This is a genomic window from Kaistella haifensis DSM 19056 (assembly GCF_000735695.2).
Classification (GTDB): Bacteria; Bacteroidota; Bacteroidia; order Flavobacteriales; family Weeksellaceae; genus Kaistella; species Kaistella haifensis.
The window spans coordinates 1-53,085 of the sequence record NZ_JASZ02000015.1; the positions used below are offsets into that span (position 1 = coordinate 1).

45 protein-coding genes and 3 pseudogenes are annotated in these 53,085 nt (G+C 36.1%); 46 read left to right on the forward strand and 2 right to left on the reverse strand.

Translation table 11 applies throughout. From position 1 onward, the window contains the following. A pseudogene (locus AP75_RS07985) lies at positions 1 to 210 on the reverse strand (IS5/IS1182 family transposase); the annotation flags it as partial. 261 nt (positions 211 to 471) lie between these two features. Here AP75_RS07985 and AP75_RS07990 point away from each other — a divergent pair. From AP75_RS07990 to AP75_RS08205, 45 genes and pseudogenes are all read left to right on the forward strand, one after another. Beyond that, positions 472 to 2,043, forward strand: a complete 1,572-nt coding sequence (locus tag AP75_RS07990) for a hypothetical protein (protein WP_088264183.1) — start codon at positions 472 to 474, stop codon at positions 2,041 to 2,043. Between the two features lie 52 nt (positions 2,044 to 2,095). Continuing rightward, the gene (locus tag AP75_RS07995) at positions 2,096 to 2,740 is read left to right on the forward strand and encodes an EndoU domain-containing protein (RefSeq protein ID WP_088264185.1); all 645 of its coding nucleotides are present in this window, start codon (positions 2,096 to 2,098) and stop codon (positions 2,738 to 2,740) included. A 207-nt stretch (positions 2,741 to 2,947) separates the two neighbouring features. Further along, positions 2,948 to 3,997, forward strand: coding sequence for a hypothetical protein (locus AP75_RS08000; RefSeq protein ID WP_088264187.1), 1,050 nt, complete (start codon positions 2,948 to 2,950; stop codon positions 3,995 to 3,997). A gap of 3 nt (positions 3,998 to 4,000) precedes the next feature. Continuing rightward, the gene (locus AP75_RS08005) at positions 4,001 to 4,372 is read left to right on the forward strand and encodes a hypothetical protein (protein WP_088264189.1); all 372 of its coding nucleotides are present in this window, start codon (positions 4,001 to 4,003) and stop codon (positions 4,370 to 4,372) included. Positions 4,373 to 4,378: 6 nt separating this feature from the next. Then, positions 4,379 to 4,927 (forward strand): hypothetical protein, encoded by a 549-nt coding sequence (locus AP75_RS08010; protein WP_031504632.1) that lies wholly within the window; start codon positions 4,379 to 4,381, stop codon positions 4,925 to 4,927. A gap of 195 nt (positions 4,928 to 5,122) precedes the next feature. Beyond that, positions 5,123 to 5,371, forward strand: coding sequence for a hypothetical protein (locus AP75_RS08015; RefSeq protein ID WP_088264191.1), 249 nt, complete (start codon positions 5,123 to 5,125; stop codon positions 5,369 to 5,371). Positions 5,372 to 5,437: 66 nt separating this feature from the next. Further along, positions 5,438 to 6,268 (forward strand): GLPGLI family protein, encoded by an 831-nt coding sequence (locus AP75_RS08020; RefSeq protein ID WP_051872549.1) that lies wholly within the window; start codon positions 5,438 to 5,440, stop codon positions 6,266 to 6,268. Positions 6,269 to 6,310: 42 nt separating this feature from the next. Beyond that, on the forward strand, positions 6,311 to 7,024 hold the full coding sequence (locus tag AP75_RS08025; RefSeq protein ID WP_262488055.1) for a GLPGLI family protein: 714 nt from the start codon (positions 6,311 to 6,313) through the stop codon (positions 7,022 to 7,024). Positions 7,025 to 7,348: 324 nt separating this feature from the next. Further along, complete coding sequence (locus tag AP75_RS08030) at positions 7,349 to 11,704, forward strand: NACHT domain-containing protein (protein ID WP_088264195.1); 4,356 nt, start codon at positions 7,349 to 7,351, stop codon at positions 11,702 to 11,704. Between the two features lie 742 nt (positions 11,705 to 12,446). Continuing rightward, the gene (locus tag AP75_RS14505; protein WP_031502067.1) at positions 12,447 to 13,100 is read left to right on the forward strand and encodes a hypothetical protein; all 654 of its coding nucleotides are present in this window, start codon (positions 12,447 to 12,449) and stop codon (positions 13,098 to 13,100) included. 172 nt (positions 13,101 to 13,272) lie between these two features. Further along, positions 13,273 to 13,638, forward strand: coding sequence for a plasmid mobilization relaxosome protein MobC (locus tag AP75_RS08040; RefSeq protein ID WP_031502068.1), 366 nt, complete (start codon positions 13,273 to 13,275; stop codon positions 13,636 to 13,638). Further along, positions 13,628 to 15,088 carry a relaxase/mobilization nuclease domain-containing protein gene (locus AP75_RS08045; protein WP_088264197.1) on the forward strand — a complete coding sequence of 487 codons (1,461 nt, stop codon included), beginning with the start codon at positions 13,628 to 13,630 and terminating at the stop codon, positions 15,086 to 15,088. Before AP75_RS08040 ends, AP75_RS08045 begins: the two co-directional genes overlap by 11 nt. A 26-nt stretch (positions 15,089 to 15,114) precedes the next feature. Beyond that, positions 15,115 to 15,768, forward strand: a complete 654-nt coding sequence (locus tag AP75_RS08050) for a ParA family protein (protein ID WP_088264199.1) — start codon at positions 15,115 to 15,117, stop codon at positions 15,766 to 15,768. A 21-nt stretch (positions 15,769 to 15,789) separates the two neighbouring features. Next, positions 15,790 to 16,368: a hypothetical protein gene (locus AP75_RS08055; protein WP_031501841.1), complete on the forward strand. Its 579-nt coding sequence runs from the start codon at positions 15,790 to 15,792 to the stop codon at positions 16,366 to 16,368. A 44-nt stretch (positions 16,369 to 16,412) separates the two neighbouring features. Then, positions 16,413 to 16,733 (forward strand): DUF4134 domain-containing protein, encoded by a 321-nt coding sequence (locus tag AP75_RS08060; protein ID WP_088264230.1) that lies wholly within the window; start codon positions 16,413 to 16,415, stop codon positions 16,731 to 16,733. Between the two features lies 1 nt (position 16,734). Beyond that, a complete protein-coding gene (locus AP75_RS08065) occupies positions 16,735 to 17,049 on the forward strand; it encodes a DUF4133 domain-containing protein (protein ID WP_031501842.1) in 315 nt (104 codons plus the stop codon). 17 nt (positions 17,050 to 17,066) lie between these two features. Beyond that, positions 17,067 to 20,138 carry a TraG family conjugative transposon ATPase gene (locus AP75_RS08070; RefSeq protein WP_088264201.1) on the forward strand — a complete coding sequence of 1,024 codons (3,072 nt, stop codon included), beginning with the start codon at positions 17,067 to 17,069 and terminating at the stop codon, positions 20,136 to 20,138. After that, positions 20,125 to 20,793: a hypothetical protein gene (locus AP75_RS08075; protein ID WP_031501649.1), complete on the forward strand. Its 669-nt coding sequence runs from the start codon at positions 20,125 to 20,127 to the stop codon at positions 20,791 to 20,793. The genes AP75_RS08070 and AP75_RS08075 overlap by 14 nt, the downstream gene beginning before the upstream one ends. A gap of 10 nt (positions 20,794 to 20,803) precedes the next feature. Next, positions 20,804 to 21,490: a hypothetical protein gene (locus AP75_RS08080; RefSeq protein WP_031501651.1), complete on the forward strand. Its 687-nt coding sequence runs from the start codon at positions 20,804 to 20,806 to the stop codon at positions 21,488 to 21,490. 1 nt (position 21,491) lies between these two features. Continuing rightward, positions 21,492 to 22,154 (forward strand): hypothetical protein, encoded by a 663-nt coding sequence (locus AP75_RS08085; RefSeq protein ID WP_088264203.1) that lies wholly within the window; start codon positions 21,492 to 21,494, stop codon positions 22,152 to 22,154. Between the two features lie 20 nt (positions 22,155 to 22,174). After that, positions 22,175 to 23,005 (forward strand): hypothetical protein, encoded by an 831-nt coding sequence (locus AP75_RS08090; RefSeq protein ID WP_088264205.1) that lies wholly within the window; start codon positions 22,175 to 22,177, stop codon positions 23,003 to 23,005. Between the two features lies 1 nt (position 23,006). Then, the gene (locus tag AP75_RS14665) at positions 23,007 to 23,234 is read left to right on the forward strand and encodes a hypothetical protein (protein WP_242589788.1); all 228 of its coding nucleotides are present in this window, start codon (positions 23,007 to 23,009) and stop codon (positions 23,232 to 23,234) included. Then, positions 23,234 to 24,256: a hypothetical protein gene (locus AP75_RS08095; protein WP_242589789.1), complete on the forward strand. Its 1,023-nt coding sequence runs from the start codon at positions 23,234 to 23,236 to the stop codon at positions 24,254 to 24,256. Before AP75_RS14665 ends, AP75_RS08095 begins: the two co-directional genes overlap by 1 nt. A 4-nt stretch (positions 24,257 to 24,260) precedes the next feature. Further along, positions 24,261 to 24,875, forward strand: coding sequence for a conjugative transposon protein TraK (traK, locus tag AP75_RS08100; RefSeq protein WP_031503019.1), 615 nt, complete (start codon positions 24,261 to 24,263; stop codon positions 24,873 to 24,875). 2 nt (positions 24,876 to 24,877) lie between these two features. Further along, the gene (locus AP75_RS08105) at positions 24,878 to 25,246 is read left to right on the forward strand and encodes a hypothetical protein (protein ID WP_031503021.1); all 369 of its coding nucleotides are present in this window, start codon (positions 24,878 to 24,880) and stop codon (positions 25,244 to 25,246) included. A gap of 18 nt (positions 25,247 to 25,264) precedes the next feature. Beyond that, positions 25,265 to 26,455 carry a conjugative transposon protein TraM gene (traM, locus tag AP75_RS08110; protein ID WP_088264206.1) on the forward strand — a complete coding sequence of 397 codons (1,191 nt, stop codon included), beginning with the start codon at positions 25,265 to 25,267 and terminating at the stop codon, positions 26,453 to 26,455. 10 nt (positions 26,456 to 26,465) lie between these two features. Then, the gene (gene traN / locus AP75_RS08115) at positions 26,466 to 27,335 is read left to right on the forward strand and encodes a conjugative transposon protein TraN (RefSeq protein WP_031503023.1); all 870 of its coding nucleotides are present in this window, start codon (positions 26,466 to 26,468) and stop codon (positions 27,333 to 27,335) included. Between the two features lie 9 nt (positions 27,336 to 27,344). Beyond that, complete coding sequence (locus AP75_RS08120) at positions 27,345 to 27,770, forward strand: hypothetical protein (protein WP_143755841.1); 426 nt, start codon at positions 27,345 to 27,347, stop codon at positions 27,768 to 27,770. Further along, positions 27,770 to 29,758: a type IV secretion system DNA-binding domain-containing protein gene (locus tag AP75_RS08125; RefSeq protein ID WP_088264208.1), complete on the forward strand. Its 1,989-nt coding sequence runs from the start codon at positions 27,770 to 27,772 to the stop codon at positions 29,756 to 29,758. The genes AP75_RS08120 and AP75_RS08125 overlap by 1 nt, the downstream gene beginning before the upstream one ends. A gap of 4 nt (positions 29,759 to 29,762) precedes the next feature. Next, on the forward strand, positions 29,763 to 30,629 hold the full coding sequence (locus tag AP75_RS08130; RefSeq protein ID WP_088264210.1) for a M23 family metallopeptidase: 867 nt from the start codon (positions 29,763 to 29,765) through the stop codon (positions 30,627 to 30,629). Then, the gene (locus tag AP75_RS08135) at positions 30,595 to 31,302 is read left to right on the forward strand and encodes a hypothetical protein (RefSeq protein WP_088264212.1); all 708 of its coding nucleotides are present in this window, start codon (positions 30,595 to 30,597) and stop codon (positions 31,300 to 31,302) included. Before AP75_RS08130 ends, AP75_RS08135 begins: the two co-directional genes overlap by 35 nt. 24 nt (positions 31,303 to 31,326) lie before the next feature. Further along, on the forward strand, positions 31,327 to 33,708 hold the full coding sequence (locus AP75_RS08140; RefSeq protein WP_088264214.1) for a JAB domain-containing protein: 2,382 nt from the start codon (positions 31,327 to 31,329) through the stop codon (positions 33,706 to 33,708). Between the two features lie 73 nt (positions 33,709 to 33,781). Beyond that, the gene (locus AP75_RS14840; RefSeq protein WP_317043839.1) at positions 33,782 to 34,012 is read left to right on the forward strand and encodes a hypothetical protein; all 231 of its coding nucleotides are present in this window, start codon (positions 33,782 to 33,784) and stop codon (positions 34,010 to 34,012) included. Positions 34,013 to 34,105: 93 nt separating this feature from the next. After that, on the forward strand, positions 34,106 to 34,462 hold the full coding sequence (locus AP75_RS14845; RefSeq protein ID WP_317043840.1) for a hypothetical protein: 357 nt from the start codon (positions 34,106 to 34,108) through the stop codon (positions 34,460 to 34,462). Further along, a pseudogene (locus tag AP75_RS14880) lies at positions 34,455 to 39,580 on the forward strand (SNF2-related protein). The gene AP75_RS14845 and the pseudogene AP75_RS14880 overlap by 8 nt, the downstream one beginning before the upstream one ends. 293 nt (positions 39,581 to 39,873) lie before the next feature. Next, the gene (locus AP75_RS08155) at positions 39,874 to 40,689 is read left to right on the forward strand and encodes a type IV toxin-antitoxin system AbiEi family antitoxin domain-containing protein (protein ID WP_158212072.1); all 816 of its coding nucleotides are present in this window, start codon (positions 39,874 to 39,876) and stop codon (positions 40,687 to 40,689) included. Then, the gene (locus tag AP75_RS08160; RefSeq protein ID WP_031502558.1) at positions 40,686 to 41,480 is read left to right on the forward strand and encodes a nucleotidyl transferase AbiEii/AbiGii toxin family protein; all 795 of its coding nucleotides are present in this window, start codon (positions 40,686 to 40,688) and stop codon (positions 41,478 to 41,480) included. Before AP75_RS08155 ends, AP75_RS08160 begins: the two co-directional genes overlap by 4 nt. Positions 41,481 to 41,526: 46 nt before the next feature. Next, entirely contained in the window at positions 41,527 to 42,537 is a 1,011-nt protein-coding gene (locus AP75_RS08165; protein ID WP_088264218.1) for a DNA-methyltransferase, read from the forward strand. A gap of 2 nt (positions 42,538 to 42,539) precedes the next feature. Then, positions 42,540 to 44,540: an ATP-binding protein gene (locus AP75_RS08170; RefSeq protein ID WP_088264220.1), complete on the forward strand. Its 2,001-nt coding sequence runs from the start codon at positions 42,540 to 42,542 to the stop codon at positions 44,538 to 44,540. Between the two features lie 6 nt (positions 44,541 to 44,546). Next, positions 44,547 to 45,899: a hypothetical protein gene (locus AP75_RS08175; RefSeq protein WP_088264222.1), complete on the forward strand. Its 1,353-nt coding sequence runs from the start codon at positions 44,547 to 44,549 to the stop codon at positions 45,897 to 45,899. Continuing rightward, entirely contained in the window at positions 45,896 to 48,016 is a 2,121-nt protein-coding gene (locus AP75_RS08180; protein ID WP_088264224.1) for an AAA family ATPase, read from the forward strand. Before AP75_RS08175 ends, AP75_RS08180 begins: the two co-directional genes overlap by 4 nt. After that, the gene (locus AP75_RS08185) at positions 48,009 to 48,965 is read left to right on the forward strand and encodes an HNH endonuclease family protein (RefSeq protein WP_031502632.1); all 957 of its coding nucleotides are present in this window, start codon (positions 48,009 to 48,011) and stop codon (positions 48,963 to 48,965) included. Before AP75_RS08180 ends, AP75_RS08185 begins: the two co-directional genes overlap by 8 nt. Positions 48,966 to 49,233: 268 nt before the next feature. Next, positions 49,234 to 50,109 (forward strand): hypothetical protein, encoded by an 876-nt coding sequence (locus AP75_RS08195; protein WP_088264226.1) that lies wholly within the window; start codon positions 49,234 to 49,236, stop codon positions 50,107 to 50,109. 27 nt (positions 50,110 to 50,136) lie between these two features. Then, entirely contained in the window at positions 50,137 to 50,490 is a 354-nt protein-coding gene (locus tag AP75_RS08200; protein ID WP_051872609.1) for an STAS-like domain-containing protein, read from the forward strand. Further along, the gene (locus tag AP75_RS08205) at positions 50,477 to 51,019 is read left to right on the forward strand and encodes a PIN domain-containing protein (protein WP_031502638.1); all 543 of its coding nucleotides are present in this window, start codon (positions 50,477 to 50,479) and stop codon (positions 51,017 to 51,019) included. Before AP75_RS08200 ends, AP75_RS08205 begins: the two co-directional genes overlap by 14 nt. 714 nt (positions 51,020 to 51,733) lie before the next feature. Here the strand turns inward: AP75_RS08205 and istB are convergent. Next, a complete protein-coding gene (gene istB / locus AP75_RS08215) occupies positions 51,734 to 52,471 on the reverse strand; it encodes an IS21-like element helper ATPase IstB (RefSeq protein ID WP_031502640.1) in 738 nt (245 codons plus the stop codon). 397 nt (positions 52,472 to 52,868) lie between these two features. Between istB and AP75_RS08220 the strand changes: the two are divergent. Continuing rightward, positions 52,869 to 53,085, forward strand: a pseudogene (locus AP75_RS08220) (IS5/IS1182 family transposase); the annotation flags it as partial.

A 53,085-nucleotide genomic window follows, 5' to 3' on the forward strand; every position in this document is an offset into this window, starting at 1 on the left:
ATAAAGATGTTTCAGAAGCAAACAGCCCACCATAAAACGAATCGGATGGCTCGGATTGCCCACTTTAGAGTACAACGGCGAAAATTCGTTCTCGAAATAATTCCAATCTATTTTATCTGAAAGCAAAACGAGTTCGTGTTTATCATCAATAAAATCAACCAACATCGGGCGGAATAATTCTGGCAGTTTTTCTGGATTTTTTCCTAACATATTTGCAAGGTTTTAAAGCTCTAATATACAAATTCTTGCAATAAAAAACAAGCTATTTTAAACCCAAAATACTAATAATCAGTAAATTATAAGTGGTTTAAGGAGAGACTAATTAAATATTCCGAAGCTTATTTAGAAAAATTACCTGAAAATCTACTAGATCTGATAAAGGACATTCCAAAGGCGGAACTGATAGCTACTATTGTTGCAATTAATTCAAAAATAAATCCGTCCAATAGTTCTTTTATTGATGACTCAAGAATGACGCAGATAGAATGTATCCGGATAATATTTTTAGATACTAAAAATGATTTAACACATTCAAATTGTTTATTTTTTATTGAAAAATATCTTCGTACACCAAAAAATAATATTTTATTTTCACGGGTTACATGTCTATATGCTTTACAGGAAATTTTAGCAATTGATGATTTCTCTCAATCTACACCGGAATATACAATAGAAAATCGCGAAAATATTCTTAAATTTTTATTAGCCGTTAATGAAAGGATTTTGTTATTTGATAAAGAATATCTCTCAGCAGGCTATGAGGGGCTTGGAGACAGGTTTTTTGAATATTTTATGTTCAAAGAATTACCGCATAATCAATATTATCATAGTCTTAATCCAGTCAATTTTTCATATAAATCTTATTCATTTTTAAAAATTTTAGAAAATGATAAAAATTTTGGCAATCACTTTAAAAAGTATTTAACCGAAACATTCCATGTTTCTTCATTATTAGATTTCTTCAAATTTATAATGTATACATATTTCAAAAGTTTTGATGAAAAATTACAATTGAATTATATTAACATTATGAAAACAGAAGTGTCAACAGTTAAGATTCTCGATGCTTTTAGTAAAGCAAATAATTTTGAAAAGCCACATACAAACGATCTTAAAATTTTCGAATTTTTAAGCATAAAAAAGAGTCCTCTATTTAAAGGTGTCGATGAAATCGACAAAGATTTGATTACTTATTTGATTTTGGATAACAAAATCTTCTTAGAAAAAACCTATTCACTATTTATTAATGATTTTTGGTTTGATTATTTAAAACCTAATCAAATTTGCAACAGAACAGATTGGGGAAACTTTGTTGGTAATAATTTCTTTGAACCATTTATCGAAGAAATTTTTAAAGAAGCATTTAAAAACAATAAGAATACTGTATTCAAACATACTGATGAATTAAAATTAAAGATTGATGGAAGAACAGAAGTTGAGTATGCAGACTATTATATAAGACAAAACAACAAAATCATTCTGGCAGAAGCTAAAAGTAATTATCTACCGGTAATTAACGGTTACAAAACCGTGAAGACTAAAGATGACTTTGATAAAATAGATTTTGATAAATTTTACAAAGATTATGGTTTAACACAATTAGCTAAAAAAACAATTAAATATTTTCATCAGTATAAAAAACTTTTAAATGACAGCTCTTTTGATTTTAATAAAAAAGTAGAACTTTTTCCAACGTTGATCGTAAATGATGTCATTTTCAGTTCTGGATCTGCTTCTATGGCATTCAAAAAAAAATTTGAACAGATGTTAGAGGAAGAGAAAATTGAAATCGAAAATGACGTGCAAAAAATCAATCCTTTAACGATTATTAATGTATCTGATCTGCAAAATATTCAAAACTCTTTAAAATATAAGAAACAAAATATTTTCAATATTTTTAGACATTACCATTCAATCTCGAGTCTAAAGGCTATTGCAAGAACCGGTAATACTAGTTTGGGCTTATTAACCGTAGAACATTCCATAAATAAGTTAATTAAAGAAAATTTAGTAGCAAATAAAAAATTAGATTGGTTAAAATAACTGTCTTGACGAAAAAATTTATTACAACTATTTTAAATTAAATAATTAAACGATGCCATATTATATTCATAAATATCTGCCTTCTGAAAATCAAGATATGATTCATGGTGAAAGAATTGTGGAAACACAATCTCAACTACCATTCGAGAGTACAGAATTTGAAGGTCCATTTAAAACTCTTAAAGAAATTGGATTGAACTCAAATATTTATCAAGATTTACTTAAGAATAATCCAAAAAGAGCTCAAAAAATATTCGAAGAAAATTTCATTGTAAAAGCAGAGAACATTATTATTTTCCCGGATTTAAAAGATAATCCTTTTATGAATTTCATTTATAAAATAATGCAGCACTCGTCAAATGGAAAGTTTAAATCAAACGATGTTTCTGGGATACATTTATTATCTGGTAGAGTAAGAATTGTAGAGGTTATTGCAGAAAATAAAACATTAGGAATCAAAAAATGTATTATTGAAGCTTTTAATGAGAGAACTGAAAAATGGATAAAAAAATCTGAGCCATCAACTTTTTTTCCAGAAAATTGGGGCTTACAAAAGCTTGTCAATGAATGCTATATTGCATTCACAAACAAAATTCAAATGGATGAGAACTCGTATCGTGGAAAAACAAGCGATAATATTGAGATCGAGTTTATAATAAAAAATAACGAGTTGAAAACCTTATATCCAATAGTATAATATGATGAAGAGATTTTAGATGATATCGATGATTTAGAAGAAATTGTTGGAGATGATGCGTATGGAGCGTTCTTAAATGACCAAGCTGAAATACAGGTAGCCGATGAAATATACAAATATACCGATGTAGGTCTATTTGTTGTAAGTGAGAGCAAATATGCTACCTTAGAGCCATACTTGATAAATAATAACATTTCCACAGATATAATGGTTGCAACAGAACCTTCTGCCAGACAAATGTATATCCAGATGCAGCCTTGTAATCAGCTAACAACCGTTTACGATGATATAAACTACTTCAACGCTTTAGAATGCGGTTCAGGAGGAGGATATAATCCGCCGGGTGGTAACACGGGTGGCGGGACTAATCCGCCAGTTACTGATCCTAACATCCAGATGATGAACTTTATTAATGGCCTTCAAAATTGTTCTCCAACCAACGGATTGTTCGATGGCATATTTGGCGACAGTGATATCTGTATAGACAAATATGAGAGTAAATACAGAGTGAAAACGAAAGCTTATAATTATAATTATTTCCTTGTTTACAATTTAGGTGTAAAAGTTAAACATCAAAAGAAAGGGTTTCTAGGAATTTGGAGTAAAGAGAATTGTCAAGAAATAAGACTTGGAGTCATATCCAGTCAATTTTCTTATGATTATTCAAATAATTTTCAATACCCAGCTACTCAATACGGGATAACAACAATCTACAATAATAACAGCAGATTAATGTTTGACGCCAACGTAAACTGGTCCCAAAATGGTTTAAATATTGTTGGATACTCCACGCAGGCTTTCCCAAAAATTTTGCAGGATGACATTGTAATTGAGCAATTTAGTAATAACCAATACATCAATCAGGCAATACAAGCAGGAAATAAACAGTTAACAGCTGATAAACTGAACCAACATTTCTGGAATTATATCGTGCCGCAAACAGGTCAATGGTGGCAGAATCTTGGAAAAGGAACACCTGATGCAAATAATATTACTTATACGTATAAGGCTCCGACTTTAGGAAAAATTTTGATTCAAAAAACGCTGTACAGACATTCGTATAATAATGATGTATTGGAAAAGTCTTTTGACTGGGGCTTTCAGATAGGCTTCAAAATGGGTGCTGATGGGAACATATCTCCTGATACAAGCGGAAGTGCATTAAAAAAACCTCAAGAATTCAGAGTTTTGATGTACGGAATTGCGAAAAGAAATGGTGCTTGGCACGGCAGTAAAATTAATACTATAAATAATTAACCTATGCGAACCACATTATTATTTGTTTTTATACTACTTCTAAATTCTTGCGAGAGAATTATAGAGCAAAATCAATTTAATAATGAACAAGGTAACTATACATCGCCATACCAAGGAACTTGGTATGGCAATTATAGTATCTCCGGCGCCAATTCTACTTTTGTATTGAAAGTATTCAAAGCAGGTAATATTGAAGTTACTAGGAATACCGGTAACACTAGTGAAACATTCTATGGGCAGGTTTTGAATAATGGCGCATTAAGCTCAGTATATTCTCAATCTTCAGGATTTGCTTTATATGGCAACTTGAACGTTAAAAATGGTACGTGGAAACAGAATGATTTGTCGGGTAATTGGACTATAACAAAACAATAGAAAAATATGAAAAAAATATCACTTTCATTGATGATAATTTTATTCTCATTGATGAACGCACAAGAAAATCCTACAAATAAAGATTCATTTTTCGGTATTCAAGCAGGACTTTTTGGAGCTAATATTTATAATGAAACAAGTTTGTCAAAGGAATTTGTTTTAAGAAGTGAGATTGATTTTGAAACATCACTGTGGGGTGGAGATTTGTACTCAAAAACAGGTTTTGCTCTAACACCAGAACTATCAATTGCTCCCAAATGGTATTACAACATTAGCAAAAGAGAAAACGATGGTAAAAACACCAAATACGATTCTGCAAATTATATTTCTGCAAAGGTGGGTTTCACTCCAGATTGGTTTGTGATTTCTAATGTCGATGGTTTGGAAGTAAATCCTATGATTTCTTTTGTTCCAACTTGGGGCTTAAGAAGAAATTTTGCAAATCATTTTAATTATGAATTCCAACTTGGTTTAGGATTAGGGAAAATTTTAAAAACAGGATATAGCGTTCAAGCTGTTCCTAACTTGAGCCTTAGGATCGGTTATGATTTTTAAAAGAAAATACATTCAAAAATTCACTGTAAACATAATGTAATTTTTGAAAAAAGATATTCAGTAGCTACGAATTGCGAGTTTTATTTATTGCTCAAAGAAAAAAAATAAAATAGTGAGACTATGTGTACACGATAAAATGCGTATAAGGTCTCCTTAACGCTCAAGACCAAATGGAGCAACAAAAAATAATTTATTATGAAAAAAGTAATTTTATTAGCAACTTTATCTATTGCAGGATTAATGAGTGCAAGTACTCCTATCTCACCTTCTGATTCTTCAAAAAAAACAAATGTAAAAGAAGAAAAGATAGTAAAGATTGAAATTAAGGAATCTAAATCTGCTGACACATTATTTGTTGCATCTAAGACAAAGTGCTATGCATATGATTCGCACGGAAATCTTGTACAGGTACCTTGTCCACCAATTATTGTAATTGAAGATTAATAACCATTAAAGATGAGCCAAATCTTTAATTTGGCTTATCTTTAATATTTTAAAATCAAAATATTGATGAAGGACATTAGAATAGCTTTAATACTCCTATTTTTAGGTTTACTATGTATAAATGCTCAAAGCAAAAGATTTTATTACAATTTACATTTTAAGAAGAATGCTGTAGATACTGTTTATAGTAAAGATATTCTTGTTTTGGAAATTAATAAGAAGTCTAATGTGTTCCTCAGCGATGAGTACATTGTTTCAGATTCATTGAATAAGGTGAATAAAGATAATCAAAGTTTTGCCTATCCAAAATTCAAAAATGTTGTAGAATACCGTCAATCGGATAAAAGCTTCAATTTTATTAATAACCTTTCAATGAACTATTATCAATTTAATGCTAAGAAGGAAATAAATTGGAAAATTGTGAATGACAAGAAGAAAATAGGAAATTTTGAAGTAATAAGAGCCACCACAAATTATGGAGGCAGAAATTGGACAGCGTGGTATTGTTCCGAAATATCATTACCATATGGACCTTACGTCTTTTATGGTCTTCCAGGATTAATACTAGAAATTTATGATGATGAATATAACTTTCATTTTTCATTTATCCAAAATAAAAACTACAATATAGAGCTTAATTCTTCTGACATTATTAAAAATCTTTTTAATGACAGAAAAGTTGACATTAAGGAAAAAGATTGGCAAAAGGTACAGCTCAATTATTACAATAATCCAATTCCCGAATACAAATCAGGAAAGGCATTTATAACCAAAGATTCTGGGGAGCAATATGGTCAAAATGATTATCGAGAGTTGGAGAAGGCCATCCAAAATCAGATTAAAAAATTCAATAACCCCATAGAATTGGATAAAACAGTTCATTATCCTGAAAATTAATATGAAAATATTTATTTTAATTCTTACCGGAATTTCGCATTAATCAATGCACAGACTCATCGCTTTATTTACCAATTAGAAATTCATAAAACCGAAGACACTGTAAAAGTAAATATGGCTTTAGATATCAATAAAGATTTTGTGAAATTTTATGATTACGAATTTGTAAAACAAGATTCTATTAGAAAAAGTGGAAAGCCTTTACAATATTTTTCACCATCGGAACAATTAATATCAAGAAAAAGCAACACTGCCGAAAACAGGATGTACACTTCTTTTGGTCGTGACTATTTTGTATTAACTTCTACTGATAAAATGGATTGGAAAATAGAAAATGAAACAAAAAAAGTAAGCAACTTTACACTTCATAAAGCAACAACAGATTTCGGTGGACGGCATTGGACAGCTTGGTTCAATCCCGAATTCCCTTTTCAAGAAGGCTCCTATAAATTTCAAGGACTACCCGGTCTTATTTTTGAAATTTATGACTCCGAAGATACTTTCCATTATAATTTTGTGGAAAATAAAAATCTCCCAAAAACTTTTGACACAAGTGATTTTTTAGAAACGCACTACACTAAAAAGCCTATTTCTGTTTCTCTCGAACAATATCATAAAGTAAAACTCGACTATTATCACAATATTGTTGAGGTATTAAAAGAATTTGCAAAAAAAGGAGGTTCCATCGCATCAGAACATGATGTTAGTTCGCCACAAGAAATTGAAAAAAGAAGAAAAGCTTTACATCTCATATAGTTTTTCACTTAATTCTCCGCCTGTTAAAAAAGTCATCTGTTGTTTTTTATATTACACAGCGGATTTACTGAAATTATGAAAGTAAAAAAGTCTGTATACTGAATTTAAAATTAAAGGAATAACGCATATCGAAGATTATTGTCATCAAACTATAGTATTTCAATATTTGTGTTCAAAAATGATTTTTATTCTTATTTCATATCACTGATATTTATTCTGAGTAGTGCTCCAAAAGATATTAGCAATAAATTCTAAGTTTTAGAACATTATCTCTTATTATAAATTTAAAAATCTTGATTATCTTTAAATCAAATAATAAAACGCATGTGGGACTCATTTAATATTTATGGAGGAAGTTATCAAAATTCTTTTGAAACATTATGCAACCAGCTTTTTGAAAGGTACCTTTCAAAAGAATATCCAAATTTGATTGACGAATTTAAAGTAATAAATGGCGCAGGGGGTGATGGGGGTATTGAAGCTTATGGTAAACTATCAAATGGCAATTTTATAGCCATCCAATCCAAATGGTTTAAACAAGCTTTAAGTACTAATGAGCTTAATCAAATAAAAAAATCCATAATTACCGCTCTAAATATTAGAGCAAATATTAATGAATATATTGTTTGTATTCCTCATAATGTTAGTTCGGTTAAAATTGGGAAAGGGAAAAAACCGACACAAAATAGTGAAGACGTAAGAATTGAAAATTTTGAAAAAGAAATAAAAAAATCTTACCCAAATCTGAAAATCACGTGGTGGTTTGAGCATTCTATTTTAGAAGAATTACAAAAAACCGAAAATGAGGGAGTCCGTAAATATTGGTTTGAAAAAGAAATAATTCATTCTAAATTTTTAAAAGACAAATTTGATTTGCAAAAAACCAATTTTTGGTTAAAAGAGAGATATGTTGGAGATCTTCATACTAAAGGTGATATCCAGAATTTAATAGAAAAACAGCTTTATAGCTTACCTTTTAGAAAAAAAATTCTTGTAAAAATTCTTGACTTTAAATATAAAGCTAATAATGCTAAAAGTATTTCTGAAAAATTCATCAATCATAGTTTAAAATCAGATGAATTAACCAAAAAACTCAGACAAATTAATGATTTTATCGACGATTTAATCCTGAAGTCTTCTGCATTGGAAATGAAATTACTAAATGGAATTGAACCCAATTTAATAATTAATGATGATATGGAAGTTCCTATTATATATATCATTGAAGATAGCATTAAAATACTTAAATCTGTAAATCCCACCAATTTCCAAAAAGCAATTTATGATAAATTGGAGATTAGTTTGAGAGAACTCAATAAAGATGTCATTTATTCTTATTTTGACATTGAAAATGAATTAGTAACAATATCAACCAGCTTAATATTAGGTAAACCGGGAACAGGAAAAACTCTCGGATTAGCTTATGCAGTAGAAGAATGCGTAAACAAATCTGTCCCAGCTATACTAATCCAAGCTAAGGGTGCTAATTCAAAAGACTGGACACAATTATTATCTCAAGAATTAGAGTTGGGCAATTGGAATAAAAATGAAATTTTCAGTGTGCTTGAAACATTAGCTATTGGGAAAGATTGTGAATTAGCGTCTAATAATACTACCAATTTTGAAAACACAAATGTGTTAATTTGTATTGACGGGCTTGAAGAAGATATTTTGAATGATGGAAATTGGTACAATAGAATTAATGAAGCCATTGAGATAACACGTAAATACAACAGAATTCGGTTTGTTTTCAGTGCCAGAGAATATTTTTATAATAATCAAAGGTTACCCGATTATCAAAAAAACTATAAGGAGTTAAGATTAAAACGAGAGGGCGATGTAAAAGTTGAAGATGTTGCGAAAAAATATTGCGAAAAATATAATATTTCGATTGAAAATTATCAATTTATAAAGGGACTGGATAGTTTATTTGCTTTAAAATTATTTTGTGAAACATATCAAGGCTCTATTATTAAAAGAACCGAAATTGTTGAAACAACCACTTCTAAATTGATCAATTTAAAAATTGATAGAATAAATAAGGAATATTTAGAATCATTAGATTCACGAAAAGCAAAATCAAGAAATGCTGTTTTAGAATTTTTAAACATAGTATCTGATTTATTCTATTATAATTCTGAATTAAGCCATACTCAAATTTTGGATTTAGGAATTGAAAACAAAATAAAATATTTAGATGTCAATGAGATAGAGCTTTTAATTGAGTTTTTATCTAATAACGGAATCCTTATAAAATACGAAAGAAATGTAGATTCTGATTCAATATTAGAAGCAAAAGAAAGTTTTTACACTTTCAGTTATCAATCAATTCTTGAAATCATAGTTTCAAGCAAAATAAGTAACAGTATTGTAAATGGAAAAATTGATTGTTTACCCGATTCTCTTTTTAATCCAATTCCCCTTTCAAGAGAATTAGATGATGAAGACTATAATCCTCATTCGGATTTTACTCCAAATCGAAGAATAATTCAGGATATAATAAATGAAATATTTATCAAAAAAGGAAAATTAATCGGAATTGATGATTTTTTAGCTGCTGGTTTTACAGAAGATGAAATTTTTGAACTTCAGTTAAATGCTTTGTATGCTGTCCCAAATGAAATAAGTTGTATTTATCAAGATTGGGTTACAGAAATTTTTAACAAGGATTATATTAAAAGATTTCAAATTTTACAAGATTTGATTATACCGCTTTCATACGATAAGGATAGTTCATTTAACGCAATGTACCTTCACAATATTCTTAAAAATATCACAAATCATTTTGAAAGAGATAAGTTTTGGTCTGGATTGGATGATTATGAAAGTGAGATCATGTCTAAGAAATTAAACTTAAGTAAGTATAGATTGTCACAATGGTCACTAACCTCTATTCTTAATGATAGTTTCGATTTAGACGAAACAGATATGTATGATGGATTACCGTTAATCTATGTATGGGGATTTACTACTCTTGATCAAAAATTACGTGAAAATTTACGAGTTAAACTAACCAAATGGGCACTAATTCTTCCTTCAGAGTTTAAAAAGCTTTTAGACCTGATGTTACCTATTGACGAACCACAAATTCTTGAAGATTTAGCTACAATCACTTTGGGTTTCGCAACAAAATGTAAAGACGGAAGTGCAATTCATGAGCTTGCTTTATGGAGCCTAAATAATATTTTCAATAACACTGATAAGTATAGAAATGTAGTTGTAAGATGTGGTTTTAGAACTATAGTTGAAAGAGCCTTTCAGTATAATTTAATTTCTAAAGCAGAAGTCGAAAAATCACGCCCAGTTCATAAAAACGATATAATACTTTTAGATGTTGATGAAAATTATATAAATGATCCTAAACAAGATTCTTATCCAATTGGTCATGATTTATCATGGTATGTAATAAAAAAAGCGTACGATGATTTTTTGTCGGTCGATACAGGATTTAATTCGCTTTCTCATGATAAAGAGAATCCTTTTATTACAAATTTTTACGAAAAATATAGCCCATTAATCAATAACAGTACATCAGCAAGAACTTGGGGAATGGCTACGGCAATAGCATATATAAGATCTTTAGGTTTTAATAGAGATACAGGATATGTTAATACTGATGCAACGCATGGAAGCAAGAGTGAAAAATTTACTTTCGAAGAAAAATATGTTTGGTTAACCGTTCACTATTTGAAAGGCTATCTCTCTGATTATTTACCTTATGAATACAAAGATGAAAACAGAGAATTTAGCTGGATTGATGATTATTCTAAAATTGTACATATCAATAATCCTGCAGAAGATTTACATACCAATCTTGAAAATCAGGTCGATGAGTACTTTAACCCGCCATCATGGATAATAAAAGAAGAACTAGCACCTGAAATCTATAATTTAGAAAATATCGGTATTGAGATTGATAAAATTATTGATAATAACCCTAAAATAGATTTCAGTAATTGGCTGAAGTACGATAATCTTGACTTTAATTCAGATATTGAAAAAGAATATCTGTCTATATACCAAAGTACAGGTTTAACCAATTCATCTGAAACAATTAATTCCTATATTGATTGCTGTAGTTATCTAATAAATGAAAAAGATTTTGATTTATTTATAAAACAAATTTCTCAAGAATCAAAATCTATTCATTTAAATGATTTTGGAAGTCCCGATACCGATACTTACACTAATCCTTCAAATTTGTTTTGGATGGATTGGATAGACGAAAATTATAATCAAACTGAATTTGATGAAGATAAATATGTTTTTACTTGTCTCACAAGAGTGATGAAAGATACTGTTGATGGAGAAAAAGAAGTAATTATACCTTCTAAAAAGACTAGAAAACTACTTAGTATTTCAGAGTTAGATAACAATACTTATCTAACTATAAATTCAGAAATAATAGGATTTAGTCATGAAATTAAAACCGAGAGATTTAGCTATGGAGATCATCAATCCATGATTTTGATTGATAAAAATATCCTATTAAAAGAATTAAATAACATAAATATGAACTTGTTTTGGATGGCAACCCACTTTATAAAAAAAAATCCTCTAAACAAGAAAATTAAAGAAATTGATCACAATCAAAAAATCAGAAAATACATCATTTGGCTAGACTATAAAAATCAATTAAAATCTGTAAAATATTTTGAAGAAAAGTTTTCAAACAGTTAAATTCTTTGACTCAATTCAGGTGATTTGTAGTCTTCCCCAAAAGCTAGAGCATTTAAAGATATAGTTTTTAAACGAATATAGATACTGTGCATAAACCATTAGGTTAAACCTGTGTAAAAAAGATACAGGTTTAATCTTAAACCAACGTAAAATGAATACACTACCAGCGAAAAATAGCACAATGTAAAACCTGCTTAAAATAAACCTAGTAGCTGCGTATAATAAATACAAGTACGTGCGTAAAAGAATACAGCTACCTGCGTAAAATAAGCACAGGTCAAAATCGTTAGTGTTTGATTTACAACACTATAAATAATTTTTTACTTTACAAGCAATAACTCTTTTTCTTTCTGAATCACAGGTTTCCAATTGGCTACATTTCCATAGAAACCGGAAAAATAATAAAACCTACTGATTACCAATACTATAAAATTTTTTCAGAACTCTGAAAAAATCAGCACCTTTTTTATAGCAAGATGTGTCTTTGTATATACAGCTTTTCAAGTTGCATCACCAAAGACGATCTTGCCTTTTTTGCAAAAAGGGGAGAAAAACGGCGGAACTTGTTTTTCTGTTTTTTCTGAAATTTTAAACAAAGAGTCCAGAATAGTCCAGATTATTCTTTTTTAGTCTTCCAAGAATCCAGTATAGTCCAGATTGGTCTTATTTAGTCCACGTCCCATGAATACTATTGTTTTCACGGTTTTGATGTTTCAACTTTGCAGAAGAAATTTTAATCAAAATGATGAAAACACTACTTTATTTTTTTCTGTTGATTGTTGGCATATCGGTAAAAGCACAAGTCGGCATCAACACCACAAATCCTGAAACAACTTTTGAAGTTGTTGGAAAACCAAACGATCCCAGCCATTACGATGGCATCATTCCACCAAGAATTACCGGTGACCAATTGGCTTCAAAATCTTATTCAAATGCAAAAAAAGGGGCGGTCGTCTTTGCGACATCTCCTGCATCTAATCTTTCCGGACAGGTCATCAATGTCAGCGAGTCTGGAATGTATTATTTTGATGGTAACGTATGGCAAAACTTTGCAAAAGAAAAACAGCCGACTGAATACCGAATCGTTTTGACGTTTGATGAAAATGGGACTGATCCTTTAACGGCGACTTCAACATGGTCTGCACCGGTAAATTATTCAGGAAACAGTCATGCTTATCTAACCTCTTCAAAATATTACACGATTGGAACCAAAAATTTCGGAGGATTGAAAGGATTTGTCCTTTTCAGAAAAGTTAACGGAATTGTCAATGTCAGATTCCAGATCTACCGGTCTTACAATTCTGCACCAATTACAGGAAACGCCTTTATCAGTATAGCAAGCATCTACAGCGACATCGGCTACATTCCCAATCAAATCGTATTACTTCATTACTGAAAATTCCACCCAGTTTTTCCCGGCATTGCTTGAAAATTACTCGATTCAAATTCCCCAAACCTCACTCAATGCCATGTCCACCTCATATTACACCTACGGTGAAGTACAGGGATACTCCAATTGGATCAAGCCTTATCTGCCTTAAAAATAACAAAAACAAACGATATGAAAAATGACAAAAGAAGGAAAGGAAGAGGTGATCCTGATCAGGGTTCAAAAACTCCGAAAAGAAAAGTGGAAAAAAATCTGTTCCAAGAGAAAAATTTCCCTCACCAGTTTAATTATCGATTCGGTGGAAAACAGGATTTTAGAAGATGAACGGAGAAGCATATTAGCGTTCATTGAAAAACAGGACAACATTTTCATCAAGATTGAAACCAACATCAATCAGATAGCGAGAATCGTTAATGGCCAAAAGTTTATTTCCCAAACCGAATTGAGCAATTTTCAAAACCAACTGAAAACCATCGTTGACTTGAAGGAAAAGCAAAATGAGATATTCTTAAAAATTTATTCACTCATCGCCAATGATCGTTAAGATTTTAGGTTCTGCAAGTTCCAATTTTCACGGTGTTCAGTACAACGACAAAAAGGTGGAGAAAGGAACGGGAGAATTGATGCTGATGAAAAACTTTCCCTCCTTCATCAATGGAGAGAGCAGTCCGGAGCAGGTTCGGGATTATTTCAAGTCGATCTCGAAAAGCGACAAGGTAAAAAAGCCACAGTTTCACACCGTGATTTCCACTAAATTTAAGGCACATCCGAAGGAGGAACTCACAAAGGTTGCGGACGATTTTATGCAGGAAATGAGTTATGGCAACCAACCCTATATCGTGGTCTTCCACAACGATACGGAGAACAACCATGTCCACATTGTTTCGACAAGAGTGGACAAGGAAACGGGGAAGAAGATCAATGACAGTTACGAGCGGTTAAAAGCGCAGAAAGCCCTCGCCACGACCCTCGAAAAACTATACGGCATCACGCCGGAGCAGGAACTTGAAAAATTACTGGAATACACAATAGGTTCGATAAAACAACTGGAACTCTTGCTGGAAAGAAGCGGGTTCAGACTATCACAAAACACAAATGATGAAAAAAGATATGATATTCTGAAAAAAGGCGTAAGGCTCAAAACCATTGACGGCAACCAAATAGGTTTGAACCTAAATTCAAAAGACAGCAGGATTTTCCAATTAAGAGCGATTTTGACCAAATACCGAGAACTCAGTTCCAACAAGGTGTTCAGGGTAGAAGACAGAAGAAAACAAGAATCCATGCTTCCAGAAGAAAAGCACAAAGACTGGAAACCTAAAATAGAGTTTGAAAGCAAAATGCAAAAAAAGTTACGGGATATTTTCGGACTTGATGTGGTCTTTCACTACAAAGACGGACAAAAACCGTTCGGATACAGCCTGATTGACCACAAGACCGAAACGGTGTATAAGGGAAACGACATCATCAAAATGAATGAACTGTTCGAGTTAACCGATGATAGGATTGACAAAAAATTATTTGAAAGCTTAAAGGACTACAACATTACGGACAATGCATTAAAAAAGATTCTGATGGAATATCTAAAACGCACCAATGCAGAAGCGATACTGAAAGATTTTATGCTTTTTGAAACCAAGAGCAGAAAGATTAAGAAAATTTTCGAATCAGTGAAAAATGAGGTAAGGGACTATCTGAAAAAACAAAATTCAAAAGATCTACACCTCATAAAATCGGAAGACGGAAAATATTATGTTGTCCACTCAAAACTTCACTATGTAGGCTCCCTAGAATATCTGATTGGCAAAAAAGAATATCAAAAATTTTTGAATCTGAATCAAGAAAAGCCGGACATAAAGACAAAAGAAGATGAAAATCTGTCAAAGGAACTGAGCCAAAGTGTAAACGATCTGCTTTTTCAGTTCACCAAGACAGCGGGTTCGGGAAAAGACCCTGCGGAAGAAGAATTCAAGAAAAGAAGAAAAAGAAGATAAAAACTCTGTAAACCAGAAACAATACAATGATAATCACATTTGCTACCCAAAAAGGCGGAGCCGGAAAAACTACCCTCGCCATTGCGTTTGCCAATTATCTGTCCATTGTGTCAGAAAGGAGCATTAAGGTTTATGATTTCGATTTTCAGAAATCCTTCTACTCTAAATGGCTGGATGATGAGGAATCGGAATTGCCCAAACTCTACGATGTGGAAGTCATCGGCGAGGATGATACAAAACCGCCTTTCAGGGATTTGGAAGAAGTCATCGAACTGAAGGAAAGTGAAAACATCTACATCTTCGATTTGGCGGGAACACTTGACCGGAAATACAGTGATGTCCTTATTTACAGTGATTTCATCATTATTCCCTTTGAGTACTCCGATGTATCGGTAAAATCGACTTTGGTCTTCAAAAATATGCTTGGTTTATTGGAAAGTGAGGCAGAACGCATCTTTATCCGCTCTAAATACGACAAAGGTTACAAATACCGGAACCAAAGAGAAATGGACCAGGAACTTGCCAAATATGGGCTTCTGCTTGAAAACTCCGTACACAAAAGAAACAGCCTTCAAAGCATTAACACAAGAACATTGAATTACGACCAAAAAAATGCAGTCAAAAGACCCTTTAACGAAATTATCGAACAAATTAACAAGGAACTGAAAATAACCCTTTAATCCAAAAAACCAAAAATAAAAATGCTAAAATATTCACTCATTTTAATAGGAATCTATGTCCTGTATTACGGCGGAAACATTGTCTATGACCTGTTTTTGAAGAAAGAGAAAACAGCCGTTACCGATGAAGCCGAGGAATTCTCCCTCGTCAGTTTTGCCAAAACAGAAAGCCCGCCGGAAAGTCGTATTGAGATTGATGATGTCGAAAATATCCGAACTCCGAAATCCTTTCAGAAGGTTCATCCTCCATTATCTGTCGATCCATCGAAAATTTTCGAACCACCTGATTTGGAAGAAATGAGAAGAAAATTTGAAGCCGAGGAAGAAATGGACGGAGATATTCCCAGAACTGAATCACCTGAAGAGATTAAGGTTTCAGAAACTAAAGAAGAATCAGAGCAACCCGAAAAGAAAAGTGCAACCGAACCCGAAGAAAAAGTTGAATCCCAAACTGAAGCGGAAGAAATAGTTCAGATTCCAAAACCAACACTACAAGAAGAGAATGATCAGTATTGGAAAAAAATGGTCAGTCTTGCACACACCTCCATCAAACTAGTTAAGAACTACGACGGTGAAAAGGTTTATCATTCCACACAGTAAAGAAAACACAAACCCATATAACTAACCTTAAATTTTAAAAAATGATGAAAAAAAATTTCAACACCAAAGTGATCCAAAAGAAAGTACTAGCCGTTGCCTTGCTGATGTTGGCGATGTCCCCAATTTTCGCACAAGGCGGTGCAACAGCTATCTCGAATGCCGCAAGTGACATCAAAGATTATTGGGATCCCATCAAACTCATCCTGAAAGCAGTCGGTGGATTGGTCGGGTTCATTGGCGGACTCCGAGTTTACAACAAATGGACGAACGGTGATCAAGATGTCAACAAAGAAATCCTGGGCTACGGCGGCGCCATGATTTTCCTGATTGTCGTTCCGGAATTTGTAACCGCATTCTTTGCCTAAGATGGGTTACTACCTCTACAAGGGGCTTAAAAAACCCCTTGTCTTTTTCGGACTCAAAGGTAAATACATCTTTTATGCAGTCGGCGTTGTGGGAGCCGGAGTCGTTGCAGCACTCATTTTATCCAAATTCGGATTATTGGGTTCACTGCTCGGACTTGCAGTCACTGCGGGAGGTGTGTATTTAATCTTCAGAAGGCAGGACAAAAACGGACTCTACGACAAAACCAAAAACTTCGACCAGGTAATGATTTTCCCTAAAAGATTCAACCATAAGAAATTTGCAGACCATTCAAAAACTGAAAAATCAAAAAAGTAACAAAGTAAAAATTCTACATGAAGACAAAAAAGCAGGCATTCGACATTCCGTTCATCGGCTACGACTACGGCACTGACTACGGTTGGGATTTTGACGTGCTTTTCGGGCAGTATGGAAACCCCATCATTGGAATCAAAATCAAAAATATTGTCGAGCAGTATTCCGCAGACCCGGACAATTATCTGCACTTCCATACGGTATTGAATCAGGTCGTATCGATTATCGGTGAGGGAAGGATTATTCAGAAACTCGATATTTTTTCAAAAAAGAGATACACGGCAGAACCATCCAACCAGTTTCTACAACAAAAATATTCCGAACACTTTGACGGCAGACTGTTCAAAACCATTGAAACCGTGTTGTTTTTCACAGATATTGTTGACGACAAACTCAAAAAGAAAAACAAGCCTTACGACTTTTCTGAAAAGAATTATAAAGATTTAAGAGATAAATGTCAAAAGGTTCTGATGCTCCTCAAGCAGAGCGGGTGTGAACCTGAATTCCTTTTCGAGAAGGATTTTGAATTTTACATATCGGGTGTATTGTCGATGCAGTTTACCGAAATCCCTGTGTTTGACAATATCAAAAGCACCAACGAATACCTACAGATGGGCAGCCGGTTTGTCAAGAACATTTCTTACGTCGATGTCGAAAATATCGACCTGCCTTCAGAAATAGACCCTTATTCCGTATTGGGCGGGAACGGCGCTGCATCGGAAACAGCGGTGGACAATTTCACCTTCATCAACGAACTGGAGGACTACGAAACCATCATTTACAATCAGATCATCACCATTCCATTGCAGGCACCACAGCAAAGGGAACTCGACAAGAAAAAGAAGAAGCACGAGGGAGCGGCGAACAATTCACCTTCCAACGCCATTATTGCCGAGGAAATTCAGTCGCTGCTGCATAATATCGCCATCGACGGACAGTTGGTGGTCAATGCCCATTTTTCCCTGATGTTTTCAGCAGACTCCTTGGAAAAAATGGAAAGCATCCAGTCGATGATAGAAAACAAACTCTTCACCAAAGGGATAATCGTTTCCAAGAATGCCTACAACCAGTTGGAACTCTTCCGCTCGGCAATTCCCGGCAATGCTACCGAACTTCGGGAGTATGACTTATTTATGACGACAAGCGAAGCAGCCTTGTGTTTTTTTTTTAAGGAAAGTTATCCCGTGAACGAAGAATCCAACTTTTATTTAAGATTTACCGACAGACAGGGCGTTCCGCTCAAGGTCGATCCTGCGGACTTACCAATGAAAACGGGAAGAATCAACAACCGAAACAAATTCGTGTTGGGACCGTCCGGTTCAGGAAAATCCTTTTTGATGAACAATATCGTGGAGCAATACCTGACTTATAATTACGACGTGGTTTTTGTGGATACCGGAGATTCCTATTCCGGAACCTGCAAATACAAAGGCGGAAGATACATCCAGTACACCGAAGAAAAACCGATTACGATGAACCCGTTTCTGATGGACAAAAAGGAGTTCAACATTGAAAAAATTGAATTTCTCACCAACCTCATATTCCTCATTTGGCAGGGACCGGATGCGGCGATGTCCGCGGCGCAGAAATCTATTCTGGACAATGTGCTGATGTCGTATTACCACCAGTATTTCAATTCAGGAACCCAGTGGTATGAAAAGAAAACCACGGAGGAACTCATCTTGTATCTCGGCAAGTACAACATTCACGAAGAAGATCTCTATGCCGATTTGGAGAATCAGGCCAAAGGACAGAGTAACTATTACGATATTTTGGGAATCGCCTTCGATGCGGATGCGGACGAGATTAAGGAAGCCTTCAGGAAACTGGCGATAGAATACCATCCCGACAAAAACCTGAACAACCCGAATTACGACAGCGAAAAATTTTACAAAGTTTATGAAGCGTATGAAACCCTGAACGATCAGGAAAAAAGGCAGATTTACAATGAGACCCAACTGATCCTCATCAAGGCGAATGAGGTGATTAAACATCCCAAATCCGCGGAAGAATGGAATGCGTCGTTCAGAACATCCATCATCAAAAAAATCAAGGAACTTGAAGAAAAGTTGGAAGCCAAAGAATTGTCTTTTAATGGATTTTACGAGTACTGCGATAAATTTCTACCACTTTATCTGAATAATAAAAAGCACGCAATTACCGAAAGAGAATTCAATTTAAGAACCTTTTTGTTTGTGTTGAAAGACTTTTACAAAGGCGGAAGATACGGAACCACGCTCAATGAAAGTGCCGACAACACGCTCTTCGACGAACCTTTTATTGTTTTTGAAATCGACAATGTCAAGGACAATCCGAAACTGTTTCCGATAGTGACCCTGATTATTATGGACACCTTTATCCAGAAAATGAGGCTTCGGAAAGACCGCAGAAAAGCCCTGATCATCGAAGAAGCGTGGAAGGCGATTGCCTCAAAACTGATGGGCGGCCATATCCTTTATCTCTACAAAACCGTCAGAAAATTTTGGGGAGAAGCGGTGGTCGTTACGCAGGAACTCGACGATATTATCGGAAATGCCGTCGTAAAAGACAGTATCATCAATAACTCCGACACTTTTATACTGCTGGATCAGACGAAGTTCAAGGACAATTTTGACCGGATTGCAGCATTGCTTTCCCTCAACAAGGTAGAGCAGAACAAGATATTTACGATCAACAACCTGAACAACAAGTTTGGACGAAGCCGTTTCAAGGAATTTTATCTGAAGCGGGGTTCTAAAGGAGAAGTGTATGGCAACGAAGTTTCCCTTGAGCAGTATCTGACTTACACTACCGAAAAACCTGAAAAATCCGCAGTAGAATACTACGTCCAAAAATACGGCAACTACGACGAAGCATTAATCAAAATAATTGATGATTTGAAAAAATTCGGAGACGGTCTTGAAAACCTGGTATCGCTGGTCAATCTCTATCAGAAACCTTTGGACGCGAAACTGACCGCCTACTATCAGAAAATGAAACAGGAGAATGCAGGAAAGAATGTATTCAAAATCATTTCGCAGGAATTGGAAGACCGGAATATCCGTTTGTCGGAATTAATCAACCAAAAACACAATGCATATGAAAAAGTTTAGCAGTAAAATCATTATGCTCATTTTCCCCCTTTGGGGGATAGGGGGCTACTCTCAAACAACCTACATCGATCCTACGGTAACGGCAGCGATGATTCTCTATTCCGAGAATCTGAAAGCCAAACAGAATGATGTCATTGAGGAAACCTCCAAACTGAAAGATGCTCAAACCTGGGTGGGAACGCAGATGGTCGTGGCGAATGACATTCAGAACAAGATTTTAAAAGGTCTGAAAGAAGTTTCAGGAACACTGCAGAACGGCATTCAGGTCAAGGAGATTTATTCCGAACTCAACAAGTGTTACAACTATTCGTCACAGGTCGTGCAGTTGGCTTCCCAACATCCCGAATATGCCATTTTTGGGGTGAAAGCCTCACAGAAAACCTATGAGCAAAGTTTAAAAATCGTAACCGATGTCTCCGATATTTTGGCTTCTGGCGAACTCAACCTTGCCACCGCCGGAGACCGCTATAAACTCCTGCATAATATTTCCGGGAATGTGAAAAACCTGAAACTATGGCTTCTGGCGATCAAACTTCGACTGGAGAAAGCCAACCGACTGGGCTTTTGGAACTCCATCAATCCATTTGCCGGATACATCAATACCGACAAGGGCATCGTGGAAAATATAATGAACCGCTATAAGAGGAATTTTTAAAAATGGGGTGATGAAAACAAAACTCATTCTAATCCTAATTCTTCCAATAATTTATGTCATTATGACTTCCTCAAGTGGTGGTTCTACACCTTCTTGGGAGCGGGAATATGTTTCCTTTCCGATGATGAATATTGAAATCAATTCCACGATGAAGGAACACGATAGACAGAAGGAGATGCGGAAAAACCAATTAGCCAACGCCACAGTAGAAACCGCCAACAGAACGCAGTGGAACGGATTCAAGGACAAGGTCACGAAGATTCAGGACCGGTTACGGATCGTATCATTTGCCATTCAAGCCATACCGACCGGAATTGCGGTGAACAGGGAGATTACAAAAATCATCCAAAATCAGACAGCCATCGTGAACGAGATTGAAACCGCATCGTTGTCCATTATTGCGGTATTGCCTTCACAGGTTCAGTTTGTGGACGACCTGCAGATTGTGACCAGGCTGATTATTGGTATTGTGGCTTCCTACGGAGCAATGAACCAGATGGAAAAATCAGAACGGAAAATCCTTTTGGATTATGCCTTGGGCGAAGTAAAAACGCTGAGCAGAAACTCTACGCACATGCTGCTGAAAATTCGGGACATCAAAGCCAAGGTATTGCGCAACAAACGGGCATTTCAATATTACGTGAGCCGGGACAAGCAGGTTGTGGAAAATATTATGAACCAAATAAAATCCTTCTAGAATGCAACAAATATTTTTTTTCCTAATTCTACTCTTAGCTTCAGGATTAAAAGCCCAGCAAATCGCCATCAATGACCGGCTGTTGGTTCAGTTGACCACCAACCAAGGCGTGAGAATGGCGAGCGAACAGGCATTTCTGGATTCCTATGAAAAGCAGAAAGAAATGTATGACGATATTAAGAACAAGACCGCACAGGTCATTGCCATACAGGAATACATTTACCAGCAGCTTAAGAATGTCAATTCAGCCCTTTCGCAGAGCAAAAAGCTGGTGTATTTGTATCAGTATATGGGAAAAATCACTGCCAATTCCAACAAGATGCTTAACCTGTCCGCTCAACATCCCGAATATGCCATATTGGTCTCAAAATACTATGTCGAAATCGGCAAACAGGCTGTGAAACTTAAACAGGAAGTTATGCAGGATATTCTTAATGAAGATAAAGACTATCTGATGGATGCCATGGACAGGGAAATGCTGATTGAGAAAGTGTTTACCCGCGTCCGGAATATCAACGGGAACATTCTCTACATCATTTTGAGACTGGAGAACGCTAAAAATATCCCATACCTCTATCAGGTCCCGGTCTTAAGAAACTACGTCAACATCGACAAAGCCATTGCAGGGGAAATCATTCAAAAATACCGGTACATCTTCAATTAAAAACACAAAAATAAAAGCAGATGAAAAATTTAATTAGAAAATTAGGAATGCTCCAATTGATGCTCATTTCGATGGAAGTTTTTGGACAACTTACCGTCAAGCGACTGTATGATCCTTCCATTGTCGCCCAACACAAAAGAATGGTCTTCCAAAGTTGGGGTGACTGGCGACCTTATCCCAAATATTTTTTAGGGATTCAGACCAACTTTGCCTACGCTACGGTTTGGGGAATGTGGGCGCCAAGCATCAACAGGGACTATAAAAACAGTGAAGACATCCGACCGCTAAAACCGACTGGAGTCCAAAACCAACGGTTTGCACAGGTAAAAATTGAAGAAGAGGAAGCCAAAAAAATCAAAGCTGCTTCCGACACCATTTATAAAAGAAGCGTTCAGGATTTTGCACATTGGACATCCGCCACGGTTGATGCCGATCCGCTTTGGTTGCTTTACTATAAAAGGATGCTAAAGCCCATTACCCAGTTTCCCGACACTCCGCAGAACTTTATCGAATGGCGGCTGAAAGACCAGCAAACGTACGATATGCTCAATACCACGGGAACTCTCAAGAGAATGCAGGAAGAACTGGATATGATCAAGGAAAAATATTCAATGTCCAGAAGTATGGATATGCCGAGAGGAAAACGCTTCATTATGTATCACGAAACCCTTATCCGGTGGAGAAAATTGGTCCAAGAATTAAGGAAATACAACAACAAGACAACGTTGTTGCTGGACTACAAGAATATTCTGAAAAACCATTCGCCCTATGCTCTGCCACAGGCGTGGACGCCGGCTTCGGACAAGCAGATTATCCACAACACGATGCAACAATACAAACACCGCTTTTAAGATGAACAGAACTACCACACTATTGTTTTGCCTATTGGCAATCTTACTGCCCATCTTCGGTTTTGCGCAAACAGACGGTGATTACAGCAACCTGCTTCAATTTCTGAAAGGCGACGGCGCATTTGAGAAATGGTTTATGGAGGTCTTCACTAAACTGGACAACAGCGTTCAGGACAGTGCTGCAGGTTCGGCATTGGTCGGAAGGGCGATGGAGGATTGGGAGCATTGATGTACCTCGGTTATATGGGCTGGCAAATGGCGGCGGGAGACCGCGAATGGGAAATCACCCCGATGCTGAAGCCCATCCTTATAGGATTTACCCTCGTGTATTGGTCGGGATTCGTGAATATGATTCAGGCACCCTTTGAAGCCATTGCCGAACCGGGAATTGCCATTTTCAGCGACATTGAATCCGAAGTGAATGATTTAAGAGTGCAGCGTTTCAAAAAGCAGCAGCAGTTGCTGGACGCAGTCATCAAGCTGAAAGCCGATGAAGATGCCAAACAGGACGTCATCAACAATACAGGAAAGGACGCGGACGATTCCTGGTTCGATATCAGCGAGGGATTGGATAAACTCATCCAGCCCATCAAGGAATGGCAAATACGGATGGAGTTCCAATTGCAAAAACTCGTTGCTGAAATCATCGAATTTATTGCCCTTTCCATCCTGAGAATCTGTGTCTATCTGATCTTCTTCATCCAGAAAATATGGGCTTACATCCTGATTGTTTTGGGGCCGATTGCGGTGGGAATGGCACTCATTCCCGGATTTGAGAACTCACTTTACAGTTGGGTTTCCAAATTCATCAATGTCAATCTCTACACTTTCGTTGCCTACACTATCATTAATATCGGCCAGCAGCTCATTGCATCCGGTTATGAAATGGAAATTGAACGCTATGACACGCTTTTAACCAACGGGACCATTACCAATCTTGATGCATTAATGGTCTATGTAAGCAATTCTGGAATGATTTATAACCAGCTATTCACCTGTGTCGCCTATATCGTGACAGGAATCGGGGTACTGATGACGCCGACCATTGCCGATACCATTGTCACAGCGGGAGGAGCCGGAGCGATGACTAAGATGAAGATGGCCGCAGCACGAATCACCGGAGGTGCCAGAACCACCATACTTGCCGTGAAAACGGGAGGTGCGAGTGTTGCGGGAGCAGCGGCAAAATCTGCTGCTGCAGGTTCTCCTTCAGGGATGGTAGGAAGTGCAATGAATAATTCAAAAAAATAGGAAAATGCTGATCAAAAATATAGAACAACGAATAAAAATCAACAAAATTGTTTCCCTCGGAACGGTGGCTTTTGCAGTAATTATCGTGTTGGCGGGTTTCTTTTTTGCCTACAAAATGATTCAGGATTCCAGAAAGTCCATCTACATTCTGGATAACGGCGTTCCGGTTTTGGCAAAGCAGACCGATGTACTGCTGAACCGACCTGTGGAATACAAAGCCCAGATAGAACTCTTTCACCGGCTGTTTTTCACGCTCGCTCCCGATGATGCCTACATCAAGGAAAATATACAAAAGTCCTTATATCTCATTGACGACAGTGGAAAAAAAGAATACACCAACCTCAAGGAAAAAGGATTCTACAACCAGATTGTAGCTTCGAGTTCGATGGTGAGCATCCATGCCGATTCCATTTCACTCAATATGGAACAAAAGAAATTCTCCTTTTACGGAAAGCAGATGATTACTAGAAAATCAGCGGTCATTACCCGGAAGCTCAATACCGAGGGGTTCTTTGAAGACATTATCCGTAGTCCCAACAATCCTCACGGTGTACTGCTTAAGAACTGGAGAATTCTCGACAATGAGGAACTGTCCAACCAAGCCAAAAACTCTTATTAAAAATGATTGCCTTAATAAAACAAATTGTAAAGACCGCACTGGAATGGGCGGCGAAACATCCGAAGAAGTTTTTCACCTATTCGATGATTTTTCTGTCGGTGTCGTTTGTCGGATCGCTGATTCAGGGAATTTTCTTCCCTTCTGATTCATTGTTCAAAATCAAGCCTCCGGTGCTTTATGACAAAAGCACGGTTCATCAAAATTCCAATGCGAAAAAGGACAGGGAAATGGAAAACATTGTGGAGGAACTTAAAATTTTAAAACTGAAAAGAGACCGAAACGAACTTCGTAAGGAGGACAGCCTGAGAATAGAATACCTGTACAGCCAATACCAAAAACTAAAAAATACCAGTAGTACCAGAGGCAATTGAATTAAAAATATCAACTCAATGAAAAAAATAAACTTTAAAGACAAGAAATATGTGCTGCCGCTGTTGGCCCTTCCGTTTCTGCTGTTTTTCATCTATGTGGGAGCGCAGTTCACAAAGGAAGACACCCAAAAGGATCAGCCTAAAGAACTTTCGACATCATTTGGTGAAACACAGGACTCCATTCTGACCAAAAATGATGCTTACGATGCATTTTTTAAAAAGGATGACAACCGGACGATGCTGGAAGGATTGGACAAGGAGCAGGACAGTCTGTTGAGTTATGAAGACCAACTCTCGCTTGACCAGAAACGAAAGATAGATTCCTTAAAGGCGGTGTCATCAAGACAGAATCATAATACGGTAAAAGGTAAAACGTCGTCTTATTACAATCCCAAAAATGAGGACAAGGATTACAATCGATCTGCAGACATCATCAGGATGCTGAACGACAAATCCTACGGAAAACCTGAAAACGAATATGCTTCAGAAAGTCCTAAGGAAAAAACACAAAATGTTCAGCCCGACCCGGTAAAATATCTGAAAGAACAGATGCTGGTGATGGATTCATTGGAAAAATCAAGAGATCCCGAATATCAGAGTAATTTACTGGCAGAACAGAAACTGAAAGCCAACAAGGAAAAAATGGACGAGTTTCTCAACTCTACGTTCAATGTCAGTAAATCGGGAATCAACAGCGGTTTCAATGCCTTTTACAAGGAAAAGGAAAATAGTTTCATTAAAGCCGTAATCGACGAGGACAACAAAGGTTTTCTCGGAAGCAGAATCCGATTCCGGCTTTTGGAGGACATTTTCGTAGGACAAAGAAAGATTGAAAAAGGTTCCATCCTTTACGGTCAGATTTCAGGATTTACTATGCAGCGGGTGGACTTAACCATTGTCTCGGTATTCACCAAAGGTGAAATTCTGCCGGTCCATCTCTCCATTTACGATTTGGACGGAATGAAGGGGCTGTATGTTCCGCAAAGTGTTTTCCGTGATATGATTCGTGAAATGGGAAGTAATTCCGTTCAGGGAACGCAAATGGATATGGGCGGTTCAGGATTCTTCACGAGCATCGGAAGCAAACTGTTTACCTCCACCTCTAAATCCATTGCCAATCTGATTAAGACCAATAAAGCCAAACTGAAATACAATTCCTATGTCTTTCTGATTGACGAAAAACAACTTAAAAATTCAAAAAACCCATAAAAGCCAAAAGATGAAAAATACATTCGTACTACTATTCGCATTAATCGCCAATATTTTGATGGCACAGACGGCAACCAAAGAACAAATCCTGTTGGAATTGCCCGAACTTGAAATTACCAAAGATGTAAACCTGCACATTATTTCACCGGAGCCGATTCAATATGTGGATTTATCGACACAAACACTGACTGGAGATTTACCGACCACCAACATTGCGAGAATTAAAATCACTGACAATATTCCAGTCGATACAAAAGAGAAAACAAAAACACCAACTTCATTCTCCAACGGTAGCACTGTCGGAATCATCACGGTAGTCGGACAATCCTTTATCGCACAATATAAGGCCGTTTACAGGAATTCTGAAAACAGGAATATCGCCACCAATATCCATATCCAGCCCGAAGCGATGCAGCCGATTGAGTTTAACAAAATGACTTTTTCAAATTTGGAACTGGCAAAGTTTGCAATGCAAATTATTCAGAAAAAAACCGATGAAAAGCCCATTCGTGAACAGAAAAATATGAAACTCTCGATGCAGCTCAACAACGTTTACGTGATGAGCGATTATATCTTTCTCGATTTGACTTTTGAGAACCGCACCAACCTGAGTTACGACATTGAAGATTTAAAGTTTTCGATTGAGGATAAAAAGATTTACAAAGCAACGAACAACCAGAGTATTGAACTGACGCCGATTTTTCGGTTAAACGGTCAAAAGAGTTTCAGGAGAAATTACCGGAACATTTATGTCTTCAAAAAGTTCACTTATCCGAATAGTAAAGTAATGATGATCCGGCTAATCGAAGAGCAATTCTCTGGAAGAACCATTGAAATGAAGGTGAACTATTCGGATATTTTAAAGGCAGATACATTTTAGAATATGACTATGGAATTTACTATTACGCTCGAACAGCTGGTTAATGGATTTCTGTACTTGCTATGGGGATGCTACGTTTTAATCTTTATTTCAATGGTTCAACAGAACACCGAGAAATCAGAACAGTTAGTTAACTGCCAGCAAAAAAATAATGTGCTGCAAAAACTTAATCAAAAACTTAATCAAGCTTATGAGGAACAGAGAAAAGAGAGTCAATCTTCAAAAAAAATCTGTGAAGAATTAACCAGGCTTGATTTAGTGAAGAATATTGAGACAAAAGCAGAAGAAATAATTAGTGATATGAATCAAATTGATGAAAATCTTGTGAAAATGCAGAAACAGCATGAGCAGTTGTTTGAAGAACAGAAGAAGTTACATAGCAGCCTTCTCCGCGAACACCACTTACTCAATCAATATTTTCAAAACTATACCTAATGCAGGAACAACAGCACCAGATAAAGATTTATGGATTCCTTCAGAAGGCGGTCTATGCCGTGGTTGCATTGGACTGTGCATCGTTGTTCTATCTGAATGCCGATATTCCAGTGGTCTCCAATCTGTTGAAGAATTTTTCAAAGATGAGTTTCTTTTATCCGCCGATCCATGCAAAATTTGCCACGCTTATTTTGATTGGTTTGGTAGCCATTGGAACGAAAGCGAAGAAAAAGCGGGATTTAAAGATTGCGACCGAAATTGTCATTCCGATGATGTTGGGATTGCTGTTGATTTTCTCGTCGCTGATATGGCAGAATGAGGCAGGAAATACAACAATTCCAAAGATACTTCCGGGATTGAATCTGTATCAAATGATGTATGCGGTGATGTCATTTTTGGGAGCGGTGATTCTTCAAATGGGAGCGGATTCTATCTCCAAACTGATGCAGCAGAAGATGGGCAAAGACCGATGGAATGTGGAAGAGGAAAGTTTCGACCAAAACCAGCAACTCGTTGAAACCGATACCAGTATCAATATTCCGTACCTGTTCAGGTTTCAGAAAACCATCAAAAAAGGTTGGATGAATATCAATCCGTTTCGAGGAACGATGGTGATTGGAACGCCCGGTTCTGGAAAATCTTTCGGGGTCATCAATCCCGCGATTCGTCAGATGATTGGTAAAGGATTCTGCCTGTGTATTTATGATTTCAAATTTCCCGATTTGGCGCAGATCGCCTATTACCATTATTTGCTCAAAAAAAGTAAGAATAAGGGCTACCAGCATCAGTTCCACGTCATCAATTTGAACGACGTGGAAAAATCCAAAAGAGTGAACCCCTTTAGAAAAGAATACATCCAGACTTTGGCGGAAGCGCAGGAAATGGCAGAATCGATGGTGTCCTCGCTTCAAAAAGGCGGCTCAAGTTCGGGAGGCGGTTCCGACGCGTTTTTCACGCAGTCGGCAATCAATTTCCTTTCGTCGTGCATCTACTTTTTTGCCAGACTCGAGAACGGAAAATATTCTGATTTACCGCATATCCTTTCCTTTATGAACCGCAGTTACAAAGAGATTTTTGATGCGCTGTTCACCAATGAGGAAATTTTATCGCTGCTGTCGCCGTTCAAGACCGCTTATGACAACAAGGCTTTTGACCAGTTGGAAGGACAGATTGGAACCTTGAAAATTTTTATGTCCCGATTGGCGACCAAGGAAAGTTTTTGGGTGTTTTCGGGTGACGAAGTCGAACTGAAGATTACCGACAAAGAAAATCCATCCATCCTGATTCTGGCCTCAGATCCGGGAACACAGGATATTAATTCCGCACTTTATTCCTCGGTTCTGAACAGGACTTTGCGATTGATCAACTCCAAACACAATTTACCGGGAGGAATTATAGCAGATGAATTTCCAACGATTTACATCCATAAAATCGACAATGTGGTGGCAACGGCAAGAAGTAACCGGGTTGCGGTTTTGCTCGGACTGCAGGAAATTCCGCAACTCCGACAATTCTACAAAAAAGAGGTCGCCGATACCATTTCCGCCATTGTCGGGAATATTCTGTCGGGTTCCGCAAGAGATAAAAACACTTTGGACTGGCTCGAAAAACTGTTTGGCAAAATCAAACAGAAATCCTACTCACAATCCATATCGCAGCAGGGAACTACGACGAGCATTAACGAGAAGATGGACAATATGATTCCTGCTGGAAAGATAGCCGCGCTTAAAACCGGAGAAATGGTCGGAATGATTGCCCAGGGCGAAGAAAACGACACCGAAGAATACAAAACTTCCGCTATGAACGGAAAAATCAACCTGGATTTAAAAGCCATCAAGCACGAGGAACAGAACTATGTGAAAATGCCCGTTTATTACTCCTTTGCGGACAAAACAGGAAAAGACCGGAAAGACGAAGTCCTGATGACCAATTTCAGAAAAATCAACAAAGAGGTGGAGCTCATAGTAAACGAACTTTCAAAAGAATAAAAGAATGCAACAGAAAATAATTAAAATCCTTTTACCCATCCTTATTCTGACAGGAAATTTTCTTTCGGCCCAGTTCAATACGCTGACTCCGACCTTACCAAAGAAATCGGAAAATATCAATGTTTCAGAGAATACTCAAAATCAGGTAAAGCCAACCAAAAATCCGCCAAAAAAATCTTGGAAGGAAGTATTCAACTTTACTTCAAAAACGGATATAAGGACTGAACTGGACTCCCTGAAATCATTGATAAAGCAGTATAACGCTGCAGGAAAATTGAGAAAAATGCAGTATGAAAATCTGCAAGATTCCCTAAAGCAACTGATTTTAAAGAGTGATAATAATAGTAAAAACAATACCCAATTAGAGCAACCAAATTCTATTTCTGATGAAAATGAATGGTTTCCATCCATCTCCAAAATCGTGATGCCCCTGAAGAATAATTTGTCTATCACTTCGGGTTATGGTTCAAGAATCCATCCCATTTTTGGAATGCGCAAAATGCACAACGGCATTGATTTGAAAGCCGACCACGAAGATGTTTACGCCGTCCTTGACGGAATCGTCATCGAATCGGGTTGGGATTCCAAAGGCGGTGGAAACTACATCAAAATGAAACATTTTGACCGATTTGAAACCGCCTATCTGCACCTGTCGCAAATGTATTACAGGACGGGAGAAAAAGTAAGGGCAGGCTTCATCATCGGAAAAAGCGGAAATACCGGAAATTCTACCGGACCGCACCTGCATTTCGCAGTAAAGGAATATAGCAGAAGCATCAATCCTGCCCACTTCCTCAACGACCTAATCAACGCAAACCAATTAATCGCCACATACTATGCAAACAGAACATTTACCGACCGAAGACCTTAAAAAATTCGGAATCATCAACGAAGACTTATCGTTTTCCAAAAACCTGAAAGCAGACGACATCCAAAAATTTCTTCAGGGCTACACCATGGTCGCCGACAACGGGAAAAACCGGGCAACCTTCCAACTGACGGAGAACAACACTAAACTCAAAGTCATCTTTTTGGAACGGGACAAAAGCATCTCTGAAATCATTGAAAACAGCAAGGAAAGAATTGAGTATTCCAATATTAAAAATCTTTCAGAGTCCAGGGAATCGAAACTTTCCCTTGAGAAAAAGGCTTTCATCTACGACAGGGAAAACAACATCGTGGCAGAATTTGACCTGATCAGAAACGCCACGGAACTGACCGCCATTATCGTCGATAAAAAGGACGTTGTGGAAATCAACCGCTACAAAGTAGAACTCCAAAAACTGAAAAATTTTCTGATAGACAAAATCGACCAATATCCCGAAATCGCCAAAGAGATTGAGAAAGACATCAACATCGTCTCAAGGGAAATTAATACCGTAAACAGCATCAGTCCGGACGAGAAGCAAATCTCAAAAGGACAGAATTCGGAGGTTCAACTCAATGTCAACGACAAAGACCTGTATGAGGATGCCAATAGAAATCGGGAAGAGCAGGAAGAGGAATCCCACGAACGCGAGAAACCACGAGGATTCAGACGATAATATTCAATTCAAAAAAACACAAAAATGGAAAATACTAATCCGAAAAATTTTTCGTCAAGATATGAAGAGGAGATGGACGCAACACGTTCGGGATTTTCATTAGAAGATGCCGTAGATGATGTTCCTTTCAAGAAGAACATCAGGGAAACAGACGGAAAAATTAGTAACATGGACATTAAAAACCAATCCAATGGAAAGAACACGAATTATGGCTTTGAGGAGGATGAGACAACACGCTATCTCAAAACGTCGGAAGGCGAAATATTACCCTACAAATTATTCTCAGCCGGAAATCATCTTGGTGGGGAATCCCATCTCCTACGGGAAAACGATTCACACCGAGATCCCACCGATTTTGCGTTAGTTGAAAGGCAGTTTGCTGAAAACAGAACCCTTTCGTTTACGGCAGGAACAAAAATTTCTGAAGTTTCGGATGTCGCTTGGCTTTTTCGTTCGTTGGAGGACGAAGCCGTGGAACATACTTTTGCACTATACCGTTTTAAGGACGATAGTTATCTCGTTCAGCATCTATCTTCAGGAGGAATTACTGCAACGGTAGTGGATTTGCGACTTTTGGCGGGAAATGTCTTTAAACTCAATCCCGAAAGCATCACTTTGGTTCACAATCACCCGAGTGGAAGATTGGTTTCAAGCCGTGAAGACCGTTTGATGCTCGACCGTCTGAACAAAATTTTTGACGATACCGGAATCAAAGTGGAGGACGGCATTATCCTGAATCTGCGTTCCGGAAAATACCTCACGTTCACCGCTGAAAGTATTACCGATGTTGTTCACGAACTGAAGAACCAAAACCAGTTTCAAAATCAGTTTCAAAATCAGTTTCCAGTTAATGTTTACAGTTTCAGCAAGCAGGTTTTTGCAGAGAATTACCAACCGAAACGCATCAACGGTCCCGAAGACATTGCCGCCTATCTTTCCTCCCAGAAATTTGGACTTTCGGACAGAACCGAAGCCCTCATTTTGAACAACGCCAACGAGATTGTAGGAAAATTTGTTCTTCCGCAACACCACCAGTTGGAAAAACTCACGGAATTATTGACCATTCACGCAGGAACAGCCACTATTCTTTATGGAAATAACGTCACTGATGAAATGTTCCGTTCCTACCGTGATAAATTGGCTTTATCGGGATTTACTGCCTTGGATGCGATCAGACTGAAAAGCAACAACTACTATTCGGCAGCGCAGGAAGTGGACATCAAGGTTTCTGATCATCTATTAAACAAATTCGGCAAAAATAATTTGAATGCTGAACCAATGTTATTTGAACCCGAAAACATACCGTATCGCAGTATTTCGGAAAATAAAAACCCTTTGACCAATCCGGAAAATTTTGATTATGCCAAGATTTTTATAGATGACGCAGAAGGCAAGACCAAGCACGAATTTAAAATCTCATTAACAGACGATGATTTTGAAAATTACAAAGAAATTTCGGCAAAGATTCAACTGTATCGGCAATCACAGGATACGGTACTGCTTTTCATCAGTGGTCAGTTGCTGAGTTATGAGCCGAAAGAGCAGACCGAAGACATCATTCAATCTATTAAAATGATTTTCGATCTAACGACTAAGCAGGAAAAAAACATATTTAACAAACAACATTTTATTAACAACCAAAACCCCAACATTATGGAAACAACCAAAGAATTCAACCAGGTAGATTATTTTAAAAACCAGTTAAAGTACCTCGGTTTCGGCGAAAGTGAAAAGCTTCACAAAGATTTGGAGAAAGGCATCAAATCAAAAAATCAGGAATTTGAAATCAAGACATCCTCCGACAAAGCCCTTCCGGGAAATAAGGTGGACTTTAACCTGAAATTCAATAAAACGGAAAGTGGAGGCGTTTTTCTCAACTCGTACCACGCCCGACTTACCAACGAAAAAGGAGAGGAGATTTCTCACAATTTTCCGGTCAATCGGGAAAATACCTTTACCGCAAAGGAAGCCGTCAACCTATTGGAAGGCAGGAGCGTAAAAATCGAGTTTCACAACCCGAAAAGCGACCAATCTGAAACGGCGTTTGTCCAGTTCAACTTCGAGGAACCAAAAACCGACAAGGGAAACTATATGTTTCAGAATTTCTACCAAAACTATGGCGTGGACACGGAAAAAATCGTTGAAAAATCCAACCTCATTTTTGACAAGCCGGAATATAAAGAAAACACTATTAAATCCTTGGAAAAAGGAAATGTGGTGAAAGTGAAATTTGAGTTAGACGACAAAGTAGTGGAAGGCAAAGCGGTTCTGAATCCCCAATATAAAAACCTGAACCTCTACGACAGCGAAATGAACAGGATGAACACCAACAAACCTTTGCAGGGCATGGAAAATGAAGAAAAAAATGAGAAAGCCAATGTAAGGGAGCAGAGCATTAAACGATAAAATAATACCTGACCAATATTATCCAAAGGCGGCAGGTCAGCAATTGATTTGCCGCTTTTTAAAAACTACAGAGATGAAATTAAAAACACTTTTTATTTTATGCCTTTTGGCAATTTTTCTTTACTCGTGCCGCAAAGAAATCAAATCCGAAAAAGGAGGAATCGACCTGATTTCCAATGTTTATTTTGATGCCTCCAAAGGATTGGAGCAAAAGCAGAGTTTCCATTTGTCGAAACTCAATTATTCGGGAAACCAAATCATAGAATTCGTTCCCGACCATTCCTTTCCTGAAATCAACACGTAGACCTACTTTATACAGGACTCACTGTGCTATCCGATTGAAAATGATAACGGAAGCATTATCCTTTCAGAAGTTGCTAAAACTCAGAAACCGCAATTGGTTTGGAACAAGAAGGAAGGAGCCATTTTTTCAAAGGAACAGATTCTGAACTACCGAAACCGCAGAAAACTATCCGACACGGTTTTGTTCAACAAAAAATACAAACGTTTCGAGATTAATTCTCCGTGGAATTACACAAGGTTCTACATCTATCCCACGGACACCATTTTGTCGCATTCCATCTACCGGCATGCTGAAAAGGATTATGGAGGACGGTTGGAGCGCATCGATTCCTACAATAAGAAGACCGACATTTTCGTAAGTCTTCAACTTTTGCCCCGAAAAAATTGGGATGACGCAGCGAAAGAAATTTTTGACTTTAACCATTTTGTAAACAGCAGAAAAAGTGAGTGAACCATTGGCAGTAAACAGTTTTGTTGAGGATATTTCCATCATCGAAGGAACCCGGAATGAAGTTATTATCTTTAAAAACGATAAAGACAGAACCTCCTTTTTGGAACTTCTAAAACTGAACAACCAAAGCAATCACAGAACTTTGATAACGCTGCGTTCGGATGAAAACACCCCCAAATTAATCAGCCAGTTTCATAATTATGACGGCAAAATATTCCTTTGTCTTCCAGCAGATCAGAAATCAAATTTATCCACTCAGAAAATAATATCCGAACTACAAGGGAAAAATATCAAGGATGTCCGACTGCTTTACGGCATCTCAGAAAATGGACATCAAAATTTAGAGGAATATTTACGGAACAAACTCAACTTTGAGAATAAAAATATTACATTAGCAGAACAAAAAAACTCTGAAGATGAAAACCTCGTTATTAAATCCAACGGATTTTCCAACTCTCAGCACCTGGGAACCCAATCTCCTGGACGAAATATTAGAAAACCTTTCCAGAACGGCGAATCCCAGCAAAACGGAAATCACACAGGAAGACAAAATGTGGGCAGCGACGATGCTCGAAATGGATTTGCAGGCACAGAGCGGAGCGATTTGGGAAACGGAAAACAAGGAGGATATGTTAACGGAACACAACCGCAAAATGCTCCAAAAAATGAGAGAGCAAGAAATTTCGTGGACGGAATCGTATCCGCAGGAACTTCAGAAAATCCAACAGGAGAAAAATTAAACGAATCCAATAAAAATAATGAAGAATTAAATTCTCTTATTTCAAAATACAAAGGTCAGAAACTGACTAATGAACAGGTTGCGGAAGTGGTTTCTGCAACTTGTTTTGTTTCCGATGAAAAGAAGATTCTTTTAAAGGATAACGTAAACATTTCCGATGACCTGAAAGAAATCTGTCATCAGTTCAAAAGCGGCGGTACCGCCAAAGAAGGCAGGGGAATACTAGATGAATACTATACCGATTACACGATTGTAAACGCCGTCCGCAATTTAATTAAAGATCATTTCAAAAACCGTTCGAAAATCTCTGTTTTAGAGCCGAGTGTAGGAACTGGTAATTTTTTGAATGCAGCAAAAGATTTGGGAATTAAGACCAATATAACTGCTTTTGAAATCAATGAAACTACGGCAAAAATTGCAAAAATCCTTCATCCGGAAGCCGACTTTAATCTCCGCTCTTTTGAAACCGAATTTATTGATGAAAGAGGCAATAAGAAAGTCTTTTCCGACCAATACGACTTGGTCGTTGGCAATCCGCCTTATGGCGACCATCGTGGTCTGTATAAAGGTTTAGGCGAAGAAGCCAAAATTTCCAAGTATGAGGATTACTTCTTAAAGAGGTCTTTGGATTCCCTGAAACCCAATGGCATTTTAGCAATGGTGCTTCCGTCCGGATGGCTAAACCGACAAAACCATCTGAAAAACGGCGAAATCATCGAGGGATTTCGTTTACCGGTTGGTGTTTTTGCAGGAACGCAGGTCGGGACGGATATTATCATTCTCAGAAAAAACAATCAAAAAATATACAATAAAATTTCCAATTATTTTGAAAACCATCCCGAAAGAATTTTAGGCGAAATCAAAGAAAAAACCAACCGTTTCGGACGATTGGAAAACTATGTCCACGGGAATTTAGAGGACGCCTTAATCAGAATTGAAAATCTTAAAAACAGAAAAGAAACCGAAAGAATCGGAAATCTTTTTGAGGATTTGTTTTTGGAGGTTGAGGAAGAGAAAAAGGTTAAAAAATCAGTTAAAACCGAGAAACTCAGGAATAATTCTGAAGAAGATTTAAAAACCAAAAAAAAAATTGATTTTTCTGAACTCAATGGAAAAGTTGAACAGGTTCTTATTGCACTTAATTCAGTAAAATTCAAATCTCCGGCAGTTGAAAAAGAGATTGCAAAATACACCCAACTACAGTCCGAACTCTCTACTAATCCTCAAGATTTTGCTCAAAAACGGATTGATGACTTGACTCAAAAGGCGGACAAGATTATTCAGTCACAAAAAGAAAAAGACAGGGAATATCATATCCAGATCAAACCGGAACTCAAAAAAGGAATTCTGAAATATCAGTTTTTAAAACCGGATAAGGTAGTGGATGCCTCGCTTCAAAACAGTTCGGCAATTACTAAAGAGCAGGTCGAAGCCTTCCGGGAAACCGAATACGACGGAACGCTGAATAACTATGGAAAACACTATCAGTTTGCCAATTATTGGATGGAAAATGGGTTCACGATTTTTATTACGCCGAAGGAAATATCTATGCAAAATTGGAACAACTTGAAGTAGACTTCAGGGATAAATATGCCGTTGGTGGAACAGAAAACCAGTATGAAAAGCAAAAGAATTTACTTCTGAGTGTCCTTCCCAAACCAAAATCATTGGATGAAATTTCCATCAGTCCCAATCACGAGTTTGTCCACCAGTTTGATTTAGGAACTGTAGAAAAAGACCGATGGAATCCCAATAGCAGACAGACTGAAACCGTTTCTGTGCCGTATAACCTTGCCGAAAAGTTTAAAGATTTCGTGGGAACTTTGTCGAGTGACGCCTTTGCGGGTTCCTCTTCGTGGGAAGTCCGCGGTTTTGTGGACAATGAAGCCGTGACTGGAAGCGACAAGGAAAGAAACGCCTTGGTTCGTGAAAGGCGAAAAGCGGCGGCCAATGATTTGTTTCAAAAATTTTTGAGAGAAGAATTATCGGATGAATTGCGGGAAAGGTTTGTCCGGGATTTTAACCGAAACTACAATAACATCTACGTTCCGGACTATTCCAAATTTCCGCTTTTTTCAAAAATCCATCTAAACTTCAAGGGAAGGGAACTCAAATTAACCGAAGTTCAGAAAGCGGGAATTGGAAGGCAGACTACGAAAGGTGTAGGATTATTGGCACACGAAGTGGGGTTCGGTAAAACCTTGTCGGGAATATTGTCGATGCACGAAGCAATGGAACGAGGAAATGCCAAAAGACCAATTATTGTCGTTCCCAATGAAAGTATTCTGAAACAATGGGTAGAAACGATTTTCGAAACCATTCCAGAAGGCAAAGTCAATGTCTTGGGAAATCTCGGAAGAGATTATGACCTCTCAAAATTTGACAACAAGGACGGAGAAATTACCATCGTGACCTATGAAGGTTTCAACAATATCGGGTTTTCTGAAAATATTACGGAGCGTTTAGCATCAAAATTCTCCTACATCTCCGAAAATGAGATGCGCAGCGTGAACAGTATCAGCGAAAGGGATTTTCAAAAAGAAATCGAGAAGGAAAAGGAACTGGTCGGTAAAATGAAGCGGGGTAAGATTTATGATTGGGAAGACTTTGGCTTTGACCATTTGACTTACGATGAAGTCCACAACGCAAACCATATTGTCGGTAAAGTAAGAATTGAAGACCGAAGATTTGCATCAGATTTTAGAAGTCAAAACCAGCAAACTTCAAAATTGGGCATCAATACCTGGATGGCGGCTCAATACATTCAGGAGCAGAACGACGGCAGAAATGTAACGCTACTTTCCGCAACGCCTTTTACAAACAAACCTTTAGAGTATTATTCCATTTTATCGCTCATTGCCAACAAAAGGTTGGAGGAATCGGGCTATTTCAATGTAAACACCTTCTTTGAAACCTTTATGGAGGCGGATAACGATATGGAAATTGATGCAAAAGGCGATGTGAAATTCAAGGCGAATGTCAGAAGGTTTAAAAACAATTCATTGTTCCAGCAGTTGCTTTCAGAATTTATCGATATCAAAGGCGAAGAAGACAATCCCGAACTGAAACGGCCGAAGAAAATTAACAAAGAATATAAGATCGAGCAGAACGATTTAACCAAGGAACAGTATGAAATGCTCAATGAAAATTTCAGCGAAACACAAAAGGGAGCCATTCTCACGCATATTCTGAACGCAAGATTAATTGCTATTTCACCTTTTTTGTCGCCATATTATGAGGGGGAGGAGCCATCAGTTAAGCAATTTATCGAAGAATCAACAAAGTTGAAGCAGACGATGGATTTGATACAGCAAAATAAGAAAGACATTCCACAATCAGGACAGATTATCTATTCTGAACTAGCCGTTTCGGAGTTTCCCAAAATGAAGGAATATCTCGTGCAGGAAGTCGGATACAAACCAGAAGAAGTCGGAGTTATCACCGGAGCAACCAGCAAACCGAACCGACTGAAGATTCAGGATGAATTTAATTCCGGAAAAATAATGGTTGTCATTGGCAGTGAAGCCATTCAGGAAGGGATGAACCTTCAGGAAAATACGACGGATATATATATGCTTTCGCTTCCCTATAACTTCACCTCGCTTCGGCAGGTAGAAGGTCGGGCTTGGCGTCAGGGAAACAAGAATGAAAATGTCCGTATCAACTTTATGCTCACCAATGACAGTATTGATGTCTTTATACTTCAGAAGTTACAGGCAAAACAAACGAGATATTTAGAGGCGATGAAGAAAGGAGCCGATGTGTTGGATGTTTCTGACATTAGCACGCAGGAATTGAAAACCGCCATTATCACCAATCCTGAAACCAGAGCAAATATCGAAATCGAACTGATGAAAAAGCGTATTGAAAGCGAGAAAAATAGATTCCTTGCGGACAGCGCGTTTGTGTTGAGGAAGTATCAGGATTTCATCAAAGTCCAGGAGGAAGTAACCAAAGCACAGCATAACTATAACCGAATTTTGGGCTATTCAAAAGAAGATGGAGAAAAAGCAGAATATTGGAAAAGTCAATTGCCATTCTATCAGAAATCCATTGATAATGCTAAAGTTTTAGTATCAGAAATGATAGAATCCTTATCCCATAAAGGAGTTAATGTAACCGAAATTGAGCAACAGACTAAATCCACTGAGGAAAAGATTGCGAAATTGGATAAAATGTTGGAGGAGTTGCCAAAGGTCAGGGAAGGATTGGTTGAGAAGTATCGGGAGGAAAAGGAAAAGCAGGTGAAGATTAATGACGGTGTAGATTATGTTGGGGAGAGGGGAACTGAAAACTCTTTGTTATTCAGCGCTTCTAAAGTATATGAAAATGATAATCAAATTAAAGATGAGCAAAGAGTTTTTGGGAGAAAGAGATAAAAACCTATAGTTTTTTTTAGTAAAATTCGACTAACTAATTACACGATTAATATGTGTTATGACGACAAGTTTTTATTGCCTACTCAATATTTATCTTTGTGAGGTTGAATATATTGCACAGGCACTTGAGCATTCCCTATTTGCATGCTATAAATAAAATTGCTATTCTCTTAACTTTATGTTTGTATATTGTTTAAAGTTGATGCTGAAATGGGGGTAATATGCTGTTGTTATTTATAATTATATTATATTTGCTATGTGCTACACATTGTGTAGTTGATGGCGAACAAAGTATGAGTAAAGAAGTTGCTAATACATATAATTATATTGATGCTTATTTAGATGATGTTAGATCTAGAGGAAGATTTGCTTTTACTTTAGAGGAACTTAAGGATATTTTTGTCAATAATAGTGATAAAGCAATATTACAAAGTTTGCACAGACTAAAATCTAAAAATAAAATTGTTCAGGTTCGAAAAGGGTTTTATACACTCCTCCCACCGGAATATTCCTATCAGGGTATTATACCAACGAACCTTTTTATTGATGACATGATGAAAGCTGCGGAAAAGGATTATTATATTGGTGTTACCTCTGCTGCTGCTATCTATGGAGCTTCCCACCAGCAGACAATGGAAACATTTGTAATCACAAAAAAACCTGCATTAAGGAGCATCAAAAACAATAAAGTAAAAATAAATTTTTTAGTAAAAAACGAATGGGAAAACGAAGACGTCAATCATATAAAGACTGATGCTGGTTACATAAAAGTATCTTCCCCGGAACTTACAGCCCTGGATCTTCTATACTACATTGAGAGGATAGGGATAGATAGGGTGCTTACGATAATAGAAGAATTGCGTGAGATTTTAAAACCGAAAAAGCTTTTTAAAACAGCTAAGAGATATAATCAGCTTGCAGCAATACAAAGATTAGGTTTTTTATTGGAAAATGAGTTGAATGATGAAGATTTGGCACAATCACTATATCCATTAATTGAAAACAAAAAAGGAGCAAATATCCCTTTGTTTCCTGGAAGAAATAAAGAAGGGGAAATAAACAATAAATGGAGAATTATTAAAAATGTTACGATAGAAAGTGATTTATGATACCACGAAGATATATTGAAGAATGGAAGGAAATCGCACCTTGGCCAGAAAATAGTCAGGTAGAGCAGGATTTAGTAATATCAAGAGCTTTGGTGGAAATATTTTCAGATCCTTTTCTGAAAGAACATTTAGCGTTCAGAGGGGGAACAGCATTGCATAAATTGTATTTGGAGCCTCCAACAAGATATTCAGAAGATATTGATTTGGTGCAAATTAAAGAAGGACCTATTAAACCTATTTTAGAGAGATTGGGAAAGGCTTTAAAATTTTTAGGAACAAAACGAACGGTAAAACCGAAAGCACATAACAATACCATTGTATATCGTTTTGAATCAGAAATTCCACCTGTAATTAATATGCGTTTGAAGATTGAAATTAATTGTAGAGAACATTTCAATGTATATGGTGTTATTTTTGTGCCTTTCGAAATGAAAAATGGATGGTTTTCTGGGAAATGTGAAATCTCTACTTACATATTAGAAGAATTATTAGGAACGAAATTACGGGCTTTATATCAAAGAAAAAAAGGAAGAGATTTATTTGATTTGGATTTAGCACTTAGAAAATTTGATAATTTGAATATCGAACAGATGATTCAATGTTATAAAAAGTATATGAACTTTTCTGATGGAACCCCACCATCTCAAAAAATGTTTTTAAAGAATATGGAGTTAAAAATGGAAGATAAAGAATTTCGTGAGGAGATATATACTATTTTGAAACCAGATGTAGAATATGATAATGATAAAGCTTACGAAAATGTAAAAACAAGTCTTTTAGAAAGAATCTGATTAACGTATTGTGGCAAAACATTAATCTAAAATCTTAATAATATCAATGAAATTAACTTTGAATAAAAACAAAACAGAAGAATATCAGATATACAAATCTAAAAAAGGTATGTTAGTGCAGGGTAATTCTATAGAATTACTTCAAAATGATAAAGACCTGTCCGAGTTAAAAGGGAAAGTAAATCTGATTGTAACTTCACCTCCTTTCCCCTTAAATAATAAAAAACAGTATGGGAATGAAAAAGGCGAGGAATATAAAGAATGGTTTACCAGACTAGCTCCTATATTTTCTAAGCTTTTGGCTGAAGATGGTTCGCTGGTAATAGAAATCGGAAATGCTTGGGAATCAGAAAGACCGGTTCAATCCCTACTACATTTAGAATGTCTTTTGGGAATGGTAAAACATCCTGAAGCTGATCTAAGACTAATACAAGAATTTATATGTTATAATCCTTCGAAACTACCTTCACCAGCACAATGGGTAACTGTAAATAGGTTAAGGACGGTGGACAGCTATACACACGTTTGGTGGATTGCCAAAAATGATTTCCCCAAAGCAGATAATAGCAAAGTATTACGTCCATACAGTAAGAGTATGGAGCAGCTACTAAAACGACAATCATATAATTCGGGAAAACGACCATCAGAACATCAAATAAGCAAAGGTGGATTTCTCAAAGACAACGGAGGAAGTATCGCCCACAACTTTTTTGAGATGGAAGTTATAGATGAAAAACGGGAAGTTAGATTACCACATAGTGTATTAAGTTTTTCAAATACTAATTCCAATGATTATTTTCTAAAAACTTGCAGGGAAAAAGGAATTACGCCTCATCCAGCGAGAATGTCGGGGGGATTAATCAACTTCTTTGTGCAGTTTTTAACTGATGAAAATGATCTGGTACTAGATCCTTTTTCAGGAAGCAATACAACGGGATATTGTGCTGAAAAACTAGACCGTACATGGGTATCATTTGAGATCCAAGAAGATTATATTCAACAAGCAATTGTTAGATTTAATGAACCGAATTTAAAATCTCCATTAAAACCGCTGTAATTATGGAAAACTTAAGAGATGAATTTGAAAAAATTGCTAAAACAGATATTTTTGAAGTAGCAAAAGACTCCAAGAACTTTGTAGGGAACCCTTTCAAAATAGATTATAATAAAACAAGTCTGTTGACATGTGATGACTGGAAATATAATGTTGGAGGCATTGCCCAAGGTTGTTTTCTATTAGCATTCTATGAAAACGACTTTGGAGACGAAATCGTACACGAAGCACTACTATTAAGAGCATTGAGGCCTTGCCCTATTCCAAGTGACAATAATATAATCAGTTCCAGGATAGAATATTTTAAAGAAGAACTCAAAACTGCTGGAAAAAATAGACAAATTGATCAGTTTACCAGATTTGAATTCAGTTGTTCGGGTATGGAATGTTCTATACTTGGGACATTTTATAAAACGGCTGATGGAAAGGTAGAATTTGGTGCTGATTTGGAGAATTTTTATTCTCCTCATTTATACAAAGTTTACAAACCATCTGGTAAATACCTTCAATATATTGTAAATCTTAGGGATAATGATGGCCCATTAAAACCAGATTCTAATTTTCAAATAGGGACAGTTCGCTATAGTTCAAGCAGAAAGATTTATTCCGAAAGTGCAAGTACAGACGAAAAAGTATATATGCACACGAAAGATATATTGGGAAAAAGAACTGCATTGTTTGGTATGACCAGAACCGGTAAATCAAACACGGTTAAAAAATTAATCGAGGCTACCCAGGAACTTTCAAGTAAAGCGACAATTAATACTTCAATAGGTAGCTTTCAAGAAGATATTAACCCATATAATGAAACTGAAATTCCTAAAGTAAAAGTAGGTCAAATCATTTTTGACATTAATGGTGAGTATGCAAATAAAAACTTGCAAGATGGAACTGCAATTTTCGAAAAATATAAAGATGATGTTACTAGATATAGTGTGTTAGAGAAGAATGACTTTGAAGTATTGAAAATTAATTTTTACAAAGATATCCCAGCTGGACAGGAGCTAATGCGTGGATATTTTAAGCAGCTTGGAAAACAATCTGATTATGTAGAGGATTTCTTAGGGGTTAGTCTTGAAAAAGAGGGTGAGTTACAAAGGGGAGAAAAAATTAGATATGACAGAAAGATTGCAGCGTATAAATGCTGTTTGAAGTTAGCAGGATTTACTTTAGCAGGAAGCAATAAACTTTACTTTGAAGGATGCAAAGAAATTAACGAACAGGTAAAGGAAGGTGGTATTGATCCCCAAAAAGGTATTTCTTATGATGAAGCTATCACTTGGTTTACCCAAGTTTGGAAAAATTACGATGAATGGGATTATTTAAAAAATTATGAATCGAAGAAAGGAAAACCATGGGCAGATAATGATTTAAAAGCAATTTTAAGGTTTTTAACGCAATATAGAAGTCCAGGAGAAAAAGGTCCTGTCAATAGTTTCATAAAGTTACGCCCACTTGTGAAATATCACACAACGTCTGAAACAGAATTGTTTGAAGATAATATCTGTAAACTTGTCAAAGAAGGGAAAATAGTAATTGTTGATTTATCTCAAGGAGATCCTGAAATTCAAAATCTATATTCTGAAAAAATTTGTAGAGCAATTTTTAATTCATCAATGAGCAATTTCATAGATGCTAAACCTAATAATTTTATACAATTTTACTTTGAGGAAGCACACAACCTTTTTCCTAAAAAAGATGATAAAGATCTAAGTCAGATTTACAATAGAATAGCTAAAGAAGGTGCTAAACTTAACTTGGGAATGATGTACGCCACTCAAGAGGTGAGTTCAATTAGCTCAAATATTCTAAAAAATACACAGAACTGGTTTATAGCCCATTTAAACAATGAAGATGAAGTGAAAGAGCTACGTAAATTTTATGATTTTAGTGATTTCGCGGATGCTTTAATCAAGTTTAGTGCGAAGAATGACAAAGGATTTGTTCGAATGAAAACCTATTCTAACCCTTTTGTAGTTCCAGTACAAATAGGACTTTTTAAATAACAGGATATGTCAAATAATCATGCAAATAATAGTTTCGAACGAGGAAGTCGAATTTCTCATACCTATTTTATTAATGATGATGAAGTCAAACAATATCTAAACAATTGTGAGATTCCTGTTGAAGCAGAAGATGTTGAATTGAATGATGCTCTTAAATATGACATTATTTATCCAGAGAAAAATACAATTGAATTTATTGTTGCAGTTGATGGAGAGAGTACAACCATTCCAGTTAAAAAGAGCTTTCCATCTTCATTAATCACTTTCTTTCAGTTTGGTTCGCTACTTATCAAAGGTTCCGATTTGGATGATATGGAAAAGAAGCCATTTGTGTCACCATCTGATATAAATAAATTAAAAAAGATAGAACGAGAAAAATTTGTATTGCCTACAAAGAATGTAGCTCTTAAAAAAGATATTGATTTTCGAACGACTGTTAGAGAAGCAATTCACGAATTTTTCAAAAAGAAACACTCAGGCAGAACATCTATTCTTGCAACATTGTATTGGTTCATATTTGAGCAATATAACCCTTCTTCAACCAAGAGTATTTATAAACTTTCTAAATGTCCTCATTGCGGAACAAATAACATTATTTTAGATAAAGACAAAATAGACTTTCAAAATTATTCTTGGAAATGTACTCATGATAAATGTAATAAAGAAATATTGATCACTGATGTATTCAGATTATTTGAGAAAGTTGATAATGATGCTGGAGCATCTGGAATTGTTACCTATTTGGAAAGCGTTATAGAAAGTTTCTTTACAATCCATACAATCAAAAGCTTAATGGAAATTCAGGAGGGTTTGGTAGACCGTTTTTTATTTGTAAAGGATGGTCCTTTAAGTTTCGGTGGTGAAACGGCTAATATGCATAAGCCAATGCAGGCCTTGTTGAGTTATCTTAGCCAAAACAATAAGATTAACTTGGTTGGAGTTGAAACTTCAGGTGCTTTTGTAGATCATGCTAGACAAATTAAAGACAAACTGAATCCTGGTCAGGTTTTTTTACTAAACAATGAGCATATTTACACATATATACAAGTTGGCAATCACAAAGAACAACAGTACGGCAGTACATCGTATTACAGTGGTAAGTTTATTTATAAATCTTTCGACGAAAGGGTTTATGTCCTGACAATACCCGTTGAAAACCATATAACGTACTACAATCAGCCCGAACTAATGGATTTAAAAAATATTCAGGAAATACTTATGAATATTGATAAATTGAGATGTGATATTTATGAAAATGCGTTGATTCCTGTGGCTGTGGCCAACAAACTTATTTCGTTAACAAATCATCCAAGTTCCAAAATATTGGAGACGTTTGCAAAAAAAATTATGGGAAGATGATTAAATTAGAAATACAAAATGCTCCTGTCTACCTAAACTCTGAAACCGTTGATTTAGCCATTGAAAAAATGGAAGACTTTTTCAGCTCCAAAAATAGAAGTCAGAAGCGATATAACTGGCCTTTTAATAAGGAAATAGATAACGAGCTAAAGAAATTTTTGCATGTAGCATTCCACGGCAAATGTGGGTACTGTGAAATTAAAATAGAATCACAAGAATTAGGAACTGTTGACAGATACAGACCTAATAATGGGGTAAGGGATAATAAAGAATTTTATCAAGATTTGTATTGGTGGTTAACCTTTGAATGGGATAATTTAATTTATGCTTGCAAAGAATGTAATCAATATAAAGGAAATTATTTTCCAGTCAGGGGAGTAAGAGCATCAAATGAAAAAGATGATTATAAAAATGAACATCGTATGCTATTAAACCCGTACCTTGATGAAACTGACAAACATTTTAACTACTTACACAGTAATGACGGTTACATTGATGCGTTAACAGATGAAGGACTTCAGACTATTGAATTATTAAGGCTTAATAGAACTAATTTATTAGAAGGAAGAAGAAACGCAAGAAAGGAAATTATAGAGGCCGTAGAGTCTTTAATCAATGGGACACAAATTGATAATCGTTCACTTAAAAAATATCTAGCAAATATTTATGAACAAGAAGACCCAACTATTGAATTTCTATCTTATAAAAGATTTGTTTTATTAAATGAGTTAGATTCTACACCATTCTTGGGCCAAATAATTGGCTTAGAAGATTATCAAACTGATGATGATTGGTTTAGAGAAAAAGAAAAACCAACTAAAAGAGAAAGATTATGGAAAGATATTGTGAAAAGTGACTACTTCCCAATAGAATACATCCATATCAAAAATTTTAAATCCATTGATGATTTAAGAATTGATTTTAAAGAAGATGATATAAATAAAAAATCGTGGCTGTTTTTACTTGGAGAAAATGGGGTCGGTAAGAGCTCAATACTTCAAGCAATCGCTATTGGGCTAAGTTTGGATAAAAAGTTTATAAATAAGGATATTGTTCAATCTTTAATAAAGAAAAGAAAGCAAACTGCTGAAATTATTATAAAGGAAAGGAACGATAAAAACATTATTCATACTACCCTGATTCGTAAATCCGGTACAGTCAAGCAAAATGGTAATTTTAGTTCTTATTTGATTGGTTATGGCTCATTAAGGCTTTCAGTTGATGATATTGAAAATAATTCGAAACGAGATACTTCTAAAATAAGCTATCAAAATTTATTTAAGCCAACTAAACCATTAAATGATGTTACAAAATGGTTGAGGGCAATACACAAAAACGATATTGACTTTTTTGATAAAGTAGCAGTGTCTATAAAAAAATTATTGCCACATGATAAATTAGATACTAACCTTTCCATCAAAAATGGTGAAATTGTTCTTGGCTATTCAGAAAATCTATTTTCAGAATTAAGCGATGGTTATAAAAGCACAATTACATTAGCTCTTGATATAATGATGAAGCTTTCAGATGCTCAGTCAGATATGTCTGTGATGATAGGAATTGTTTTAATTGACGAGCTGGGAAATCAACTACATCCACGATGGCAAATGAGAATTGTAAAGCAACTGCGAGAAGTATTCCCTAATATTAATTTTATTATTTCCACACATCACCCACTTTGTCTTAGAGGAGCAGAAACAAACGAAATTTTGTTACTTAAAAATTTAGACGATCAAGTTGTTGCAAGTACCGAATTGCCTGATCCGGCTTCTTTAAGAGTTGACCAAATTTTAGCTTCAGAATTTTTTGGATTAAATAGTCTTATTGACCCCGAAATAGAAGCTTCATTTAATCGGTATTATGAGTTATTAGCCAAAAATGATGAAATTAGTTCAAGTGAAAGGATGGAGATTGACCAATTAAGAGCGTTTCTTAGAGATAAAAAGCAATTAGGGAACTCTTTGAGAGATGAGCTTATGTACACCGTAATTGATAGATTATTGGCTGAAAAAGTTGCATTTGATAAGCAAAGTTTTGATAGGAATAATTTAAAAGAAGAAGCGGTACAAAGAGTGAAGGAGGTCTGGAAAAATCTAAATATTGACTTGTATGATTAATGTTAAAAGATTAGACTGTCCGGACATTTTGAAAATTGGTGAAAATCCGCCGAGTGATGGTGAGTTCGAAGCAAAGGATGCTATCGAATATTTTCGAGATGTAGCTAATCATCTGAAAAAATATGAAAAAACAGGTAAAAGAGGTTCAAGAACAAAAGATAGTTATGCTGTTTATTCAAACAAACAAGTTAGAAAACTACTTGTAACAATGTTTCATGGTAAATGTGCTTATTGTGAAAGTAAAATCACAGCAATTTACAATGGTGACATTGAACATTTTAGACCTAAAGGAGGAATTGAAGATACAAGCCCGAATAAGCCGGGCTACTTTTGGTTAGCTTCTGAATGGGAAAATTTATTATTTGCTTGTCCCTTTTGCAACCAAACAAATACTCATGAGCTCAGAAATGGAGCAAATATTGAAGAAGCGGTTTTTGGTAAGCTTGACCAATTTCCTCTAGTGTCAGAAGCCCATCGTTTAAATTATAATCATGGATTAATTTATTTTACTGATAATGAAAATTATCAAAAGGCTTTTGATTTAGAGGAGTCCGAAAGATTATTGCTAAATCCATGCAAAGATGGTAGTATAGAAAAGTACTTTAAATATGATGAAGATGGGGCAATAATTACAAATGATGGTCTAACAGACTTTGAAGAAAAGAAAGCAATGCAATCAATCATTACCTATGCTTTGCATAGGCTACCTCTAACAATTGCCCGAGAACAAAAGATTATTAAAATAAAAGCACAAATAAAGCGTGTCGAAAATGCAATAATTAATTACAATAATTATATGGCTGAATCAGAAGAGAAAAGAATTTGGTTTGAAGGAATTATGAGAGAAGAAATGAGAATACTAAAGAAATATAAAGACCCTGACCAAGAATATGCAGGATTAGCAAGGTATATTATTGATAAATATTTTGATGAAGCAAATTTCATTTAATGGAATAACTTGTTTTCAAAAGAGATATCAACATTAGTTTGAGTGTCCGTTGAATAAAATTGTTGGGTTGCTTGCAGGATTTTATTATGATTTTTTTTGGTTACCTTTAAATTCTGGATTATTGCCTTCTTACCAAAGATCCCGAAACTTTGTGAACCTGCATAAATTTGCCGCTTAATTTTATCGTTTTTTACCTGGGTTTTTGTCATAGAATATTTTAGCAGAAGTGTTTTTTTAATATATTTACTTAAACTATTAGAAAGTGGTATTGTTAAAATTTCCAGCGGATATTAAAAGTGATTTCAATGGTTATGATTACTGCGTTGAAATTATAAATTTAGTAAAAGATTTAAAAAATGATGAAGTTGTTTTTGATTTTCAGAATGTATCCTTTTTTGAAGCAAATTTAACAGCACTTTTTGGAGTTTGCTTGGAGATATTAATTTCCAACAATAACAAATTTAAAATTATTAATATTCAGAACAAGGTTGAGACAATTTTGCGAAAGAACAATTTTTTAGTGGAGTTAGGATATGAAAAAATTATTGACAATTATGAAACTTCATTGCAATATAAAAGATTTGACCCTAAAGATGATGATGGTTTTAATAATTATATTTTAGAGCAATTACTTTCAAAAAGTGAATTTCCTTCCATTAGTCCAAAATTACATAAAGAAATCTTGAGGAATATTTTTGAGATTTATGAAAATGCAAGAACTCACGGTAAGTGTGATTATATTCATACTTGTGGTCAATTTTTCCCTAGAAAACCTAATAAACCTTTACATTTTACGTTAGTTGATAAAGGTGTAAATATAAAAGAGAATGTTTCTAATTTTTTGAAAAAAGATATAGTAAGTTCAGATGCTATAGAATGGGCAATGGTTAAAGGTAATACAACGAAAATTGATACCTCTGGTGGTTTAGGTTTGGCAGTGATTTTTGAATTTATTAAATTAAATAGAGGCAAAATTCAGATAATTTCGGCAGATGGATATTTTGAATATAGAAATGATTTGGTAAGCAAATTAAATTTAAATTCATATTTTAATGGCACAATAGTTACAATTATATTTAATCTAAATGATAAAAATTACTACAGTTTAGTAAACGAAAAAAGAGATTTAAAAAACTTATTTTAATAGTATATTTGCATAAACAATATCAGTATGACTCACATATTTGTAAAAGATTTAATAGGTACAGATTTGGCAGTTTCTACAGAGAATGGTCAGAAAGTGTATGAGATATTAGAAGAGAACCTAGATAAAAGTCAACAAATTGTTTTAGATTTTGATGGTATTTCTTTGATAATAACTGCATTTTTAAATGCAGCAATTGGTTCTTTATTCAAGAATCAGAAATATTCTGCAGAATTCTTGAATCATAATCTTCTTCTAAAAAATGTAGATTCAAATGATGCATATCTTTTTCGAGAAGTAATAAGTAGGGCAAGAGAATATTTTGCTGATAAAGATTTTGTTGAAAAAAATAATAGAGATTCAATTTATGGCAAAGATTAGTGTTGACTCTTATAAAGTTTCCTTCTCTGATATTTTTTTCTTTGATACTAACATTTGGCTTTTATTATTTGGTACTGTAGCTGATTTCGAAAAAAACGAACAACGTAAATATTCAAATTTTTTCGCAGAACTAGTTTCGAAAGACAAACCAATTTATACTACTTCTCTGGTTTTTTCAGAATTTTCAAATGTATTACTGCGAAGAGATTTCAGATTGTGGCAAAAAAAAGATAATAATTTTAATAAAGATTTTAAAAGAGATTTTGTAGGAACCGCAGAGTATAAAAAATCCGTCGAATCGATAAAAATCCAACTTAATAAAATTTTAACGCTGCCTAATCTTGTAAGAGTTGGAGATAGTTTTCATATTTTAAATTTTGATAGAATTTTTACAAACTTTGATTTCATAGATTTTAATGATAGTTATTATGCAGAAGTATGTTTGCAAAACAATTATAAGTTAGTTTCAAATGATAGAGATCTTTTTATGCTGGAAGAAAGTCTTGATATTATAACGGCACTTTCATAACATTCTGACTAACGTTAAATTTTAATATTGTGATTTCAATATCTCTGTCAGTCAATCCAAATTTAGTGTTTTGTTTTTGAATTCTTTTGGCTGCAGCAATTTTTCTTTTCTCGTCAAGAAAAAGGTAGGTTGAAGGTGGTTGGTAGCTTTGACTTTTCACAAGCATTTTCCAGATGATGACGGTGAGTTAACGGGCCAGAGCGGAGACAGCGGTTGCTCTTCCTTTTTTGTAGTTCAGTCTTTAGAAAAAATCTGCCAACCAGCCTTCTTTGAGATTGCCGATGGCATTGGCGGTGTTTCGAATAGCAATTTTGAGCCTTGAACTTCCTTTGGGGATGTGGTTGGACAGAACTTTGCCTCCGCTTATCTTGTTGTTTGTGGCGAGCCGTAGTCAGGCCGTGAACTGTTTAGCAGTGGGGAATTTTCTAATACCGTCTAATCCAATTTCAGCGATAAGGGTCATAATCAATCCCTCACTTACCCCTTCAATACCCATCAGATCTACACCTTCGAAGTATTGGTAAGCAAGAAAATTTATATCCGTTTGGCTTACTGTAAACTTCGGTGATATTGACCACCCAGTTTCAATTTAAACTGACCACCTAAGTTCGGTTTAAACTGACCACCTAATTTCGGAGTAAGTTGACCACCCCTTTTTTCATTCAATGAACTGCTTTTTTCATGTGCTAATGTTGGTTCAAATTTAGATAAAAATTACTGTTTGTTGATGCGTTTCTTTTTTCTCATCGATTCGCCCTGAAGTTCCAGTCGGTGAGATTGGTGGATAAGGCGGTCCAGAATGGCATCGGCAATGGTTTTTTCACCGATGATGTCGTACCATCCCGGTACGGGGATCTGCGAAGTAACGATCACAGAGCCGTTGTTGTGGCGGTCTTCGATGATTCCAAGCAGGGCGATTCTGTTCTGCCCGTCTAATGGCTGAAGGCCGAAGTCATCGAGGATAATCACGTCTTGGCGCTGTATTTTTGCCAGTTCACGCAAGTAGGAGCCATCTGCCTTAGCCATCTTTAATTTGACAAAAAGTTTCGAGGTATTGAAGTAATTCACCTTATAGCCTTCAATGCAGGCTTGGTAACCAAGGGCTGTGCCCAGGTAGCTTTTGCCTACACCTGTGCTTCCCGTGATGAGGATATTCTCGTTTTTCTCTACAAATTCGCAACCCGCAAGTCGCAGTACAAGAGTGCGGTCGAGGTTTCGGGAACTCTCGAAGCTGATTTCCTCGATGCTGGATTTGTAGTGGAACTTGGCGTTCTTAATGCTTCTCTCGATGCGTCTGTTGTGTCTTTCGTCCCATTCGGCATCTACAAGCATCGAGACAAACTCATCGATGGTGTAATGATCGGTTTTTGCGCTTTCAACCGCGGCCTGGAAGGAACTGTGCATGCCGTGGAGCTGCATCTGTTTCATTTTGGTAAGGGTGGGCTCGTTCATAATTTGAATGATCTTTAAGTGTTATTTTTGTTACTTGTTACTTGTTACTTTTCTCTTGCTTCTTGATTCTCGATTCCTGTTTGCCATCAGTTGTAATAATGTTTTCCGCGGATATTGGCGTGTTCGGGAAGCTGGTTTTCGCCGGGCTGTTCTTCCTCGGGGTTGCGCTGATCCAGATTGTTTCCAAAATCCTTTCAATGGCTTTGTAGCTGAAGTTTTCGAACTCCAGACCTCGCCTGCAGGCGTTGATCAGGCGTTCTCTGCCCACCCTTTTCTCAAAACTAAATAGTCGCTCCTTAAAATGTGTTTAACATATTGAATATTAGTGTTTTAATCAATATTTCACTTGTGTTTTCTTGCAGGCTTTTGTATCTTAGAGCCTTAAAACCTTGCAAATATGTTGGGAAAAAATCCAGAGAAACTGCCAGAATTATTCCGTCCTATGTTGATAGATTTTATTGATAATACGCACGAACTTGTTTTGCTTGCAGAAAAAGTTGATTGGAATTATTTTGAAAAAGAATTCGCCTCCCTATATTCCAAGAAAGGAAACGCAAGCCATCCGATCCGGTTTATGGTGGGCTGTCTGCTTCTGAAACACCTTTACAATTTGG

What these genes read in the sequence shown, in the direction of transcription:
- AP75_RS08125 (WP_088264208.1), top strand. Translation starts at nt 27,770, where the DNA reads ATGCAGGAACAACAGCACCAGATAAAGATTTATGGATTCCTTCAGAAG.
- AP75_RS08005 (WP_088264189.1), top strand. Translation starts at nt 4,001, where the DNA reads ATGCGAACCACATTATTATTTGTTTTTATACTACTTCTAAATTCTTGC.
- AP75_RS08200 (WP_051872609.1), top strand. Translation starts at nt 50,137, where the DNA reads ATGACTCACATATTTGTAAAAGATTTAATAGGTACAGATTTGGCAGTT.
- AP75_RS08080 (WP_031501651.1), top strand. Translation starts at nt 20,804, where the DNA reads ATGAAAACAAAACTCATTCTAATCCTAATTCTTCCAATAATTTATGTC.
- AP75_RS08120 (WP_143755841.1), top strand. Translation starts at nt 27,345, where the DNA reads ATGGAATTTACTATTACGCTCGAACAGCTGGTTAATGGATTTCTGTAC.
- AP75_RS08205 (WP_031502638.1), top strand. Translation starts at nt 50,477, where the DNA reads ATGGCAAAGATTAGTGTTGACTCTTATAAAGTTTCCTTCTCTGATATT.
- AP75_RS08030 (WP_088264195.1), top strand. Translation starts at nt 7,349, where the DNA reads ATGTGGGACTCATTTAATATTTATGGAGGAAGTTATCAAAATTCTTTT.
- AP75_RS14505 (WP_031502067.1), top strand. Translation starts at nt 12,447, where the DNA reads ATGATGAAAACACTACTTTATTTTTTTCTGTTGATTGTTGGCATATCG.
- AP75_RS07995 (WP_088264185.1), top strand. Translation starts at nt 2,096, where the DNA reads ATGCCATATTATATTCATAAATATCTGCCTTCTGAAAATCAAGATATG.
- AP75_RS08095 (WP_242589789.1), top strand. Translation starts at nt 23,234, where the DNA reads ATGTACCTCGGTTATATGGGCTGGCAAATGGCGGCGGGAGACCGCGAA.
- AP75_RS08130 (WP_088264210.1), top strand. Translation starts at nt 29,763, where the DNA reads ATGCAACAGAAAATAATTAAAATCCTTTTACCCATCCTTATTCTGACA.
- AP75_RS08000 (WP_088264187.1), top strand. Translation starts at nt 2,948, where the DNA reads ATGGTTGCAACAGAACCTTCTGCCAGACAAATGTATATCCAGATGCAG.
- AP75_RS08045 (WP_088264197.1), top strand. Translation starts at nt 13,628, where the DNA reads ATGATCGTTAAGATTTTAGGTTCTGCAAGTTCCAATTTTCACGGTGTT.
- traK (WP_031503019.1), top strand. Translation starts at nt 24,261, where the DNA reads ATGCTGATCAAAAATATAGAACAACGAATAAAAATCAACAAAATTGTT.
- AP75_RS14665 (WP_242589788.1), top strand. Translation starts at nt 23,007, where the DNA reads ATGAACAGAACTACCACACTATTGTTTTGCCTATTGGCAATCTTACTG.
- istB (WP_031502640.1), bottom strand. Translation starts at nt 52,471, where the DNA reads ATGAACGAGCCCACCCTTACCAAAATGAAACAGATGCAGCTCCACGGC.
- traN (WP_031503023.1), top strand. Translation starts at nt 26,466, where the DNA reads ATGAAAAATACATTCGTACTACTATTCGCATTAATCGCCAATATTTTG.
- AP75_RS08135 (WP_088264212.1), top strand. Translation starts at nt 30,595, where the DNA reads ATGCAAACAGAACATTTACCGACCGAAGACCTTAAAAAATTCGGAATC.
- AP75_RS08020 (WP_051872549.1), top strand. Translation starts at nt 5,438, where the DNA reads ATGAAGGACATTAGAATAGCTTTAATACTCCTATTTTTAGGTTTACTA.
- AP75_RS08160 (WP_031502558.1), top strand. Translation starts at nt 40,686, where the DNA reads ATGATACCACGAAGATATATTGAAGAATGGAAGGAAATCGCACCTTGG.
- AP75_RS14840 (WP_317043839.1), top strand. Translation starts at nt 33,782, where the DNA reads ATGAAATTAAAAACACTTTTTATTTTATGCCTTTTGGCAATTTTTCTT.
- AP75_RS08170 (WP_088264220.1), top strand. Translation starts at nt 42,540, where the DNA reads ATGGAAAACTTAAGAGATGAATTTGAAAAAATTGCTAAAACAGATATT.
- AP75_RS08065 (WP_031501842.1), top strand. Translation starts at nt 16,735, where the DNA reads ATGGGTTACTACCTCTACAAGGGGCTTAAAAAACCCCTTGTCTTTTTC.
- AP75_RS08090 (WP_088264205.1), top strand. Translation starts at nt 22,175, where the DNA reads ATGAAAAATTTAATTAGAAAATTAGGAATGCTCCAATTGATGCTCATT.
- AP75_RS08185 (WP_031502632.1), top strand. Translation starts at nt 48,009, where the DNA reads ATGATTAATGTTAAAAGATTAGACTGTCCGGACATTTTGAAAATTGGT.
- AP75_RS08165 (WP_088264218.1), top strand. Translation starts at nt 41,527, where the DNA reads ATGAAATTAACTTTGAATAAAAACAAAACAGAAGAATATCAGATATAC.
- AP75_RS08050 (WP_088264199.1), top strand. Translation starts at nt 15,115, where the DNA reads ATGATAATCACATTTGCTACCCAAAAAGGCGGAGCCGGAAAAACTACC.
- AP75_RS08155 (WP_158212072.1), top strand. Translation starts at nt 39,874, where the DNA reads ATGAGTAAAGAAGTTGCTAATACATATAATTATATTGATGCTTATTTA.
- AP75_RS08010 (WP_031504632.1), top strand. Translation starts at nt 4,379, where the DNA reads ATGAAAAAAATATCACTTTCATTGATGATAATTTTATTCTCATTGATG.
- AP75_RS08140 (WP_088264214.1), top strand. Translation starts at nt 31,327, where the DNA reads ATGGAAAATACTAATCCGAAAAATTTTTCGTCAAGATATGAAGAGGAG.
- AP75_RS08055 (WP_031501841.1), top strand. Translation starts at nt 15,790, where the DNA reads ATGCTAAAATATTCACTCATTTTAATAGGAATCTATGTCCTGTATTAC.
- AP75_RS08060 (WP_088264230.1), top strand. Translation starts at nt 16,413, where the DNA reads ATGAAAAAAAATTTCAACACCAAAGTGATCCAAAAGAAAGTACTAGCC.
- AP75_RS08070 (WP_088264201.1), top strand. Translation starts at nt 17,067, where the DNA reads ATGAAGACAAAAAAGCAGGCATTCGACATTCCGTTCATCGGCTACGAC.
- AP75_RS08085 (WP_088264203.1), top strand. Translation starts at nt 21,492, where the DNA reads ATGCAACAAATATTTTTTTTCCTAATTCTACTCTTAGCTTCAGGATTA.
- AP75_RS08175 (WP_088264222.1), top strand. Translation starts at nt 44,547, where the DNA reads ATGTCAAATAATCATGCAAATAATAGTTTCGAACGAGGAAGTCGAATT.
- AP75_RS07990 (WP_088264183.1), top strand. Translation starts at nt 472, where the DNA reads ATGACGCAGATAGAATGTATCCGGATAATATTTTTAGATACTAAAAAT.
- AP75_RS08105 (WP_031503021.1), top strand. Translation starts at nt 24,878, where the DNA reads ATGATTGCCTTAATAAAACAAATTGTAAAGACCGCACTGGAATGGGCG.
- AP75_RS08075 (WP_031501649.1), top strand. Translation starts at nt 20,125, where the DNA reads ATGAAAAAGTTTAGCAGTAAAATCATTATGCTCATTTTCCCCCTTTGG.
- traM (WP_088264206.1), top strand. Translation starts at nt 25,265, where the DNA reads ATGAAAAAAATAAACTTTAAAGACAAGAAATATGTGCTGCCGCTGTTG.
- AP75_RS08180 (WP_088264224.1), top strand. Translation starts at nt 45,896, where the DNA reads ATGATTAAATTAGAAATACAAAATGCTCCTGTCTACCTAAACTCTGAA.
- AP75_RS08015 (WP_088264191.1), top strand. Translation starts at nt 5,123, where the DNA reads ATGAAAAAAGTAATTTTATTAGCAACTTTATCTATTGCAGGATTAATG.
- AP75_RS08040 (WP_031502068.1), top strand. Translation starts at nt 13,273, where the DNA reads ATGACAAAAGAAGGAAAGGAAGAGGTGATCCTGATCAGGGTTCAAAAA.